This is a genomic window from Rhodococcus sp. KB6 (assembly GCF_001445685.1).
GTDB lineage: Bacteria > Actinomycetota > Actinomycetes > Mycobacteriales > Mycobacteriaceae > Rhodococcus_F > Rhodococcus_F qingshengii.
The window spans coordinates 105875-162083 of record NZ_LNAK01000099.1 but is presented as its reverse complement, the minus strand read 5'-3'; the positions used below and the strand labels follow the sequence as shown (position 1 = coordinate 162083).

Genomic DNA, 56209 nt, shown 5'->3' with positions numbered 1-56209 from the left:
CCGTTGGCGGCCGAAGCCGATCGAGAGGCACTGACTTCGAAGATGGTTTCCAGACCGTCTTCTTCGTCCCACTGCTCACCGACTTCGCAAAAATTGTACTGGCTGATCAGATTTCGTGATGCGATGTTGTCCGGACTGATGGTCGCTCGAACGGTGTGTACTTCGGATTCGCGACTCGCGACGTCGAGAAGTATCTCGAGGGCGGACCGTGCGTAGCCCTGGCGCCGGAACGCCGGGTCGATGCGATATCCGACCTCCACCATCCCGCGCGCATCGGGACGACCATGGAATCCGGCCATCCCCACCGGCGTCGAGGTGCGGGCATCGACGGCGATGCGGGTGATCCACGCGCTGTCGAGGGGATTCTCTGCTATCTGCTTGCTCCGGTAGCGCCACAAGCCCTGGCATTCTTCGCCGAGGAGATACGGGGTCAGGAGGTCGGGTGCGAGTTCCATTGCAAGAGTGGCGTTGTCTTCACCCAGTGCGTGCAGGGCGAGTGATGGAACCTGGACCAGTTGAAGTCCCCGTCCGTCGAGTGTCCAGGGTAGTTCGGTGACTGTCACAGGTCGGCGATGGGGGTCGACAGCGTTATGTCGACACCGATGCTCCGGAGATTGCCGTCGAGGACTTGCCAGATGGAGCGTTCGAGGAATTCGGCCAATTCCGCACCGGTCACATCGGAACCCGGCTGGCTGAGCCAACGGTTGACGCTGACGTCGACCAATCCGATGACGCCGAAAGCCAAGGGCTCCGCCATCTTCGACGGTTTGCCACGGCTGGTGAGGATCGTGCCCAACAAATTTCCCAATTGGACGGCGATGGCCGTCTTGGTTCCGGTCACCACTTTCGAACCGGTGGCCCGCGTACTCGGCGAACCCTTGCCTAAAAAGTGGTGCAGTCGTGGATATTTCACAATCCACTGGAGGTAGGTCTCGACGGCCCGTGAGATGGCCTCGCCGACGGTGCCTTGTGGCGTGAGGGTGGGGGTCAGGTCGGTCATCATCATCTCGAGGATGCGGACTCGCAGCTGCTCGTCGAGGTCGGCTCGATCCTTGAAGATCCGGTAGACAACGGAGCGGGGGACGTCGGCGCGCTCGGCGATCTGCTGGACGCCGACGTCGGCGCCACCTTCGTTGACTGCATCGAGTGCTGCGTCGAGGATCCGCGCTTTGCGCTGCTCCTTGTGATCGTTCCAGCGAGTGCTGCGCCCGTCGGGCTGCGCCGACTCGGCTGTTTTTGTCATAAATCGAACGATACTCACCCCGCCATTGACTGGACAAGATGTCTCACATACTTTGGTGGGACAGCGTGTCACACACAGATACCGTTCTCTTCAGGAGTGGCAATGAGTAACAGGGTTTTTGTCGTCGGCGTCGGCATGACGAAGTTCGAGAAGCCGGGAGCCCGCGAGTGGGACTACCCCGACATGGCACGCGAGTCGGGTACCAAGGCGCTCGAAGACGCGGGTATCGACTACACCGAGGTCGAGCAGGCATACGTCGGCTACGTCTACGGCGAGTCCACCGCAGGTCAGCGCGCTGTCTACGAGCTCGGTCTGACGGGTATCCCCATCGTCAACGTGAACAACAACTGTTCGACGGGATCGACCGCGCTCTACCTCGCCACGCAGGCGGTCAAGAGTGGTCAGGCCGACTGCGCACTCGCGCTGGGCTTCGAGAAGATGCAGTCCGGGTCCCTCGGATCCACCTACGACGACCGTGAACAGCCCCTCATGCGGCACCTCCTCGCTCTCGCCGAGCTGCAGGAGTTCGCGATGCCGCCGGCTCCGTACATGTTCGGCGCCGCGGGCGTCGAGCACATGGAACGCTTCGGAACCACTGCCGAGCAGTTCGCGAAGATCGCCGTCAAGAACCACAAGCACTCACTGAACAACCCGTACGCGCAGTTCCAGGACGAGTACACCCTCGAGCAGATCCTCGAAGCACGCCAGATTCACGGGCCGCTCACCAAGCTCCAGTGCTCGCCCACCTCGGACGGATCCGGCGCGGCGATCATCGCCAGCGAAGCATTCGTCGAAAAGCACGGGCTCGCTGCTCAGGCGATCGAGATCGTCGGACAGGCCATGGTCACCGACATGAACAGCACTTTCGAGGACAAGAGCGCCATCAGCCTCGTCGGCGCGGACATGACCCGCAAGGCCGCCGAGAAGGTATACGCCCAGGCCGGGATCACCGCCGACGACGTCGACGTCATCGAACTCCACGACTGCTTCTCCACCAACGAGTTGCTGACCTACGAGGCACTTGGACTGTGCGCCGAAGGTGACAGCGGCAAGCTCGTCGACGCCGACGACACCACCTACGGCGGACGCTGGGTGGTCAACCCGTCCGGCGGCCTTATCTCGAAGGGCCACCCTCTCGGAGCAACAGGCCTCGCGCAGTGCGCCGAACTCACCTGGCAGCTCCGCGGAACCGCGGACAAGCGTCAGGTCGACGGCGCGAAGGTCGCCCTCCAGCACAACATCGGACTCGGCGGTGCAGTTGTCGTGACCGCATACAAGCCCTACGCACGCTGAATCACACCCTCAACCCGCTAGCTACCCACTAGGAGTTTCATCATGGCTTCCGTTTCCGTCTCCGCTGTACTGCCCGCATCCCCCGAGAAGACCTGGGATGCGCTCTCCGACCTGTCGCGCTGGGAGGAGTGGCTCACCATTCACCAGGGCTGGAAGAGTGAACTCCCCACCGAGGTGGCTTTGGGCGCCAAGTTCACCGAGGTCGTCTCCGTGATGGGTATGGCCAACAAGATCGAGTGGACCGTCGAAGAGGTCGAGGTTCCGAAGATGGTCAAGATTGCCGGTACCGGAATGGCCGGCGTCACCGTCGAATTCGTTCTCTCGGTCGAGGCCGACGGTGCGGGTTCGAAGGCAACCGTCGACGCCAGCTTCAAGGGCACCATGATCGTCGGGCCGATCGGCAAGGCAGTTGCCAAGAACGCCAAGGCTGATCTCGAGGCCTCGCTGGCCAAGTTCGCCGAGCTGGTCGGGTAACGGCTCGATGACGACACCGAAGACCAACGCGGTCGAATTCGATACGTCCGGGCTGGACGTATGGACCGATCCGGAGCACTTCGAGGTGACAGCCGAGCGCATCGCCGAATATGCCGCTGCCACCAACGACCCCATCGAGCGACACCTGAAAGGCGAGATCGCTCCGCCGGTCTTCGCGGTGGTACCCGTCTTCATGTCGATGGCACCCGCTGCGCTGTCGGTGGCGCCGGTCGAACTGCTGATGAAGCTCGTTCACGGTGAGCAGGACTTCCTGTTCCACCGTCCGATCTACCCTGGCGACCATCTGGTCGCTCGCGCCAAGCCCATCGGATTCGAGGGCCGGGACAACGGGTCCACCGTCGTCATCTACGTCGAAACCAAAACCGACAAGGGTGAATTGGTCAACGAGCAATGGATGACAGCGTTCTTCCGCAAGGTCGACGCGGGCCCCGGACTGGGCGAGAAGGCTCCCGAACACCGATTCGACGACGCTCTTCGCGCTGGTAGACCCGCAGCGGTGGTGAACCAGCATATCGACGAGGACCAGACGTTCCGGTACTCACCGGCTTCCGGCGATCCGATGCCGATCCACCTTGACGAGGAGATCGCTCGGATGTCCGGGCTCCCCGGAATCATCAACCACGGACTGTGCACGATGGCGTTCACGTCGTGGGGAGCCCTGACCGAACTGGCAGGCGGCGAGACCGAGCGGTTGCGTCGTCTCGCAGTGCGATTCGCGAAACCCGTACTCCCGACACAGGACATCGAGACGGTGTTCTACAAGTCGAGTTCGGCAGACGGAGCCACGTCGTACTCGTACGAAACCAGCGCGGTCGGCGACCTCGTGATCAAGGACGGCCTGGCGGTCATCGCCGACAAATGAGTCTTCATGTCCGACAACTGAACTGATGGGAATCTGAACTGATGGGAAGTCTCGACGGTCGCGTAGCGATCATCACCGGAGCAGGACGCGGCATCGGCCGTGAGCATGCGCTGCTCTTCGCTCGTGAGGGTGCGAGCGTCGTGGTCAACGATCTCGGCGGAGCAAACGACGGTTCCGGTGCAGATGCCGGCCCCGCGCAGCAGGTAGTCGACGAGATCGTCGCTGCAGGCGGCAAGGCTGTTGCCAACACCGACAACATCGCCACCTGGGACGGCGCCGAGGGCCTCGTCAAGCAGGCCGTCAGCGAGTTCGGCCGACTCGACGTACTGGTCAACAACGCCGGCATTCTTCGTGACGCCTTCATCGCCGGTATGGACGAGAGCCAGTGGGATGCAGTCATTGCCGTGCACCTCAAGGGGCACGCAGCGACGCTGCACCACGCGGCCGCATACTGGAAGGACCAGAGCAAGGCAGGCGAGACCGTCAACGCTTCGGTCATCAACACTGCTTCGGCTTCGGGTACCTTCATGCCTAATGCGGGCCAGGGCAACTACGGTGCCGCCAAGGCGGGCATCGCAGCCCTGACGTTGGTGGCCGCTGACGAGCTCGATCGATACGGCGTGCGCGTCAACGCAATTGCGCCGATCGCGCGTACTCGACTGACGCTGGCGACACCCGGTATGGGTGCGCTCTTCGCGGCCGAGGTCCCCGAGGGTGAATTCGACGCGTTTGCGCCGTCCAACATCTCGCCGCTCGTGGCCTATCTCGCGGCGGCGGACTGCAAGCTCACCGGCAAGGTGTATGCCGTTCAGGGTGGGGCCATCACGGAACTCGCCGGCTGGCACGGTGTGAACACCATCGAGAGCGAGGGTCCCTGGACCACCGCCGACCTCGCAGAACGACTGTAAGCACATGGCACGCAACGCATACGAACTCGGTCTCGGGCTGAGTGAGGAGCACACCGCGCTTGCAGATTCGGTGCGCTCCTTCGCCGAGCGCACCATCACCACCGAGCAGGTGCGCGCGGCCGTGGAGTCGCGGACCGAGGACAAGTTCCCCCAGTTCTGGACGGCACTCGTCGGGCAGGACCTTCTCGGGCTCGCGGTTCCGGAAGAGCAAGGTGGTCACGGCGCCGGCCTGCTGACCCTGGCGGTGGCACTGGAAGCATTGGGCCGCACAGTCTCTCCCGGCCCGTTCGTTCCGACGGTATTGGCAAGTGCCGTTCTCGGTGTCGCCGATTCCAAGGCGGGACCCGAGTTCCTGCCCGGTCTGATCGACGGAAGTCGTACGGCAGCAGTCGCCTTGGGTGCACCGTTTGCGGCCGAGTCGTCGGACGGTGGGTACAAGATCACGGGCGCACTCGACGGTGTGCTCGGTGGTGAGCACGCCGACGTACTGCTGGCTCCGATCCAGTTGCCCGAGGGCGTTCGCTACGCGGTGCTCGAGAGCAGCGCAGTCGCGATCACCGTTCAGGACAGCATCGACGTGCTGCGCGGTAGTGCGCGGATCGAAGCTGACAATGCTCAGATCAGCGCCGAACGGATACTCGACGGTCTCACCGAGGCGCGGGTACGGTCCATTGCCGCAGTCGTTCTCGGCGCCGAAGACGTCGGCGTCATGTCCTGGTGCGTTTCCACTGCGTCGGAGTACGCCAAGACACGCGTGCAGTTCGGGCGACCCATCGGCCAGTTCCAGGGCGTCAAGCACAAGTGTGCGCAGATGGGCATTGCGCTCGAGCAGGCACGCGCCGTTGTGTGGGATGCGGCAAGCGCATTGGACAAGGGCGACGACACGGCAGATTTTGCCGCCGATATCGCAGCAGTCATCGTGCCGGACGCCGCAGTGCAGGTAGCGCAGGATTGTGTGCAGGTCCACGGCGGCATCGGCTTCACGTGGGAGCACGACGCCCACCTGTACTACCGGCGCGCGCTCTCGATCCGCGGCATTCTCGGCACCCGCGAGGATCGAGCCAATCGTGTTGCGCAGCAGGCACTTGACGGTGTCAGCCGGGCTTCGGTTCTCGAACTGCCGCCGGAGGCAGAGGAGATCCGCGGCGGCATCGCGGCCGAGCTTGCCAAGTTGGTCGAGCTCGACGAGGACGACCAGCTGATCGCGCTCGGCGACGGCGGCTGGGTTCAGCCTCACCTGCCGAAGCCGTACGGGCGCGGCGCCGCTCCGCTCGAGCAGATCGTCATCTCCCAGGAAATCAAGGCTGCCGGTATCTCGATGCCGCAGCTTCTGATGGGAACGTGGGCAGTGCAGGCCGTCGTGGCACATGGTTCGGACAAGCAGAAGCAAGAGCTGGCCGTGCCTACCCTGCAGGGTGAGCTGGTGTGGTGCCAGCTCTTCAGCGAGCCCGGTGCTGGTTCCGACCTTGCGTCATTGTCCACGAAGGCCGAAAAGGTCGACGGCGGTTGGAAGATCACCGGTCAGAAGATCTGGACCACGGTTGCGCAGTTCTCCGACTGGGCAATGCTGATCGCCCGCACGGACGCCACCAAGCCGAAGCATCAGGGCATCACCTACTTCGTGCTCGATATGTCGACACCGGGCATCACCGTCCGCCCGCTGCGTGAGATGACGGGCTCGGCGCTGTTCAACGAGGTGTTCCTCGACGACGTGTTCATCCCTGACGAGAACGTGGTCGGTGAGGTCAACGACGGTTGGAACGTCGCCCGGACGACGCTGGCCGGCGAGCGCGTCGCGCTCAGCCAGAAGATGGAGGCGTACGCCTCGGACTCCGATCTGCTGAAGTTCGCGAAGTCGGCAGACCTGAGCCCGATCGGACGCTACCGCGTCGGTGAGCTGGTGGCCGAGAGCCAGGCGATCGACCTCATCGGCTCCCGCGTTGTGCTCAAGCAACTTTCGGGAATCGACGTGAGTACGACGTCGAGCGTCGGCAAGCTGTTGGCGATGAAGATCAGCCAGTCGATCGCCGAGTTCGTCGTCGCCGAACTGGGTGCTGCCGGAGCGGTCAGCATCCCAGGTCAGCCAAGCGACAAGGCGATGGAGCAGCTCATTTCGGGCCGTGCCACCACCATCTACGGCGGCACAACCGAGGTGCAGCTCAACGTGATCGGTGAGCGCATGCTCGGATTGCCGCGAGACTGAGGGTATTTATCGGGTGGGGCTCAGTCCTGGATTCTTCTCCAGGGCTGAGCCTCTTCCAGTTCGAAGGCCAATTCGAGGAGCGTGCGCTCGTCGCCGAGATCGGCGGAGAAATGCGAAGCCAACGGCAAACCATTGCTGGTCTGATGCATCGGTAGCGAAATCGCGGGACCTCCGGAGATGTTGTTCAGCGGCGTGAACGACGTGTACGCGATCAACTTGTCGAAAAGCTCCTCGAAAGGCTGAGCGGGAGAGAGGTATCCGAGCTCGGGGGTGGTGTGCCCCAGGGCCGGCGAGAGCACGACGTCGTACTTCAAGAACATGGCGCTGTATTGCTGCTGGAGCCGTCGCAGACGGTAGAGCACGCGCGGCGTCTTCACCAGGTTCTTCCGGTACAGCGTGTAGAGGCCCTTGGTGAGATTGTCGGTGCCGGACTTGTCGAAGTCGGGTCCGAGCATTTGTTTGCCACCGGTGGAGATGGCAAACGACAGAAAGCCCCAGTAAATGCTGAAGTCGTCGATGAATTCGGGGCCGACGGGCAGTGCTGCGTCCTCGACATGATGGCCAAGGCTTGCAAGGAGTTCGGCCGTAGCTTCGACGGACTTGCGCGTCTCGTCGTCCGTCTTGGTGACGGTGACGGAATCGGCGATCACGCCGACGCGCAGGCGGGTTGAGCTGGGTCCTTCGATCAAGCGAACCGGTGCGAGTCGCGGATTGCGGTAGTAGTTCTCAGCCGCAGACATCCATCGTGCAGTGTCGCGAACAGTCCGAGTAACGGCGCCCTGGGCGATCAACCGGATCGGCATCGACTTGTCGGCCGGATCGGCGATGGTGCGTCCGCGAGTGGGTTTGAGTCCGACGAGTCCGCAGGCAGCGGCGGGAATGCGAATCGATCCACCGCCGTCGTTGGCGTGCGCGATCGGGAGTACGCCGGCAGCAACAAGCGCGGCTGCGCCTCCCGAGGAAGCGCCCGACGAGTACGCCGGATTCCACGGGTTGTGGACGGGTTCTTCCGTCATGTATTCGGTGGACGCACTGAACCCGAACTCGGGCAGTCGGGTCTTGCCGATCGAAATGGCCCCGGTGGAGAGGAACTGCTTCGCGAAATCGCTGTCGGCTTTGGCGGGGACCGCGGTGAAGGCGGTACTGCCCTGCTGGGTGGGAAGGCCGGCGCTGTCGGTGTTGTCCTTGATCGCGGTGGGGACACCGGCAAAGACGCCCTTGGCGGGCCGGTTGCTCCTGGCGAGGGCACGATCGAAATCAGTGCAGGCCAGACCGTTCAATTGCCCCTGCACTGCCTCGGCGCGGGCGATTGATGCCTCCATGACTTCCCGTGCGGTCACCTCGCCTGATTCGATCCGGGCGGCGACGCCGGTGGCGTCGAGGTCGCCCAGGGCGTCGTCGGTGAAAGCGTGGATGGGGGTGTTCGCGGTCATGGGGATCCTTGTCAGGCGGAGGCACTCAGGTCGTCCGTCCAGCATATTGGACGGACGATCCCTGAGTGGCGCTATCTGTGGATTGCGGTATCAGCTACCGAAGATCGTCACTGCCTGCTCTGCTGCCTGCGGCGCCTGCTGGAACACTCCCTGTGGGATGAACTGCTGCGGAATGAACTGCTGGGGGCCCAACTGCTGGAAGTTCGTGACCATCGGGTGGATGACGTTGTTGAATACATCGTTGAACATGTGTTGTGTCCTTCGGTTACAGCGTTTTTCGAACTTCTGACTCCATCGACACTAAGCACGGTTCTGACGAGTTTCAACGAAAATTGCTGATACACAGGCAAGTTCAAGTTCATTGCCAGCTGGGGGCCAGGAATCGGTCTTCCTTCACAGCTTGGACGCTGCGCCGTGCAGGTTCTTGGCTGTCGGGGAGGTCTCGACGGATTTGGGGTCGGGATACGTGCCCAGTACGCGATCGGCCGTTCCCGCGGTGGTGACGGTGAACCAGTAGTGTTCGTTCTTGAAGTGGTGGTTGCGGTGATTGCGCCAAACCGACCGGTAGAGAGCAGTTTTCGGCTTGTAGTCACTGTGGATGAGGAAATGTGTCCACTCGTAACCGAGGCCGAGCACGGAAATGAAGGTCAGGAACGTCAGACCGAGTTCGACGCGGGGAAATGCCAGGAGGGCGACGGCTGTCAGAACGGGAATCACGATCAGGAGCGTCTGCCACGGGATGAAGATGAGTGAGACGGTTCGCGGCGCAAAGTGGTGTTCCCGATGGCTGCGCGCCAGCCGTGAATCGAGTGTGACGCCGGCAATGGTTCGTGGCTTCCAATGAAGAACGAAGACGTGAATGATCCACTCCACGAAGGGGAATGCGGCAAGCATCACGAGCGGAACGAGGGCGTCGGTGATCTGCCAGTTGCCCACTGCGATGCGCGCCGCCGCGGCGGCCAGCAGCATGGTGCCGATCATCCACGGCGTCGGTGACTTGCGGAACGTCCGTGCCGCATCGGCGAGAGTAAGAGGCTTGCTCATGGTTTCAGTCCTTCCAGGAAGGTGAGAGCGTCGCCGATTGCCGTCGTGCCGGTGTGAAGGAGCTGTGCGGCTGACGCCTCGGCAGTTGGCTCGTCGTTTGAAGTGATGGCGGAGGCCAGTTTTCGATACAGGTCGGTCTGGCCGACTTCGGCGACCATGACGGATGCAAGTGCAGTCATAGCCGGCTCGTATGCAGCCCGAAGGCTGTTGAAGATCAAACGGAAGGCAATGGAATCTGCGCTGTCGACGACGACGTCCCAGAACGCCAGAGCGCGGTCTTGCAACTCCACTGGATCTTCGGTGGCGCCTAGTTGATCAACGGCCGTGTCGAGTTCTCGGGCGGATTCCGCGGAGATGCGACGGGCGGCCAGCACAGCGATCTGCGGTCCCATCAACTCGCGAGTTTCCAGCACGCTGCGCACCACGCTCAGGTCGGGGACGCCGTCGCGCACCAGCAGCTGGGGGAGAAGTTCGGGTCCGGCCTGGCGTCGAAAATCGCGCACCGACGTGGACTCGCCCTGGCGGACCTCGACGAGTCCGGCCTGGGCGAGCTTCTGAATTGCCTCGCGGACTGCGGGCCGCGAGACGCCGAATGCCTCGGCGAGCTTGCGCTCGCTGGGTAGTGCCTCACCCGCAGCCAGCTCTCCGGCCAGCACTTTCACCGATATCTGATCGAAGACTGCGCCGGAGGCCGAGGTACGTGCAACGGGTTGGAACATGTACCGACCGTAATCCGCTTCTCGGTAAGAGGTCAAGTGGTAATACCAGTTCAACGATTGGAGGCTTGGCGCGAAAGAGATATGTCTTGGCCAAGAGGCTTCACCGTAACGGCGCAGGTGAGAGTAATTTTAGGTAGCCCTAATTCGGATAACCGTCAGGAAACCCATGACATCGCTCCTGTTACCGACTCCAGATACCGATGCAGAGTTCGCTCGCATCACCGCTGCCCTGACTCGACGCGGCTTTCTCGGCGGAAGTGCCGCCGCGCTGTCCACACTTGCTCTCGTCGGATGCAGTAGTGGGGAGGGCGGGGACGGTGCGGACGACGCAACTCGTACTGTGCAGACGCACTACGGATCCGTGGATGTTCCCGTCGATCCGCAGCGCATCGTCGCCGTCTCATACAACACCCCGTGGCAGTTGCAAGCCGTCGGCGCCCGACCCGTGGCGACGCTCGACTACAGCGCTTACATCGACCAGTTCACCCCGACACAGCAGAAGTTCATCGACGGCTTGTCCACGGTGGGGGTTTTCCTCGAGGTCAACCGCGAAGCCGTCGTGGCTGCCGCGCCTGATCTCATTGTCGGCGATGCGTACGAGATCGACGAGGACATGTTCCGCGAGCTCTCGAAAATTGCTCCGACAGCGGTGTATTCGGGCACGAACCGATCGGATTGGCGCGCTGTCGCCGAGGGTGTCGCAGACGCGGTCAACAAGGGTTCGGCATTGACGTCGAATCGCGAGAAGTATCAGGCGATGCAAGAGCGAATCCGCACCGAATACGCCGCGCAGCTTGGCGACAATCGTTGGGCCCAGGTTGCTATCGGTGGTTCGGAAGGGCTCTTCTCCATCCTGTATCCAACCGGAGTGACCGGCGCGATGCTCGCCGACCTGAACGTGACCCGCGGCGAATTCATCCCGGACCTGCGCCCAGCCACCGGCTTCGAAGCCTTCCCGCTCGAACAACTCGAAATGCTGCGGGACGTCACCGTCGTCATCTACCCGAAGCAGCCGAACGGAACTGATTCTGCAGGAATGAAATCCGTCTTCGCCAGCCCGCTGTGGGGCCGCATTCCGGCAGCAGCTTCGGGCCGGGTATTCGGAATCAGCACTCAGGTCACCGACTACGGCACTGCAATCAACTGGCTCAACGAACTCGAAACCGGCGCTTTGGAGGCACTTTCATGACATCACTTCTATTGCCCAGCGCTGACACCGATGCCGAATTCGCTCGCATCACCGCAGCACTTACCCGACGCGGTTTCCTCGGAGCCGGTGCCTTGGCGGGGATCGGATTGCTCACGGCCTGTGGAACCAGCTCCGGTGAATCGGCCGAGGGTTCGATGCGCACCATCAACACGGCTCTGGGGCAGGTGGAAGTGCCCACCAACCCGCAACGGGTGGTCTGCGCCGATTACTACACGGGCCCCGCGATGTTCGACGCCGGGTTCACACCGGTCGGATTGCCGGTCGACTACGAGAACGCCGACGGCGTCCCGGAACCCTATGCGTCCGCTCTGCGGTCTCTCCCGAAGGTGGGACGCTGGTACGAGCCCAACGCCGAGGCGATAGCGGCTTTGTCTCCCGACCTGATCGTGATGACCAACCTGCTGTCGGAGAACAACCCGGATCTTTACGAGCAGATCCGGTCGATCGCACCGACCGCGGTTTTTGCCGAAGACGGGCAGTACGCATGGAAGGAGCGCGCCTTCGGAGTCGCGGACGCGCTGAACCAGAGCGCGAAGGTTCAAGAGTTGGCAGATCGGTACGAGGCGCGGATCGCCAAGTTCCGCAGCGACAACGCTGATGTGCTGAGCAAGGTGAAGGTCGTCTACACCACGTACTTCGAGGAGAGTGGTTTCTCGCTGTACTCGCCGACCAAGTATCAGACGACGGTCATCAGCGAGGCCGGGTTCCAGTTCAACGACCGTTCGCTCGCAATTCCCGCCGGCAGCAACGAGTGGTTCCCGAAGGAGCAGTTGGAGCTACTCGACGAGGCCGACGTCATCATCACCAACAGTGGCAAGGGCCCCATCAACGAGAAGTTGGCGAACGACACCATCTTCCAGCGTCTGCGCGCCGTCAAGAATGATCAGGTGTACTCGTTCGACTACGAGGGCGTCGCGTCCTTCGGTTGGGCCCTGACATTCCTCGAGCAGTTCCAGCCGATTGCTGAGGAGATCAGAGCCAAGCTCTGATCTCCTCAGCAATCAAGAGGACGCCGGCGTCACCACATTCAGCTTCGGTTGATGCTGGTCGGTGTATGCCCACGGGCGGATCTTCTCCAGTGCTTTGCCGATCCGGAACACGGTCGGTTCGTCGTACGTATGGCCGACGATCTGGACGCCCGTGGGAACGCCGTTGTGTGCGTGTCCACTCGGCACCGCCAATACGGGGCACCGATTGGCGACGTTGAACGGCAATGTGAGAAGTGCTTCGGCGGTGGTGTTCACGTGCTGACCCGCCACAGTGAGGCCGTCGAGCAAAGACTCGCCTGCCGGGAAGGCGATGGTGCCCGAAGTCGGGCAGATCAGCGCATCGAAGGGAGCCATCGCCTCGGCGAGCTCTCGTTGCATTTGGGTTTCCTTGCGAAGGCCGTCCAGAAATGACATTTCCGCAGCGCCCTTCGACGTGATCGCGACGTTGTCGAGCGTGTAGTCGGCAAGAAGATCACCGTGGACGCGAGCAACTTCCGCGACGGATGCACCCATGATCGTTCCGAAATGGACTTTCACCGCTGCTGCCATCGAATCACGAGTCCACGGCAACTCGATCTCCTCGACGATCGCGCCGGCATCGACCAACGACTGTGCGAGAGCCCGGGTGTTCGCCTCGATGTCAGGCTCGATGGGGAAGTCACCGAGCCGCAGGCACAGGGCAATTCGCATTCCCTCGACCGACGGGTACTCGTGTGGCAGCGCGATCGCCGGCCTCAGGGAAGAATGGTCACGCGGATCCGGCCCGATCAGAACGTTGGTCAAAAGAATTGCGTCGTCGACAGTTCGGGCCATCGGACCGTCGCCACGGTAGGAATCCATGGACAGCGGGGCGACCCCGGCGATACGCCCGTACGAGGCCTTGAGACCGACGGTGCCGGTAAAGCCTGCCGGGCCTCGCGTCGACCCGCCGATGTCGGATGCTGTTGCCAGAGTAGTAGTTCCGGCGGCCAGTGCGGCGCCGGCTCCGCCGGATGAGCCGCCGGGACTGTAATCGAGGTTCCAGGGATTGCGGGTCACGCCCCACAAAGGAGAGTGTGTGAACGCCGCGACGCAGAATTCCGGTGTCGTCGTGCGTGCGTGAATCAGGCCGCCTGCTGCCAGAACTCGGTCGATCACCGGTGCGTTCTCGCGGGCGATGTTGCCGCGTCCCGCCAGCGAACCTTCGGTCAGAGACTTTCCCGCAATGGCATGTTTTTCCTTGGCAGCTACCGGAATTCCCTCCAACGGTCGAGGTTCGGGTCCGTGGCCGAGGTATCGGCTCTCGGCTTCCCGGGCGCCGGCGAGGGCCTCGTCGAACATCTCTTCGGTGAAGGCATTGATGTGAGGTTCGAAATTCTGTGTCCGGTCGATGATTGCCTGTAGCAGTTCGACCGGAGACAATTCTCGCGCGCGAAAGTGAGCAATGGCTTCGGTGGCGCTGAGGTAGTGCAGTTCGTCTGACATGACGTTATCTCCCTGGGTAAGTCTGTGTGAGGATCACGCGCTCCGCGCAAGGGCTCCCAGTGCAGCTGCGGTCATGGCCGTGACACCTTCGGGTAGGGCAGCGGCGGGATCGGGGGCGAAGCGCGGTGAATGATTGGACGGCGTGCCGGGTGGTATCCGTCCCTCGGCGAGCGCGGCAAGGGCGGTTCCGTCGAAACTCTGCAGTGCCGTTCCGCCGAAATGCCAGAACACGGAGGGGCATTGGGCGGCGGTGCCGAAGATTCCGAAGTCCTCGCTACCTGAAAGTGGTTGTGACAGAGTGTGCATTCCCAAGCCGGCCTGTCGCAGGTCGGACATCACTGTGGACGTGGCGTCCGGAGTGTTGACTGTGGCCGGAAAGCCGTTGTACGCATGAACGTCCGGCGTCTCGACGGCGCCGGCTCCGTCCGCTTCTGCGCGGGCTATCCGGCGCACCGATTCGAGCATGTTTTCTCGTGACGTTGCGCTGAAAGTCCTCAGGCTGAGCAGTAGTTCGGCTTCATCGGCGATGATGTTCGCAGCCGTGCCGGCGTGCAAGGCTCCCACCGTGAGCACAGGTGCTGTCGGGGTTGCCGCTTCATGAGCGACCAGACTTTGAATGCGCAGCGCGAAAGACGCTGCCATCAACAAAGGGTCGATGCATGCGTACGGTGAGGACGCGTGTCCACCACGGCCGTGAAAGACCACTCGTATCGTGTCGGATGCTGCCATCAAGATGTCGGGTTTGCTGACCAACATCCCCGCAGGAGTCGGGCCCACGTGCTGTCCCAGGCAGAGGTCCGGTCGTGGGAAGCGGTCGAAGATTCCGTCGTCGACCATCGCACGAGCGCCGGAGCCGGTCTCCTCAGCAGGCTGGAAGACCGCGACAACAGTCCCGGTGATCGATGTCGGATCCGCGGAAAGTGCTGCGCACGTGGCAAGTAGCGCGGTTACGTGGACATCGTGGCCACACGCATGCATGACTCCATCAGTTCTGGAGGCGTAGGACAGCCCGGTGTCTTCTGCCACCGGCAACGCGTCCATGTCGGCGCGTAGCAGAATCACCGGACCGCTGCTCCCTTCGAGAACACCGACGACACCCGTACCGCCGACCCCGACCGTGACGTCCCAGCCGCCGATTCGCCGAAGTTCCTCGGCAACAATTGCGGCGGTGCGAGTTTCGTCGCCGGACAACTCGGGGTGTGCGTGTAGGTCGCGGTAGAGCTCGAACCAGTGCGGCTCGACGGTTCGCAACCGCGACGGGTCTCCGAACTCGAGATTCGAAAGCAGTTGATTCATGGTTGATCTTCTTTCAGTTGGCGGTTTTCAGTTGCACCAGGTTCAGCATCTTTTCTCGGGTTTGTGGTGCTGCCATGACCGCGACGATCGCCACGACGGGCCCGAGTGCGAGCGATACGAACGCCGCTGACCAGGAGAGATGGTCCACGATGAATCCGAATACAAGCGGTGCGACTATTCCGGCGACCATGCCGCCGAAAATGATCATCGACGAGGCGGCCCCGACCACCGAAGAAGGCAGAGCCCGCAGGGGCAGTGCAAAACACGGCATGAAAGCGAAAGAGGCAGCGGCAGATCCGAGGGTGACGAGAACGACGAACAAGGCCGTGTTGGAGACGAAAGGAATCGAAACGAGCATCACGATGCACGCGAGCATGGACGGCACCACGACGACACGACTGTTGCCAGCCAGCCGATCGGAGATTCGCCCGCCGATGACGGTGGTCACGGCGGCCACCACGGTAGCCGGAATCAGAAGGAGGCTTGCACTCGAGAGGGCGATTCCACGTTCGTCATGGAGGTAGGACGGAACCCACGACGACATCCCCCAGATCACGAAGTCGTATCCGAAGAACATCAAGGCGAAGAGCCACATCGCGCGGGAGCGAAGTACGGTGCGCATGTTGTCCCAGGAGGAATCCGGACCGTGGTCGTTCTCCGCCGGAAGTGCCGGCGGGAGCCACAACTTGATGCTGACGAGCGAGAGTACGCCGAGCGCCGCGACGGCCAGAAACATTCCACGCCAGCCGATCAACGGGAGAAGTGCTGCCGCAACAACGATGGCAAGAAGCGTACCGACGGCGTTGGAACTGTTCATCCATCCTGTGGCAGTGGCACGTTGCTCCGGGATGCTCCGCTCGGCAACGAGCTTTACTGCAGCTGCCGGAAACACTCCCTGCGCGAGACCGAAGAGAAAGCGAACAACCAGAAGCGTCCCGAACGACCAGGCAAGGGCAGTGAGGCCGGTGAAGGCACTCCACGCCACCAACCCGATCAGAGCCATCCGGACTGCGCCGTATCGATCGGCGAGCAGTCCACCAGGCAGTTGGGCCAGCGTGTATGCAATGAAGAACGTGGAGATGATCAATCCACGCTGGGAGTAGTCGAGATCGAACTCCTCACCGAGCAAGGGGAGAGCGAGGTTGATCGCCAGCCGATCTATGTAGTCGATCGCGTACGCGACGAACAGCAACGCGACCGTGACTTTGGTGGAGCGAAGCACTGGGCCTCCAAGTGGTGAACCTGTGAAGTGATTCACACATCTTTGGCAAACAGGCAGGGATCACCGACCAGAATGCAGTAATCCGGCAATACTGGGCCGATGAAGCCGGAATCCGACGCATTTGTCATCGCGGAATCTGATCTGGAGATCATCAATGCACTTCAGCTCAACCCCCGCGCGTCGTGGACGCAGTTGTCGTCAGTGCTCGACATGGATTCGACGACGATCGCCCGCCGGTGGCGTCGCCTCGTTTCGAACGGTCATTCGTGGGTCAACGCGGTCGCAATCGGTCGAACCCACATATTCGGCTATCTCCTGATCAGGACCACACAGGATTCCGTTGCCGACGTGGGGGAGCTGTTACGTCAACTCTCCTGTGCCTATCTGTTGGCCAGGACGGAAGGCGAGTACGAATATTTCGTCGGAGTCGTGGCCGCCGACCACAAGAGTTTGGACGCTTTGGTGTGTGAGCACCTTGCCGCCGATCCTGGAATTCTGTCGATCAGAAGCCGGGTCGGGGTGAAGGTGTACCGGGACGGGTTCAGCTGGGAGCCGGGCGCTCTGGGGCAAGCGGGTCGGGCTCAGCTGGCAACGGCATCGACAAAGGGCGCTGCGGTGCCGGCAGATCCGACAGAGTTCCGCGAGTCCGACGGTGCCCTGTTGGAGGCGCTCGGCCGTGACGGACGTGCCAGCTATGCGCGTCTCGCCGCGATTTGTGGAACGAACGAGACTGCGATTCGACGGCGCTTGGCCCAACTGACTGCGTCGCAACAGTTGATTTTCCGCTGCGATGTCTCGCAACAGGCCGTCGGTTCACCGTTCGAAGTGATCTTCGACGTCGCTGTGGACGGTTCCACCGACGAACTCGGCAATCTTGTGTCGAGTTGGCCGGAGATCAGATTGTTGGTAGCGACCACCGGAACAGCGAACATGTTGATCAGCGTGTGGCTGAGCAGCCTCGCGCAGAGTCTTGTCGTCGAGGATCGCCTCCGTCGAATCGGTAGTGTGCGGATCCTTGATCGACGTGTCTCGTTGTACCCGATGAAGCGATTCGGACAGCTGCTCGGACCGAGCGGAGTGGCAGAAGGTCATGTGCCGGTCGCGATTTGGGGTGCCGGAGACCTTCTTCGCTGAGCGTCAGTCGATCGGCGTCCGATTGTCGTCGACGAGGTGCGTAGCGGAGTCGGTCGCACGGGAGCGCTTCCAGATCATCCGAGCCAGTGCACCCAGCACGGACACGGCCAGGACAACGCCACCGCCGATGATGCCGGCCGACGAGTCCGGGAAGATGCCCTCGAGCAGCAGCCAGATACCGAAGACGAAGAACAGCACCGCGGCGCCGATCTTGATGAATCCGTCCGGAAGGTGCTTGCCCAGCACCGAGCCGACGATGATGGCGAGAGCGTCGGCCGCCACCATGCCTACCGTCGACCCGATCCAGACGCCGATCCAGTCGTTGTCGGTGGCAAGGGTGATGGTGGCGAGCATGGTCTTGTCGCCGAGTTCTGCCAGGAAGAAGGCCGAGGCGACGGCGATGAAGGCGGATCGCGTGACGCGACCGGCCTTGTTCTGCTCGTCGTCGGTGAGATCGTCACCGCGCAAGGTCCAGAGGCCGAAGATCAGGAAAGCGATACCGCCGACGATGGAAATCGCCGCGGTGGGGAGGGCGACGCCCAGGTAGTGGCCGACGGCGACCGAGACGAGGTGAACAAGGGTGGTGGCGACGGTGATTCCGCCGAGGACGACCCACCAGCGATAGCGCAAGGCAAACGTCATTGCCATCAGTTGCGACTTGTCACCGAGTTCTGCGACGAAAATGACGCCGAAACTCAAAAGTATTGCGGCAAGCAAGATTTACTCCTCCGGTCGGTGTAGGTCGGAGGAAAAATGCGAGCCTCCGGCCTGGGCAGGCGCAGTGGGTGCGCTTGTCCGGCCGAAGGTCTCGCCCACCGAGGCCACAAGACCTTCGGTTCGCCAGGCCGGGTGCTTCGCGATCCGCACCAGGCGGAGCGCGTCGAACCAGTATGTCGACACGGGCGATTGGGGGCTACTCCCCTTCGTTGCTGCCCACGTTAGCGCGCCTGAAACGAATTGGCAAAGCGCACAGCAAGTTTGGGAGTCCGAACTTATCGCTTACCGGGGCCGTCACGAGGCGAGGAGCATGGCCAAAACAGCGGTGTCGGGATCGCTGATCGGATCGATGCCGACACGACTGATCATGGAGACGACTGTGCCGTCCGGCTCAGCCTCGACCCACGCCGCACGATGCTCCAAACCCAGATAGGGAAGGCCTGGCAGCAGTACACACCCCGACGCGCTGCCCTCGCATTCCGGCAGGCTGGGCGTGGTTTCCGACGGTGGGTGCAGCATGATCAGCGCCGGTGGCTGATGGTCGGAGAAACGGCCGGGTGTCAAGGCGAAATCGCCGAGTACCGGACCTTCGGCAACCACCAGACCGACGGTGCCCGGCTGCGGATCTTCGGGAACGTCTTCACGGACCCCGAAGACCGTCGTGGTCGGCAACAAACCTGGCATCGAGGCCACGCGGACAGCCAATGCGAGAAGCTGCGCCCACTCCTGGGTGGTGTCCGGCCAACGACCGGAAATGACGAACCCCTGCAAAGACCCAGCGGCTTGGAACGGAGAAATGCCTATTGCTTCGTTTCTGTTCATTTCTGTTCCTCCCTCGGTGCTGGGGCAAATCTCGGGCAGACGCGCATGCGTCGGTCCGGCACACCTCGTTGGGTAATCGAAATATGCACCCATTCGGTACTGGCACACAAGAGAGGGAGAGTGCCAGCCAGGTTTGCGCTGGTGAGGGCGGTGGTATGCGCAGACATGACTCTGTCGAAGAACCGTTCTCGGCTGGAAGACCTGGCAACGCAGGCGTGGATCTTCGGATATCCCCTGTTGATTGCTGCGGTATCGCGGGATGTCATGACGGCGGTGCCTTCGCCGGTGGCGATGAAAGCCCCGCTCAACCAGTTCGCATACGCGCGTACGACGCCGGATGCGACCTTCACCGATGTCGTCTCACCCAACGCGGACACTCTCTACTCGTCGGGGTGGCTGGACGTCTCGACGGAACCGCAGGTGCTCTCACTGCCGGACTTCGGCACGCGGTACTGGCTGGTCCCCATCCTCGACGCGTGGAGCGACGTGTTCACGGTTCCGGGATCTCGGACAGTCGGGCGGACCGGGGGACCGTACCTGGTGGCCGGGCCGAATTGGAAAGGCAACGTGCCCAAGGGTTTGACGCTGCTGCGGTCTCCGACGGCGATGAACTGGATAGTCGCCCGCTACGCGACGTCGGGGGGAACCGACCTGGCAGAAGTGCACAGCCTGCAGGACCGGACGCGACTCACTCCTCTGTCGGAGTGGACGGGTGACCCGCAGGACTACACGCCTGGTGAAATGCCGGTGAACCCTGCCGTCGACACGCGGACGCCGCCGGTGGACCAGGTGGCCGCCATGGACGGCGAGGCATTCTTCACCAGACTCGACGCACTTCTCGACGACAATCCTCCGCGTCCGGAGGACACCGAGATGATGAAACAACTGTCCGACATAGGAATCGGCTCCTCCTTGCCCTGGAGGTCGCGTCCGCAGGAGGTACGTGATGCCCTCGATAGAGCTGCGCGAACCGGTATGGACGTGCTGAGCGAGATCGCCGAAGAGGCCGAGGGCAGTCCGAAGAACGGCTGGACGATGCACCGCGGCTTGGGACACTACGGAACCCATTACGCTCAGCGGGCTCTGATCGTCTGGCTCGGTTTCGGGGCCAATCTCGACGCTGATGCCGTGTACCCGCATGCCACGACGGACGTCGACGGGAAGCCGCTGACCGGGGCGAAGAAGTACGTCCTGCACTTCGAGAAGGACGAGCTGCCACCGGTCGAGGGCTTCTGGTCGCTCACGATGATGAACGAGCGGCAGTTCTTTGTGGACAACCCGATCGACCGATACGCGATTGGCGATCGCAGCGATCTGGTGTTTGCCGACGACGGTTCCCTCGACATCTATCTTCAGCACGAATCCCCTGGTGGTGAGAAGGAGCGGAACTGGCTGCCGGCTCCGTCCGGCGACTTCAACGTCTTTCTGCGCCTGTACTGGCCGAAGGCTGCAGTGCTGTCGGGATCGTGGACTGCGCCCGGTATTCGAGAAGCAAGTATTCGAGAAGCAGGCTGAAAGTCCCCTCGCTTCGTACCCGAAGAGCACAACTCGGTATCAGCCGCGCGTTTCGATGGGCGGAAAGGTCACAAGAGTCATACGATCTGTCGGTACTGCCCTGTTTGAAGAGCTGTTGAATCGGTCAGAGACACCCGCTTGTTTCGGAGGCTACTGATGGTCACGCAGAATCCGTTCGTGCAGTACGGCAAAGAGATCTGGTGGATGATCCTGATCCGCGGAATCTTCGGCGTGATCTTCGGAATCATCGCGCTCGTGTGGCCGGGAATTACCGTGGTGGCCTTGGTTTTCCTGTTCGGTATCTACTCCATCGCCGACGGATTGATCACGATAGTTCGCGCCATCCGGGACCGCGAGCATCTGAGCTCGTGGGGTTGGTGGGTGTTCACGGGCGTCGTCTCGGTCGGAGCCGGCATCGTCGCGCTGGTCTGGCCGGGCATCACTGCGCTGGTGCTGCTGTACATAATTGCCTTCTACGCCATCATGTTCGGAATCTTCGGAATTGTCGGCGCCTTCAAGATGAAGGCGCTGCCCGGATCCAGTTGGGGATGGTTGCTCGCCGCATCGGTGCTTGCTGTCATCTTCGGCATCATTCTTCTCATCGCGCCCGGCGAAGGCATCATCAGCCTCATCTGGTTGTTGGGTTGGTACGCAATCCTGTTCGGCCTCTTCATGATCGTGGGAGCATTCCAGATCAGGAGCCGGGCAAAGGAAGCCGGTGTTCTCTAAGCCGGTGTTCTCTAAGAAGGGAAAGCCGGCCGTCGAGGCTCCCACTCCGATCCCCACGCTGTCCGGTAGTGAGAACTGGTCGATCCCGCGCGGTTTGATCGTCCTGCTCGGTATTGCCGCCACCGTGGTCGCCGTCGGCGGAATGAAGGTGTTCGGCGGCATCCTCGGACCGGTATTCCTGGCCCTGGTGCTGACGATTGCCGTTCAGCCCATTCAGGATTGGTCACAGCGCCGAGGGTGGCCCAAGTGGGTCGGGATGTTGGGCTCACTGGTCACCGTGTACTTGATCCTGCTCGGGTTGGCGGCGTCGTTGATCGTGTCGACGGCTCAGTTGGCGACGATCCTGCCGCAGTACTCCGAGGAGATGACCAACCTCCTCAACGAGGGCCGCGACAAGTTGGCCGACTTCGGCGTGAGCACCGAACAGATCCAAAGCACGCTCAGCAGTGTCGATCTCACGAAGGTTGTGGGCGTACTCGAAAGCGGGCTGGAGGGCCTGCTCGGCATCCTGTCGGATCTGGTGTTCATTCTCGCGTTGTTGCTGTTCATGGCCTTCGACGGCATGAGCATCCGCTCGCGGTTGCATGTGCTGTCCGAGCAACGTCCCGAAATCTCCTACGCGCTCTCCACCTTTGCCGCCGGAACTCGCAAATACCTGGTGGTCTCGACGGTCTTCGGCCTCATCGTGGCGGTACTCGACGGTGGCGCGCTGTGGCTCATGGGCATTCAGCTGCCCGTCCTGTGGGCGTTGCTGTCCTTCATCACCAACTACATCCCCAACATCGGGTTCGTCATCGGCGTGATTCCACCGGCGCTCCTGGGACTGTTGCAGGGCGGGCCGTGGCTGATGCTGTGGGTGATCGTCGTCTACTCCGTCATCAACTTCGTGATCCAGTCCATCATCCAACCCAAGTTCGTCGGCGACGCCGTCGGACTGTCGGTGACGATGACGTTCCTCTCACTTGTCTTCTGGTCGTGGGTTCTCGGGGCGCTCGGAGCGCTGCTGGCGATCCCGCTCTCGTTGTTGGTGAAGGCCGTCCTGCTCGACATCGACCCAGCCACGCGCTGGGCCGACATCCTGATCAGTGGGCCTCGGGACATGCCGAAGGAGGAACCCGAGGAGTCTGAGAAGCCGGCCACGCCCGCAGACTAGGGCTCTCAGTGTTTCTACAAGTTGTTGCTTTATCGTCTCGCCCATGAGCGCCGAGAACACCACAGAAAACTCCCATCGCCGGCCGTCACGACTCGGTCGACGGCTGGCAGTCGGTGGTGTGGCCGCGATCGTCGCGGCTGCGGTGGCGGGGATCGGGTTCGTGATCTTCGCGGGCGGTGCCGACACCTCGAACACCGTCGCGATCGTGAACGCCGACGCGGGAACCACGCTCGACGGCAAGGAACTTCGGGCCGGCGACACGCTGGTGGACACGTTGGGCAAGAACGAAGACTTCGACTTCCAGGTGGTCGACAACCCCGGCGGGAACTACTTCGCGACGTTGACCGTGCCGGAGGACTTCAGCGAAACCGTCGCGTCGATGTTCGGCATGGATCCACGGCAGGCGAGCGTCGACCTCGAGGTGAAGGGCTCGGATTCGGAGAAGGCGGCCGAGTTGACTCGGGCCGTGTCGGCGCAGGTCGGCGCGGACGGCATCAAGGGCCTGCTGGCTCAGACGTCGGCCGCCAGACGCTCGATCGATCAAAACCTCACCACCGCACAGATTCTGGTCGCCGGAACCAACGAGGCCGGAAAGTCCATCGATCAGGTGAAAGCAGGCGCAGGCACTCTGCTGCCGTACCTCGAGACCGCACGGTCCGGGGCGTTGGAGCTGATGAGCGTCGCGGATCAGGTGTCCGGTGTTGTCGATCAGGCGTCGGGGTCGGCGGAAGAGCTGGCCACGCGCGCGGACTCACTGGGCCTGACGCTTGGGGAGGCGTCGTCCTCGACCGCGGAACTGAAGACACGAATCGACACGCTGCAGACTGCGCTGAACGGCCTTCCTATCCCGCCTGACGTGACAGCGCAACTGGCCGGTGTCAGTTCGGATCTCGGTGCGCTGAATGCGCAATTGGGCACCGTTCCGGCGCTGTTGGGTGGCTCGGTCGGGCCCGATACGGAGCTCGGTGATCTAGTCCGCACCGCTGTCGGGCAGCTGCAAGGCGCGAGCGATCAACTGAGCAGTGCTGCCGGACAATTGAACGACGGCCTCATTCCCATCGCTGATCAGGCGCCGCAGATGCTCGGTGACGTGACCGATCAGATCACCCAGGGATTCACGACGCTGCAAGGAATCGCCAAGTCACTGGTCACGGGCCTCGACGGCGCAAAATCCGGTATCCCCGCGATGACCACCCCGCAGCAGGTTCAGCTGACCTCGGTGCTGTCGGATCCGGTGGCCGTGAATCAGACCACCGCGAGCAGCGGTGACTCCGGAACTCGCACACTGGCATTGGTCTTCGGAGCCACGACGGTCCTGCTCGGTGGTGCTCTGCTGACACGAACGGCGGCGCCCCTGGTGAGGCGCCGCCGTTCGCAAGAAGAGCGTGACTAGACGATCAGACCTGCGGTCTGGGTACGTGCACGGTCGAAGCGAGCCGAAACGTCGTTCCAGTTGACGATGTTCCAGAATGCCTTGACGTAGTCGCCCTTGACGTTCTGGTAGTCGAGGTAGAAAGCGTGCTCCCACATGTCGAGGAGCAGCAGCGGCGTGAGGCCGATGGAGATGTTGCCCTGCTGATCGTAGAGCTGGACGATGATCAGACGCTGTCCGATCGAGTCCCACGCGAGGATGGACCAGCCGGAGCCCTGGATGGCGTTGGCGTTCGCGGAGAAGTGAGCGCGGAAGAGATCGAACGAACCGAAGTTGTCGTCGATCGCTGCGGCGAGTTCACCTTCGGGCTTGTCGCCACCGTCAGCGCTGAGGTTGTTCCAGAAAACGGTGTGGTTGGTGTGGCCACCGAGGTGGAACGCCAGGTTCTTCTCGAGCAGGTTGGCCTGCGCTGCGATGGTGTCGTTCTCACGAGCCTCGGCCAGCTTCTCGAGTGCAGCGTTGGCACCGGCAACGTAAGCCGCGTGGTGCTTGTCGTGATGCAGCTCCATGATCTTGCCCGAGATGTGCGGCTCGAGGGCTGCGTAGTCGTAGGGGAGTTCCGGCAGCGTGTAAACAGACACGAGGGTCCCTTCTTTGCGGGCTGGTGAGCCCTGGTGCTTTAGAGTGCGTCGATCACCGGTCACGGCGTGACGTCACTCGCGTATGTGCAAATCATTCTTCGGGTTTCCACCCAATAACATTCGTACACCGTCCGCAACAGTCCGGCTCAGGTAGTAATCACCAAAGAATAAAGTTTGGGAAACCGAACTTGCCCCGATCTAAGGGTAAGCTAATATGCGCAAATTCGTCGTAAAGGTGAACGGAACCTTAAACTTGCGCGATGCCCGCACCAGTTTTCCTCCCGGAATCACCAGAGGCGGCCGCGCCTCGGGTGAATCTTCCGGGCGCTGACCTGCTGCGAGCCCTGGCGGTTGCCGCCGTGATCTACTCCCACATCTCTTTCTACGTCATCGACGATCTCGGCTCGGGTTGGTGGGTGATCGACGTCGTCTACGGCGTTTTGATCGAGCCTGCCGAACTCAACCAGCACCTCTCTTTTGTCGGCGTCGCAGTATTCATGATGCTTACCGGTGCTCTGGTGACGCGATCCGCGATTCGCGACGGCCCCGGAAAGTTCTTGACCAACCGATTCAGTCGACTGCTGCCCGCATTCTGGGTGGCGACCGCGATTGCCATTCTTCTGGTCCGCCTCGGAATCAACGGAATGTTCAGCGGTCAGGAAGGTATTTCCGATACCGAAGCGTTGATGAGCTTTTTTCTCGGCGGATTCTTTCTCAAGCCCGAGGTGGCAGTTCTGGGAGTGACCTGGACACTCACCGTCCAATTCCTCTTTTATCTCGCATGCGTAGCGGCTCGCCCGATACTGCGGCTGCGACCGATCGTCATGCCGCTCGCCGGTGGTGCGCTGTGCTCGCTGGTGCTGCTCTACAACGTCTACGCGCCGCTGCCGTACACCGTGCCGATGCTGTCCAAGATCGCCGCGACGCTGCCGGCCGTCTTCCTCGGCCAGATCATGTACCTCGCGTGGGCGAAGCTCGCTCCCGGCCGCTGGCTGATCGCGGCCGTCCTCGTCCAGATGCACGTCATCATCGTGGCGACCCAGTTCCGCGTCTACTGGGCCGGTGAGCACTATCTGTGGACCATTTCGGTAGTCGCCGCAGCGGTAGTTCTCATCGGCCGCTACGACGGCGTCCCGACGCGCTGGCCGGTCGTGAAGTGGCTCTCGACGCGTAGTTACGTCATCTATCTCGTGCACACCCTGATCCTGTACCGCGTCGTCGAGAACACTGTTTTGTACGTCGGACCGACGCTGGCGTTTGCGCTCTTCCTTCTGGCCACGGCCGCGGTAGCAGAAATCGGCTACCGGTGGGTGGAGCTGCCCGGCGCCCGCGCGATCACGGCGTGGCGAAACAGTCGCTCGCGCGTAGCATCGAAGCATGAGCTGGTACGACGACATTCTGGGACGAGCGTCCGCAAAATCCACGCTGATCGCGCCTGAGGACGCACTCCCGGGCCGAGAGCAGAAAATGCCGGTTCCGACCGCGCACTACGTCAACGGGCATCCGTTGACGCCGCCGTTTCCGGCCGAACTGCAGACCGTCGTCGTAGGGATGGGTTGTTTCTGGGGCGCCGAGAAGGAGTTCTGGCAGCTTCCCGGCGTGTACACGACCGCTGCGGGTTATGCGGGCGGCTTCACGCCCAACCCGACGTACGAAGAGACGTGCTCCGGACGTACGGGTCACACCGAAGTCGTGCTGGTGGTCTTCGATCCCGCAGTGATCTCCTACGAGCAGATCCTGGCGCACTTCTGGGAGAACCACGATCCGACGCAGGGGATGCGTCAGGGTAACGACCAGGGCTCGCAGTACCGTTCGGCGATCTTCACGACGTCCGCGGAGCAGGAAGAAATCGCTCATGCGTCGGCCGTCGCTTTCGGTGAACGGCTTGCCGAAGCCGGATATGGAGCGATCACCACCGAAATCGGCCCGCTGCGCGACTTCTTCTACGCGGAGGATTACCACCAGCAGTATCTGGCGAAGAATCCCGGCGGTTACTGCCCGGTGCATGCCACGGGCGTCAGTTGCCCGGTCGGATTGCTCCGTCAGGATCAGGTTCCGGCGCAGACGGACATCCTTCCGCCGAGCGAATAACTGGACAGGTGTTGGAGGACACATGTGATTCAGCTCGTTAACACTTGCAACTAGATCGAAACAAAGGGAATCTCGATGTAAGAGTGTGTCGTCGAGAGAACTGAGCTCACAATGTCAGGTAGTACGCGAGGAACTGCGTCGCTGCTCCGACGCACCATTCATGTAGGCCACGATCCGATGGTTCGCCGCAGTGATCGGATCGAAGGGTTCATGTCCTTCGGTCTGATCATTTTCGCGATTCTTCTGCTGCCTCTCGCGGTATGGGCAGGGGCTGCGACTGCTTCGAGTCAGAACGCACTGATCGCCAAACAATCCGCCGAATTACACAGCATTTCGGCGACGACGACAGCAGATTCGACGCAGACCACCGCCTCGACAGCCGATTACATTGCGCCGACCACCGAAATGGCCAGCGCGCAGTGGAACTGGAACGGCCAGGTTCATACGGGTGATGTCACTGTCGACTCGGCGACGCCCGCCGGCACCGAGGTCCCCATCTACGTCAATGATCAGGGCGACAAGACCGTAGCTCCGATCACTCAGAGCGCTGCCGACGTCGCAGCCGTGGTGACCGGGGTTTTCACCTGGTTCAGCGTGATGTCGCTGCTGGTCATCGCTTTCATGCTGGTGCGCGTCTTTCTCGACCGTTCCCGCTCGGCCCAGTGGGACCGAGACCTACGCGCGTTCCTCGACGCGAACGCGCTGTAGATCCCGGCCCATTCTTTACTGCAGTTGGGGCATGACCTCGCTTGCGACGAGTTCGAGATGATCCAGATCGGCGAGATCGAGAGTCTGCAGATACACGCGCTGTGAACCGGCCTCGGCGAAAGTGCCGATCTTGTCGACCAGCTCCGAAGGTGTTCCGGCCAGACCGTTCTCACGTAGCTCGTCGACGTCGCGTCCGATAGCCTCGGCGCGCTTCTTGATCTCCGCCTCGTCGCGGCCGCAGCACAGGACGAGAGCGTTGGAGTACACCAATTCGTTCGGATCGCGCTCGTGCTCGACGCAAGCCTGACGAACCCGCGCAAAGATGTCCTTCGTTTCCTCGAGGGACTTGAACGGGATGTTGAACTCGTTTGCGAACCGAGCGGCGAGCGCTGGAGTCTTCTTCTTGCCCGTGCCACCGATCAGGATCGGCGGACCGTCGACCTGGTGCGGTTTGGGAAGCGCGGGAGAGTTCTTGATCTGCACGTGCTTACCGTCGTAGTCGAACGTGTCGCCGACCGTAGTACGCCACAGACCGGTCACGACGTCGAGAGTTTCCTCGAGCAGTTCGAAGCGATCCTTGAGCGCCGGGAACGGGATGCCGTACGCCTGGTGCTCTTCCTCGTACCAGCCGGCACCGATGCCGAGGTCTACGCGGCCACCACTCATCTGATCGACCTGTGCGACCGAGATGGCCAGCGGTCCGGCGTGACGGAACGTAGCCGACGTCACCAGAGTGCCGAGGCGGATGGTGGATGTTTCGCGGGCGATTCCGGCGAGCGTGATCCACGCGTCGGTGGGCCCGGGAAGGCCGTCGGAATTCATGGCGAGATAGTGGTCCGAGCGGAAAAATGCGCCGTAGCCAAGTTTTTCGGCGGTCTGGGCAACAGTCAGTAGTTGTTCGTAGGTAGCGCCCTGCTGGGGTTCGGTGAATATACGCAGCTCCATGACTTCCACTCTGCCACTATTTTGCGGAGGTCGGGACGACGGCACCGACTTGTCCGGCGCCGAAACACAGCGTAAGTCCCGGCGTTGTCGGCGTGATCTTCACACTGTTTCCGTGGCCGACCAGGCGCACGAATGCCGAGTGCAAACCCTGCGTCACGGGTACCGATACTGCGTCACCGGACTCCAACGCAACATCGATCGTTCCGTCGGCGCTGGCGAGGTAATTGAGCTGAACCGTCCATTCCCAGCCGGCCAGGGGGCCGTCGAGGGGGAGCTCGGTCGGGCCTTCGGCACGGGTGCCGCAGTTCGGCGCCGTTCCTTCGGGAATCCTTCTCGTCCAGGTCACTTCGGCATCGACGATCTGACCGCTGTCGTCGATGGTGCGCAGAATCGGAGTGCTGGAAGAGAATTCGGGGCGATCAGGCAGCGGCGCGAGAACGTTGCTTGCCAAATTGTTCGGAAAGGCGACGGGAAGGAGCACTTCGATCGCGACGGGTTGCTCGAGCAGTGGAGCATCCTGATTCTGTGACAACGACATTCGCGCGTTCGCGAGGTAGTCGCGGGTCGGGTTCTCGCGCCAGATGTCGACGAACGTGACGGTCGAGACGAGCGAACTGATCACGAAGAGCACTGACAGGCCGGCGGCGACTGCGACGGGCAAACGGGCCGGACGTCGCCGAGGCGCAGCGAGAATAAGAGCGGCGGCGAGGGCGAACACCGTCGCCGAATCCGTGAAGTAACGCAAGGTCTGCGCCAACTCGTAAGTGGTGTCGGCGTCGGATCGGGTAGCGGTCATCGCCACCACGGAGGCCAGGAAGTACAGCGCCGCGGCAGCCCAGATCCAGGCAGCGCCGCGTCGGGCACGCACTGTCATCACGGCCGTCGTCAGCAGCGCGGCCCAGGCTGCGACCACCAAAAGCGTCGGCGGATCGGCCCAGGCGGGGCTGGGGATCCACCGCTCCCAGCGCCAGGGGCCGCCGAGAAGAGTGGGAAGCATCCCCAAAGACGTTCCGTGATGCAGCAGTTCGGTGGACATCGAACGGCCGTATCCGGTGATCGGAGATTCGACAGTTGTCAGATACACCGGAATCCAGATCGCGAGCACGGCGGCGCAGGCCGTCCACAGGCGTCGGCACTTCGTGACCGCACTTCGTATCGGCGTTCCTTCACCTTGTGTGCGCAAGTACAGCACCAGAAAAGCGAGTGCCACGAACGGAACGAGCACTGCTTTCTCGAAGAACAGCAAGGAGACGACAAAAACCGCGGTGCCCGAGAACACGTAGCGCACCTGCCCGGTGCGGTACAGCTTGATCGCGTCGCCGCATGCCCAGGCCAGCGCGATCTGGAGCGGCAATGCATTGAGCGCGGCTGCCCACCACGAGAACGCCGGAAGTGTCAGCGGGACGAACAGATACAGGAGCAGCGGAATCAACAGTGCCGGTCGCCGGCCGAGGACCAACCGAAGAGTGCGCAGAAGCGCCAACGACGCGGCGGCCTGACCGATGACGAGCAGCGTTGCCGACAGCGCCCAGTTGTACGGCGCGATACGGGCGATCAACCCGATGAAGAAGAAGGCCGCGGGCATGAAGTGACCGTCGTGGTCGTAGAGCAGGAGTTCGCTCGCGAAGAGTGGGAAGCGTCCTCCGCGGCCCATCAGGATGAGGTCGTCCCAGTAGAAGTAATTGCTCGCGGCAACCCAGACGCGAATGACGAGCTGACATCCGATCAACACGAACGCGAGCTGCGTGACCCGTCTCGGGGTGAACGTCAGAGTTGGCTCGGGCTGTGGAGAAGTCATCGACGGTCATGCTTCCAGGTGTGTCAAAAACCGACTTCTCACAAAAAGGGGATACCGGTCTTTTCTGTCTTTTCGGGAGCAATTTCTGAATGGATTGTGAACTTTGCCGGGATAAATGACGTCGACGCCCGAAAGTTCACTGACCTGCGGTGTCAAATTCATCCTCGAGCCTGTGCATCGTTCGCTAACACCTGTCAGCAAATTCTCAGGGTCTTGCCCGTGACCTGTGGATAAAGCCCGATTCATTCATCCAGAACTGTGGATGAACCTGTGGAAACTGTGGATAACTCGAGTTTTTAAGTGGCGGAGGTCACATTATTCGAACAATGCAGGTGAACGCGGTGGAGGTTCGATCACAAATCGGGAGTGAATCCATTTGCTGCCGTTACCGATACGGCGTGACAGAATCGAAGTTGTGAGTGTCGTTCAGGTCTGCGCCCGGTGCGCCGCACGCTGGCCTGTCGTCGGCGGCCCGACGCAGTGGTGCCCGCGCTGCAGCGGCGTCCTGCTGATCCCCACCCGCACCGAGATCTACCAACCGCCCAACCGCCGTGGCTTCCGCTGGATCGCGCGCTCCCCGTCCGACCCCCGCGGCGTGGGGGACGCACCAGTGCGTCGTAGCTTCTCCACTCCGCGCTACGACGCTGTCCCGCAGTGGGGACTCCAGGACGTCGTCGACAACTCACCGGTGCCGCCCTCGCGAGCGGACCGGATGGCCGACCGAGTCGGGCCGTTGCTGACGCTCGCAACGATCCTCTACGGACTGGCAGTGTTCGCCGAACTGGGCAGATACGCGATCCTGGTCCGCAACCGCACCAGGCTGATCCCGCAGCCGCTGCTCACGGTCTCCGACGCCGCCGTGTACTTCACTCAGTTGGGTGGACTGCTGATCTCGGTCTTCGCGGCAATCGCCGCTGTGTGCTGGCTGCTTCGTCGGCGTCGTGAACACTTCGCAGGTGCCCGGGAATCCGATCCACGCACAGCGTCGGAAGTTGTCGTCGGCTGCGCTGTGCCGATCCTCAACCTGGTGATGCCGGCCGTTTATCTCTTCGAGTTGGTCCGCCGCGATCCGCGCGGAACCCTGTTGGTCAAGATCTGGTGGGGCTTCTGGGCATTCAGCGCTCTGCTGCTGGTGGTCAACGCGTACTGGCGATCACGCCCGGGGATTCAGGCAATGGCCGACGGGGTTCTGCTGAACGCTTTCATCGCACTGATCGCTGCCGTCACCGCGGCGTTGACACTCGTCGTGATCCGCCGGATCGAGCGCAAGAGCTGGCGCGGTGAACCGGAATCGGAAACCCGGTGGGTGCCAGTGCCGCGCTCGGTGCTGGAAGAAAAGACGGTGCTGGAAGAGAAGACGGTGCTGGAGGAGAAGGAGACCGCTGCCCTGTGAGCCCAGATCGTCGAGGTCCACTCGTCGTTGCGCACCGAGGTGCGTCGGCTGCGCGGCCGGAGCACACCCTCGCCGCCTACGAACTGGCCCTCGAGGAGGGTGCCGACGGGCTCGAATGCGACGTCCGGCTCACCCGCGACGGACACCTGGTCTGCGTTCACGACCGCAAGGTCGACCGCACCTCCAGCGGGACGGGGATCGTCAGCGAGATGACGCTCGATTCGCTGAACGCTCTGGACTACGGGTCGACGAGCGAACCGGCCGAACTGCTGACTCTCTCCGACCTCATCACCCTCGCTCTGGATTTTGCGCGCCCGGTGAAGCTGTTCATCGAGACCAAGCACCCCGTGAGGTTCGGCGGATTGGTCGAAGCCAAACTCCTGGCGGAACTGCACCGCTTCGGGATCGCGTCACCGCCGTCGGCCGATCACTCGCGCGCTGTCGTCATGTCTTTCTCGGCGAGTGCGGTCTGGCGAGTGCGTCGTTCGGCACCGCTGCTGCCGACGGTCCTGCTCGGTGACGCGTCGCGGTACCTCGGCGGCGGTGCGTCGACGGCTGTGGGCGCTACGGCGATCGGGCCGTCGATCAAGGCACTGCGCGAACATCCCGATCTGGTCGATCGGGCCGCTGCTGCGGGTCGCGCGACGTACTGCTGGACCGTCGACGACAAGGCGGATGTGGACCTGTGTCGTGAGCTCGGGGTCAGTTGGGTTGCCACCAACCATCCCGGGCGCACGAAGCAATGGCTGGGCAGCGTGTAGATTTTGCCCTCGTGGCCAAGAAGAGCAAAAGAAACAGTGGACCGAAGCAGGGCAGCGCACGCGCAGAGAAGCTGGCGGCACGCCAAGCAGAGCGTGAAGCCGCTGCCGGCGTAGTCAGCCGCCCGTTCGAGGGCCTTGCCGCCGAGTGCGATCTGGTTGCGCTGCGCGAATTCGTTCCGTCCGCCACGGCTCCGTTGCCGGTCATCGGCTCCGACCGTCCCGTCACGTTGGCAACGGTCCTCCCCGGCGCTGTTGCCGCACTCGTCCGTGACGAGGGCGAGACGGCCACAGGATTTGTCGGTGTCCAGGTTCAGGCGCACTCGGCCGACCTCGGCGCAGACCTCGCCGCTTCGGTGAACTGGATCAAGGACGCGGCCCCCGGCGACGCGCTTTCTGCCGCGAACCCCGATTCCGAGACCCCCGCAGTCACCGCTGTCGTCGATCCCTCGGCCCTGCTCGACATCACCGTGCACCAGAACTTCAACTGGTGGATCCCCGAGGGCGTCGAAACCGATCCCGAGGTTGCCGCCACCGTGCAGCACGCCAACTCGGCGATCATGCCCTCTGCACGCCTCGAAGGCGACGGCCTCGTTGCCGCGTGGTGGGTCGACGCCGGCGAGAAGGCGCACCTGCGTTGGGTTCGTCCCGAGAGCGAAGACGACCTGATGCTCGCGCTGGCGCGCGTGCACGCGACCGGTGGACTGCATCTGGGTGAGGGCTCGCGCTACGCAGGCTCGTTCCGCACCCACGGCCTGTTGGTTCCCGTCTTCGACCTCGACCGCGAAAAGCATGCAAACGAGTGGGTAGCGGCAACCGTCGAGCTCGGTGAGCGTCTTGCCGAGGCTCTGGCCGTCGATGCTCCGCTGACCTCGGCCGAGCTTCGCTCGCGCGACGGACTTCGTGGTCGTCAGGTCACGCTGCGCTGATTTTTTCGCCCGAACTATAGGCGTTACGCGAAGTTACGGTTAATGTTGGTGACATGACCTTGTCGCATGACATCTCCGGTAGTGGTCCCACGCTTGTGCTCGTCCATGGCATCGTCCATCGACGGCAGGCGTGGGATTCGCTTTTGGACCAGCTGACGCCGTACCGCCGCGTCGTCACCGTCGACCTGCCGGGTCACGGAGAGTCGCTGCTGCCCGAACTCGGTCCGGACGTCATGGGACAGCTGATCGACGATGTCAGTGAGTTCGTCAAGGAAGTGACGCCGGCGGGGGAGCGTGCCCACGTCGCGGGAAACTCCCTCGGCGGCTGGATTGCCCTCTCGCTGGCAGCGCGCGGAGATGTCGCGTCGGCGACAGCTCTTTCGCCGGCCGGGTTCTTTGTCAATCACCTCGATCAGGTGCGAGCGATCAACACGTTCCGTGCACTGCGCGGCACGGCCAAGCTCATGGGTGACGGATTGCCACGCGCATTGCGGTACAAGCTGATTCGCTATCCGGCGCTCGCCGCGTTCTTCGCTCATCCGAGTCATGTCGGTTATGCGGCGGCGTTGGCCGACTGCCGTTCGCTCGTGTCGAACGAACTCGTCGATCTCGGTCTCGAGATGGACTTCGTGCTGCCGCCCATCGTGGATCCCACTGTGCCGGTGACGGTTGCGTGGGGTCGACGCGATCTCATCCTGCCCGTGTATCAGGCGCAGCGCGTGAAAAAGCCGTTCCCGCAGGCAAAGTTGATGGTTCTGCCCGGCCTTGGGCACGTACCGATGACAGATGCCCCCGAGCTGATCAGTTCGATCCTGCTGGCAGGAAGCGAACCGTTCGGCTCGAGGGCAAAATCCGTGAGTGCTGCAGGCTAGATGGTTCCGCCGGCTGCGCTCGGTGCACCGGTGGTGTCACCGACGGTGCTCATCTCGCGGGACACGAAGTCTTCGAGGTCGAACAGGTTGGCGCCTGCGCGGTCCGCGATGGTGAGAAGTGTTGTCATGCTTGCAACTTCCTCGACCTGCTCCTTGAGGAACCACTGCATGAACTGCTCGCCGAGGTAGTCGCCTTCTTCGCGGGCAGTGCTCGCGAGCTGGACGATTTGCTCGGTGACCGTCTTCTCCTGCGTCAGCGCGAGAGCGATGGGCTCACGGGCATCCTTGAAGTCGGCCTTCGCGGCGTCGACGCCGGTGAGTTCGACGTTGATGTCGCGATCGAGGAAATACTGAACGATCATCATGGCGTGGTTACGCTCTTCCACAGCCTGCTTGTAGAAGTGCTTTGCCAGCTGTGGCAGGTCCGCATTGTCGAAGTAAACCGCTGTCGCGATGTACTGATGCGAAGCGTTGAACTCGTTGCGAATCTGGTCTCGGAGTAGTGCGTGGAATTTGGTCATGTGAGTCTCCCCAGAAGTCATGAATTCCAAGATAGTGCAGGTCAGAGGCCCTGTCATCCCAGTATGACCTTATTGTGGTAAGCGTTCCCAAACTAAAGAAGACCTAATTTTTCTTCGAATTCGGTGAGGTTATCGAGCCTGGTGAATTCGAATGTTTCATTTTGGAATGTCCATTTCACCAGGCGAGTTCCGCGCATTTACCGTCGCTTCCCTGTTGTTCCACCTGTACGGTGGCGTGCCCCAGTTCGAATTCCTCGGCAAGCAAGGTTCGGGTTGCTGCGAGCACCGTTGTGGGATCGGCGTCACTGACCGCGGTGACGTGAACGGAAGCAACTTCCATCCCCGAGGTGAGTGTCCAGACGTGCAGATCGTGCGCGTCGACGACTCCCGGCAGAGCGTTGATCTTCTCGATGATCGAGGTGACGTCGATGCGGTCGGGAGCCTGCTGGAGGAGGATGCGAACGGCGTGGCGGCCCAGGTTGAAGGCACGTGGCAAGACGAAGAGGCCGATCGCGACGCCGATGACGGGGTCGGCGTAGCGCCAACCGAACGCGAGCGTGACCAAGCCGCTGACCAGGACGCCGATGGACCCGACCATGTCCGCCATGACTTCGAGGTAGGCGCCGCGGATGTTGATGCTTTCCTTCGCGCCGCTGCGCAGCATGAGGAAGGCGATGACGTTCATCGCCAGACCGACGACGGCGACTGTCGCGACGGGAAGGCCGGGAACCTCGGGCGGATCCGTGAAGCGGCTGGCGGCCTCGTAAAGCACCCACCCGGCGACTGCGAAGAGCAGGATCGCATTGGCCAGTGCCGCAAACACTTCCGTGCGGTACATGCCGAAAGTACGGTCGGGGCGCCGGGCGGCACGCTGTGCGACGAGGATCGCGGCGAGCGCCATGAAGATGCCGAAGATGTCTGTGAACACGTGCGCCGAGTCCGAGAGCAGGGCCAGTGACGAGGTCAAGAGGCCGACCGTCACCTGCAGCACGAAGGTCACCAACCCGAGGCCGGCGGCGATCCACAGTTTGTTGACATGCTTGCCGCTGTTGCTGGTCGCAGCCTCGGCGGGGGAGATTCCGTGCCCGTGTCCGTGTGACATCGAAGGTCCTTTCGTCGACGCCAGCCTAGACACATATGCATATATGCGCAATAGTGCATGTCTTAAAAACTATGCAACATAGTTGTAAGGTGGCGGCGTAGACCTACATTTGTCATCGACGCGAGGACCGAGAAGTGGGAAGACATCGAAAATCCGAGCCGATCAGACCCGGCGGGCGCATGGCCGCGGTTTCCGTGGCGACGGGTGCAATCCTCGCGTCCGGCACTTCCATCGGGCACGCGTCGCCGCCGCCGATTGCAGTCGAGGATGCATCTGCGGTGTCGGCGCCGGAGATCCTCGACCTTGTCCGGCCGACGGATCTTGCTGGAATAGCCGAACAACTCGGCAAGACGCGACAACTCGAATCCGAGCGAGCGGCGCTGGCGTTCGAGGCCGAAAAGCCACAGGTGATGGCCCCCGTCAGCGGGACGATGACGTCCAACTTCGGTCCACGGTGGGGAACCACCCACTACGGCCTCGACATCGCGAACGCGATCGGAACGCCCATCGTGTCGGCGACCGACGGTGTTGTGCTCGAATCCGGTCCCGCCGCGGGATTCGGGCTCTGGGTCCGCATCCAGCAGGACGACGGGACCGTCGGCGTCTACGGACACATCAACGAGGCGCTCGTGGTTGCGGGTCAGAAGGTGCGGGCGGGTGAGTTGATCGCGACCGTGGGCAATCGTGGACAATCGACAGGACCACACCTGCACTACGAGGTGTGGCAATCTGACGGACAGAAGACCGATCCGCTCGCGTACCTGAATTCCCGGGGCGTGTCGTTCGGGGAGAAGACCACGGGCGACTGAAGTTCTGTCACGACGCGATGGAGGAGCAATGCAGGGGCTTGGCGGACTCGAAGCCGAGGTCATGGATGTGCTCTGGCAGTCCGACGACGCGCTCTCGGTCAAGGATCTGGTCGAGACCCTGGGTGAGCGTCGACAACTTGCGTACACCACCATCCTGACCGTCGTGACGCATCTCTACGACAAGGGCTGGGTGAGTCGTGAGAAGAAGAGTCGCGCCTACTTCTATCGGCCGAGTCGCAGCCGTGAAGAGGCCACATCCAGAGCACTGCGCGAATTGTTGGACAGCAGTTCCGATTCCGCTGCCGTGCTGTTGCACTTCGCCAAGACCATGACAGATGCCGAGAACGAGGCCCTGCGCCGGGGTCTTTCCGGGGAAGGTGTGCAATGACATTGGCGTTGCCGATGTTTCTCGGTGCGATGCTCGTGGGATTCCTGGTTCCGAGAGTGTTGCGAGCCGTTTCCTCGGCGTTGTCACCGGCGGTGCTGCTCGCGGCGTGGCTCGGCAGCATGGCGTCGGCTTTGTATCTCGCTCTCTCCGCGGTCTTGGTTCTGGTGTGGCCGAGCCACGCGCCGGTCGAGGGGCTGGTCGACGGTATCGCTCGGTGTTTCAGCGCCTTCGCGCACGGCACGAGTTCATGGGTGGGTGAACTGATCACCGGCACAGCCGTTGCTGTGGTGGGTGTGATCGCCGTTCGGATCGTGCTGGCCGGCCGCAAGCAGGCACGTGAGCACGCGAGGGTCCGAGATTTCCATCGTGATGTTCTCTCGATCGTCGCGCGCCGCGACAACTCGGAGTCCGACGTGTTGTGGTTGGATCATCCGCTGCCTATGGCGTACAGCGTCGCCGGAAAGCCTGGATTTGTTGTTGCGACGCAAGGCTTGTCATCCGCTCTCAGTGGAGGCGAGCGGGATGCTGTCCTCGCGCACGAGCGTGCACACCTGAGCGGCGGTCATCACCGAATTGTCGGTGCGTGCGAAGTCTTGGCCGCTGTTCTTCCGCGAGTGCCGTTGTTCGCGGCGGCACCCGCTGCCGTCGGCGCGATCGTCGAACTGTCGGCGGACAGACACGCCGCTCGCGTCACCAGCCCGGCTGCGGTGCGTTCCGCCCTTGCCGTGGTGTCGAAATCGCCGCTTCCTCAGCCGGACTGGAGCTTGAGCGATCGCGGCAGCGCGACCGCGGTGCGATTGAGTTCCCTGGTCGACGGCGACGTGGCGTCGCCTCGGCGACTGACCTGCGCGGTGGCGGCCTGTGTGCCGGCCGCTGTCACGACGGCCGTTGCCGCAGCCGTGACGGTGGCCGTCTCCGCGGGGATCTGCGCTGTTCTGACCTGATCATTCTCCCAAGGCCGAATCGATCTGGGCTTTCAACTGCTCGTAGCTCGGCATCTGGTCCAGCTTCACGTCGTTGAGGAACAGCGTCGGAGTACCTTGGACGCCGAGGCGTCGGCCTTCTTCGAAGTCGCGCTCGACCCGCTCGCGGACGCCGCGGCTGCCGAGGTCGGATTCGAATCGGGCCATGTCAAGTCCGAGATCTTGTGCGTAGGAACGGAACAGCGCCTCCTGTGATTCGGCGGATTCACCCCATTGCGACTGCGTCTCGTACATTCGCTTGTACATCTCGACGAATTTGCCCTGGCGAGATGCGGATTCGACGACCTGCGCCGCGAGAGTGCTGTTGGTGTGACTCGGAATCGGAAAGTATCTGATGCCGAACGTGATTCGATCCTCGTACTCCGCTCTGATCCGCTCCATCGTCGGGTACAGTGCGAGGCAGGCTTCGCATTCGAAGTCGAGGAATTCGACCAGGTTCACCTTGCCATCGGCGGCCGAGGTCAATCGGTACGCGTCGTCGGTGAGGACGGCGGTGGATTGTGCTGCCCGATCGGCGTTCTCGTTGTCTGCCCGAATCGGATCGACGGTGATGAACGTGATCAGTGCTACCGCGAACACCGCGATCAGGGCGGCGGATATCTTCATGCTTCTGGACACTGCTGTGCACCCGTACCTTCCGTCGAATTCCTAAATACTATCCAACATAGTAGTTAGGTGTAGAGTCGACGGTACCCGCATGGAGACGAAGGAGGACCCGCCGGTGAAGCGTTCGTGAATGACACGCCGCCGCCGTCGATCGGGCAGATGCTGGAGTGGGATACCTCATCCCTCCCGCTTCTTCCTGCCCTGGGAGTTGTTCTTGCACTCTGGTATTGGACTGGCGCTCAGCTAGTTCGCGCGAGTGGGCGACCATGGCCGTGGTATCGGACAGCGTGTTTCCTCGGTGGGTGCCTGCTGCTGATCGCGGTAACCGGACTGAAGGTCGAGAGCTACGGCTACGAACTCTTCAGCGTCTGGATGTTCCAACACCTGACGCTCTCGATGGCGATCCCGCCGCTCTGGGTACTGGGCTCGCCGGGACTGCTGCTACTACGTTCGACGCCGCACCGAGGAATAGGAAAAGGCATTCTCGCGCTTGCCCTCTCGGCATTGCGTAGCCCACCGGCGCGGTGGATGCTGCACCCCGGGTTCACGATCCCGGTATTTCTGTTCAGCTACTACGGGATCTACCTGTCGCCGATCTTCGACACCGTCTCGGCGTTACCGGCTGGACACGTCTTTCTCGAAATCTTCTTTCTCGCCAGCGGTCTGCTCTTCATCATGCCGGTGCTCGCCACCGGCCCACTGCCGGTGCGACAGAGCTACCTCGGCCGGTGTTTCGACCTGTTCGTGGAGATGCCGCTGCACGTGTTCATCGGCGTCGTACTCATGATGGCGACAAAGCCGCTGCTGACCACGTTCGTGGATCCGCCTCCCGAGTGGGGCGTGGACGTGATGCAGGATCAGCAGCTGGCGGGCGCCCTCGCGTGGTCGTACGGAGAGCCCGTCGCGCTGGTGGTGGTCGTGATCTTCGCGATGCGCTGGAACCGCGACGACAAACGGATGAATGCCGACCTGGACCGCCGCGCCGAGATCGACGGCGACAGTGATCTGGAGGCGTACAACAATTTCCTCAGATCACTGAACGCCGCCGAGCGGCCTGAGACTCGGTAGGCCGGTGGCCCTCAGACGCCGCCGCCGGCGGGCGTCGGCGCCATTGCGTCGGCAGCGGCCGGGGTGTTCATCTCGCGTGCGACAAATGTTTCGAGGTGGAACAGGTTGTCGCCGGCGCGGTCGACGATGGTGAGAAGTGTTGTCATGCTTGCCACTTCCTCGACCTGTTCCTTGAGGAACCACTGCATGAACTGCTCGCCCAGGTAGTCGCCGGTATCGCGCGCGGTGCGTGCCAGCTGCGTGATCTGCTCCGTGACCGTCTTCTCCTGCTCGAGTGCCAACTCGACCGGAGCCCGGACACTGTCGAACTTCGTCACGACGTCGTCGATGCCCGGAACGTCCACGTCGAGGTCGTTGTCGAGCAGGTACTGGATCATCATCATCGCGTGACCGCGTTCCTCGGTGGCCTGGCTGTAGAAGCGCGCGGCCATCTGCGGAAGATCGTGTGCATCGAAGTACACCGCTACCGCGATGTACTGCTGCGATGCAGTGAACTCGTTACGGATCTGCTGACGCAGCAGAGTGGTGAATTCGCTCGAGTTCTTCGCCTGTGTCATCCCAACAGGTTACTGGGTCGTCGCCGCTGAGAGGGAGCTACTTCTTGTCGAGCTGATCGATGACGAAGCCCACAGTTTCCGGTCGGTACCCGTAGACGAACGAGTCCTTTTCGCCGACGTACCAATCGCCGCACTGAAAAGAACTGCCCTTCTCGACCCCCGTCGGCCACCACTGTGCGGACAACGATGCGGGACGAGTTTCGACGGTGGGTCGTGCGATGCAGCTGTTGTGATCTATCTCCGCGATGTTCGCAGTCATTCGCAGGATGCGTTCGTTGCCGGTGGTGCGGATGACCTCGTCGATACCCGTTGCGCCGGCGGGAACCCAACTCGGCAGTGTGTCGATTCCGTTGGATGCTTGTGCAAAAGAGAAGGTTTCGGTTTTCTTGTACGCCTTGGAGTCGTCGAACTTCTCGAAGGTTCCGGAGCAGGACGTCACGAGTGCAGCAGCTCCGACGGCGGCGGCAACGACGGCGAGAGTGCGGAATCGGCGGTGTGTTGTGTTCATACCTTCACGGTATTTTTCGGCCGCCGATTCCGCGTCCTGCCGGAAAGCGATTTGTTCGCCGGGCTTGTCCTCCCGCGGTACTACCGGAACTCAGGGCGATTACCCCGTGGTGATCAGATCCTGTGGAATCTGCTGATCGTTGGCCAGGGCGTCGAAGAACTGCGAAGCGCGCGCCTTGTCCCACAACAACACGTTGCCCGAACCGTCCACGTCCTCGAAACCGGCGACCGGAACCGTCGTGGTGGTCATCCCGCCGCGAAGCGCCCAGGCGAGTGAGGCCAGATTCCAGATGTGATCGCCTTCGTCGACCTGTAGAGATTTGGCGGTATCGGAGACGAGTGGCCACAACCGGAACGGATTGAGGAACGTGGTCGGACTCGTCGCCTTCGACAGCAACGCCGACATGAACTGGCGCTGGTTGTTCATGCGGTCGAGGTCGGCGAGCGCCGTCGCGCGAGTTCGCACGAACCCGAGTGCATCCGAACCCTTCAAGTCCTGGCATCCGGCGGGGAGGTTGATCCCGGCCAGCGGATCGTCGATCGGCTGTGCCAGGCACACGTTGACGCCACCGACGGCGTCGACGATGCCGGCGAACCCGCTGAATCCGATCTCGGCGTAGTGGTCGATGCGAAGCCCCGTTGCCTCTTCGACGGTCTGCACCAGCAATGGAGCGCCACCGAAGGCGAAGGCGGCGTTGATCTTGTCCGACCCGTAGCCGGGAATCGGAACGTACGAATCGCGAGGGATGCTGACCATGGTCGTCTTCCCACTTTTGGGGACGTGGACCAAGATGACCGTGTCAGTGCGCTTGGGGCCGGTGTCACCGCCCGTCGCAAGGGCTTGCTCCTGCTCGGGGGTGAGCCCCTCACGACTGTCGGAGCCGACGATCAGCCAGTTCGTGCCCGGAGTATCGGCGACGCGTCCCGCGTAGTCGGGCAGCGCGTCGATTCGATTGAGCGAACTGTCGACGTAGTAGATCGCGCCGGCCAGCGCGAGCAGCAAGACCAACAACGTGATGCCGATACGTTTACCCCAGCTACGACGCTTGCGGGGGCGTCGCTGCTTCGGAGGTTCTGGAGGGCGCGGCGGGGCGTTCGGCGGGGTACGGCGCGGCGGTGCGGGCGCGTACTTCGCCTGGCGCTGCGGATCCTGACGCGGCGGACCCTGCCTGCGCGGGTCGTCCTGAAACGGTTGCGGGCGCTGGGTCGGCGCCCAGTCCTCACGCCTGGGCTGCTGCGGCGCTTGTGGTGGGACCTGTGACCAGGCCTGATTGGCCGGATTCTGCTGCTGCGGGCGTCCGTCGCGGCGAATGACCGTCGGCCCTTCCGGCGGCATCGGTGGACGCCGCTGCGGGGGTGGGCCCTGACGGGGTGGATTCTGGCGTGGAGGGTTCTGCCTCGGAGGCATCGGTCCACGCGGAGGTGGCCCTGGCGGCTGGCGCCGCGGAGGGCGCTGAGGATATTCGGAGTCGCCGGTCACCAGTTCACGGTACCGGTCACGGCAGCCAGGAGACGTGATCGCGCAGGAGGGCGTAACCGATGAACGCCACCATGTCGATGAGAGCGTGGGCGATGACCAGCGGCCAGAGTTTCCCGGTGCGCTGCCAGTACCGGCCGAACACGAGCCCCATGATCACGTTTCCGACGCCGCCACCGAACCCCTGATAGAGGTGGTAACTGCCGCGCAGGAGTGACGACGCGAGCAGTGATTTGTTCTCGCTCCAACCCAGCGTTCGGAGGCGAGTGATCAGGTAGGCGACGACCAGCACCTCTTCGGCACCGGAGTTCGCGATCGCGGACAGTACGAGGATCGGCACCCGCCACCAGTGATCGTCGAGCGCACTGGCCTGGACGGTGAGGTTGATGCTCAGTGCCTGAGCCACGAGATAGAACAGCAGACCGGGGAGACCGATCACAGCGGCGAGGCCGAATCCCGGTGCTATGTCGCGCCCGAATCGAGGCTTGGGGGTCAGTCCCGCAGCACGTGGACCGACCCCCGAACGCCACAGTAGATAGAGTCCCAGCGCTGCCCACGCGAGAAGCTTTGCGACGCCCAGCAATTGGCGCGCCAGGTCGATCCAGTCGATGGCGGCCCGCGACGGGTTGAGTGCAACCGTCTGATCCGAGAGCGCAACCGGCGTCGCCAAGGATTCGGCGAGCGAGAGGATCCCGGACAATCCGCTGAGTCCGAAGGTGACCAGCAGGACGATCGTGATCTCGATCCAGACTCCGCGTCTGGCGGCCGGATCGAGGGCCGGGCCGGCCGGGACGGGAGTCGGCGGCCGTAACCAGGTGCGGACGGTTTCGCGGGCATTCACCCGCGCAACGCTAGCCGTTTGATGCGCCGCCCGATCGGAGGCCGTTGAGGAAAGGGCACCCGACCAGCATGCGGATGGCGCGGCTCAGCGCGGGAGCGTCGTCGACGGGGTTGGCGAACGGCATCCACACGTCGCGGTCACCGGTGTGATCCTCGACCCGCAGGCGAAGTCCGTAGCGGTCGATGCCGAGTGGGCGAACGCGTCCGGTGCGCATGTACGGGGGAAGCTTGCGCACGAGCAGGTCCACGAGGTCGCGGTGGTCTTCGTCGAGATGCTGCAGCCATGCGGTCTCCATTTCCCAGAAGGGATCGGGGCTGGCGTTCATCAGTTCGTCCACGGCGACGGGTTCTGCCCCCGTTGAATCAGCGACTACAGCCGAGGCCAGGCTCAAGCGAAGGAGGACCGAGGTGTGGCCGATGTCGAGGAGCCCCGGGTATGGATGTTCGGATGCGACGTCGTCGGCGAGAACGCGTGCCTCGTAGTCGGGCACGGCGTGCAACGAGCCGCGAAGCCACACGAGGGAGCGTACGGGCTCACGCAGCCGCAGTGGTGCGTGATCGGTGATCTCGAGGACGGCAGGCAGGCCGCCGCCGCCGGAGTTCCAGGCCAGGGCCGCAGCTGCGGAGGCATGTGGGACTGCAACGACGACGTCACCGTTCGAACGCAGGTGATGCACCGACGTGACGGTGGGATCGCTGCCTTCGATGGCGAGAACTGCGTCTTGTGCGCGCACGCAGGCGCTGCGGACGCGTTCGGCGGTGGACGGGCCGGTGCTGGTCTTCGTTGCCATGCTGCCCCCTTGGCGGGTGTTCTCTCGAACTCCATCGGATGATGAGGTAACCCTAACCTAAGGCGCTTCGGTGTGAATCGCAAGACTTTTGCGCAACTCGCGTGGAATCCGCCGCCTGCGCCGGGGTTACGGTTTGTCTGTGGCCATTCCTCTCTCACTCGGGCTGCCCGCCCCGAGAAACTCGCGCGGACTCCTCGAAGCACTCTTTCTCCCGGTTGTTCCGGCGTCGGTTCTGATCGGTGGCGAAGCAGCAGGCCGGGTTGTCGTCCGTCTCGATATCGATCCGGAAGAACTGCGTGCGGACACGGAAGCGTCGTACGAGGCCGTCCGATTCGACGTCGACGTCACCACCGACCAGATCGACGACGCGATCGCGCTGCGCCTGCCCGCTCCGCTCGCTGTGTATGTCGACGGCGGCGAAGAGGATCTGACACCCGCCGAAGCGGCGCTGCGTCTGTGCGAAGGTGGCCGGATCCCCGGACTCGCCGCCGGTCTTACGCCCACCGAAGTGGCTGATTTCCTGGCGGTACTCGCGCACGAGTCCGTCGGTTTCGTAGCCCGCGCGGCCGACGGCGACGAGGTGATCGCCCTGCTGTGTGGCACCGTCGCTGCACTGCGCGGCGACGACGTGCGCGCCGCGATGGTCGATCCGAAGCCGGAAAAACTTGCCGCGCTGATCCCCGAAGCCGCGTCGGCCATGCGTGAGGTGCTGCTCACGATCGAGGTCGCGGATCTGCCTGCAGTGGAAACGGCTTTGCGTGCCGCGGGTTTGCAGTGACCGGCGTGGGTCGGTGCGTAATCTTTTAGGCGTGCCAAGAATCGCGTATTTCGGTCCGTCGGGAACCTTCACGGAGATAGCTCTCGCCCAGTTGGAGGCTGAGGGCGCGTTCGGCGAAACCGTCGAGCGAGTACCGGCAGGCAGTCCGCCGGCGACTCTCGACATGGTTCGCGACGGTTCCGTGGACGGAGCCGTGGTTCCCTTCGAGAACTCGGTGGAAGGCGGCGTAGCTCCGACGCTCGATTCACTCGCTCTCGGTTCGCCGCTGCAGATCGTCGCCGAAACCGATCTGGACGTGAGTTTCTCCATCCTGGTTCGGGCCGGGACCACCGCCGATCAGGTCCGAACGATCGGCGCGTACCCGCATGCGGGCGCGCAGGTCCGCGGATGGATCGCCGAGAACCTGCCCCAGGCCGAGGTGGTGTTGGCCTCGTCCAACGCCGGTGCGGCCCTGGATGTGCAGGCCGGAACCGTCGACGCCGGTGTGTCCACGGCTTTGGCCGGTCAGATGCTCGGACTCGAGAGCCTGGCGGACAACGTCGCCGATGTAGGCGGCGCCCGCACACGTTTCGTGTTGGTCACCAAGCCGGCCCCGGTTCCGGCGCGGACCGGTGCCGATCGCACCGCGCTGGTGCTTCATCTCGACAACGCTCCCGGCTCCCTGGTGCGTGCACTCTCCGAATTCGCCGCTCGCGGTATCGACCTGACTCGGATCGAATCACGGCCGATGCGAACGGAATTGGGCACGTACCGGTTCTTCGTGGACTGCGTCGGACACGTCGAGGACTCGCTGGTGGCCGAGGCGATGCGTGCGCTGCATCGTAAATCCGGAGTCCGCTTCCTGGGGTCGTGGGCGACAGCGAATTCGACCGGGCCACAACCTCCTTCGGACGAAGAAGCGATTCGGTGGATCGACGAACTCAAGCATGGAGGGGGAGAACGATGACCGGAAGGCTCATCCTCGTTCGGCACGGTCAGACGGAGGCGAATGTCGCCAAACGTCTCGACACCGCCCTGCCAGGAGCAAAGCTCACGCCGGAAGGGTTGGCGCAGGCCGAGACGTTGGGCATCGGCCTGGCTTCGGCGCCTCCGCTGGCACTCGTATCGTCGTTGGCTTTGCGTGCCCGGCAGACCGCAGGTTTCGTGGAGCAGGCCGCCGGTGTCACTCTGGATGTGCGGGACGGATTGCACGAGGTGCAGGCCGGTGACCTCGAAGATCGTACCGACGAGGCCGCGCACCGACTGTTCATGGAGACGTTCCATCACTGGCACACCGGCAACCTCGGCGCTCGCATCCCCGGTGGTGAAACGGGATACGACGTCCTGGAGCGGTACGTCCCCGTCGTCAATTCGTTGCGCGAAGAATTTCTCGAAGGCTCACGAGACGGCGGCGACATCGTCGTGGTCAGTCATGGTGCGGCGATCCGTCTCGTTGCAGCCCAGCTTGCCGGTGTCCCCGGTCTGTTCGCAGCCAACAACCACTTGGCCAACACCGAGACCGTCGAACTGTTGCCTTCGGTCGACGGCGGTTGGGAGTGCCTGCGCTGGGGAACCGTCAACCCGCCGTTCGAGCACCGACTCATCCCCGGTGCCGACGACGTGATGGGCTGACGGCCGGCTTCACCACCAACTGGTCTGGACGCTCAGTTGGCGCCCGAGTTCAGCGGACAGCGTGCTCACGTAGCTGGCTGTCAGGTGGTGGGAATCGTGATACACCAACACATTTCCCTCCACGACGCGGCACAACTCCGGTCCGCAGACGCCGTCGCTGAGGTCGAGTAGACGGACGTTGGTCAGATCGCCGATCGCCGACGGCGCCGGATTGACGTCGCTGAGCATTTCGGACCGTGGCATCGCGCAGTGATCGGGTGACGTGGTTGTCGCCAGACAGTCGATCGCGCGGTAGGCGACGCCGTCGTGGTGCAACCACGGGGTATCGCGGATGGCGAGTACGTCGATACCGTCGCGCCCCAGTTCCTCCCACACGTGTACGTAAGACTCGGGCGTCACGTCGCCAGGGCCGTCGGAACTCGGCCTGGTTGCCGTCGTGAACACGAAATCGGGTGAGGCGTCGGCCAACTCGGTCAGCACTCCACGCGACCAGTCGACGCAATCCGGATAGTCGTTGTCCGACAACGTCTGCATGGAGTCGATGGTGAGCGGGCAGCCCATCTTCAGATACGTGTCGACGCGGAACCCGTGACTCTTGCCGAGTTCGTCGAGCGCAGTGAGCCAGTGCTCGGAGTGCGAACCACCCGCGAGCGCGATGGTTCTGTCGGCGTCGGCGTCGCCGTAGGTGCAGTGGACGACGTCCCGCTCGAGAAAATCGGCGATACAGCCGTCGAGCGTACTGGCCGGAAGGTCCAGTGGCGCATCGAAGATCGAGGGAACCATCGACGCCTTGGGTACTTCGGCACCGTCGGTGAGCGCGAGTGCGCCGGGATGGGTCGGGAGGTCGAGGGTGTCGACTGCCCGCTGGCCCGTCGTCTGGCTGCTCGCGTACGACTGCCAGGCGACCGAAGCGGCGAGGACCACGGCAGCGGTGACGACGCATGCCAGGACGGTGTACCGGCGCGAGCGGCCTCCACGTTCCACCGGAACCTCGATCAGGCGCCGGAGTGCAAGCGCCCCCGCGACGGAGAGGGCGATGATCAGTGCCCCGCCGAGCAGGCCGGCTTCGGGGCGTCCGGTGATGACGAGTGCAAACACCAGAATCGGCCAGTGAATCAGGTACAGCGCGAATGCGAACGAGCCGAGCCACGTCAGTGCCGGATGGGCAAGAGTCTTCGACGTCCAAGGCGTGTCGTCGCCGACTCCGGACAGGATCAGCGCAAGAGTGGCCAGCACCGGCACCAGCGCCCACGGGCCGGGGAACTGCTGGGCGCCGTCGAGCACTATGCCGCACAACAGGATCGACGAAAGCCCCGCCCAGCCGATCGTTGCTCTGACCGAGAACGGCAGGGATGCGATCTGCCGACTGCGTGTGCTGGTCATCAGAACGGCCAGCAGACCACCGAGGGCCAATTCCCACAACCTGGCGCCGGAGTCGTAGTACGCCCAGGCTTGGTGACGCGAAGATTTGGCGAGTGCGTAGAGAAAAGATCCTGCGGTCAGAACCAGAAGGGTGACCGCGAGTGACGGGCGGAAATAGTTGGGATTCACGCGTGAAGCGACATAAGCGATCACGGAGACCAGTGCGATGGCCAGGAGATAGAACTGACCTTGTACGGCCATCGACCACAGGTGCTGCAGGGGAGTGACCGAGCCGTCGGCGGCCAGGTAGTCGCTTGCGGTGCTGGCGAGCTGCCAGTTCTGGAAGAACCCGAGCACCGCGATCAGTTGATCGCCCAGATCGGCCCAGCGTGTGCGTGGCAGCAGCAACGCGGTCCCCAGTGCGGTCAAAATGCTGACCACCGCGATCAGGGGGAACAGCCGCAGAAACACCCGCCGCAGTGCCGGGACCGGGTTGAGTGAACCCCCGGCTTCGGCGCGTCGAACCAGTGAGCCGACGAAGAAGTATCCGGACAGAACCAGGAAGACGTCCACCCCGCCCGATACCCGTCCGAACCAGACGTGGAATACGACCACCAAACCGATGGCGAGGCCACGCAGTCCGTTCAGGTCTTGTCGGTGCGGTGTTGTTGCCCGTTCTTCGTTCGGCCGGTCGATCGTGGCGACCGAGCCTTGTTCGCCCGGTGACGACGGTTGACGCGAGAACTGCATGCTGAAGTAAGGCTCCGGGCGTTGAAGGGACGCCCCGAGGTTACCCGGAAGTCTCCGGCGCCGATTCCTCGAGTTCCGTTACCAGAGCGTTCACGGCTTGTCGGAGGCGATGGGGTGTTCCGGAACTGATGGACGTCCACTCGGTGCCGTCGGCAGCCCGAGTAGTCGAACCCACGAGCCGGCCGGCCAAGGTGTCGTACACAGTCACTGCGCCGGTCATGAGCGTCGTCGCTCCCAAACTGTGTGGTATTCCAACCAATTCGGCGAAGGCGGTGCATGAGACGATTGCGCTACCCAGTTGGCGCGCGTCGTCTTCGGGTATTCCGGCGTTGATCAAGGCCGAGGTTACGCTGCCTGCATCCGGGCCGGCGCCGAATGCCAGGCTGAGCATCTCGGTCGGTGCGTTGATCACGGCAATCGGCATTGCTTCGGCGCTGCCGAGCGCGGTGACAACGGGTGCAGCTGGTTCGGTTGTGACACTGCGTAATGCGAACGAAGAATCGGTTGAAGTTGCTTCGACACAAAGGAATTCGCCCTGCGCGACGCAGAGGCGTGAAATGCTTCCGCCGACATGCCGACGCAGCGCCAACTCCCACTTGGGGTGGGTCAGGACGCGCAGGCGGGCACTGAGGTCGTGATGGATCTCCCCACCGGGGAGGAGATCGCGCTCGGAGAGTGAATCTGCCGCGGACTGCATCGCCGTACGGTGAGCGCTCGCACTGCCGTGAACCGTCGCGCCACCGAGAACCACGGGAAGCCCATCGAGTCCGAGTCGCTCACGTACATAGTCGATTTCGTCCTGTGACAGGGCGACGACAGGTAAATTCCACCCCTCAGGTGAGGTGCCGAGATCCACCATCAATGCTCTGCAGTTTCGAGTGCGCCACCGATCACGGACGGGATGACTGTTCGGCCGTCGGCGAAGTGCTCGAAGTGCTTCAGGTAATCGGGTGTGTCGTGCTCGGTCTCGTCTTCAGATTGGGCCGCATGACGGCCGCCGGCGATCGGCGCAGATCCGCCTGCGGTTCGGGCCGGATCCACCTTGACGGTATCCGCGGTGCCCTGAACCGGCGAGGTCACGGGGTTCTGGCGTGTGGCGCTCTGGCCGGTGGAGGGATCAGGAAGAGCGTGCCGACCGGTGCTGCTGCTCGACGACGAGCCCGCGATTGCTCCGGCTCCTGTAGTCGCGGAAGCTGCGCTGACCTGTGCCGGTGCCCGGCTTGCCGACGGGGTGCCGAACAGTGATGGTGTGGAAGCGCCGAGTCTTGCGCCGCCGAGTCCCGCGCCGCCCAGTCCGGTGAGTCCTGCTCCTGCCGTCGCGAGAGCTGATGCGGCAGTGGTGGCGCCTGTGACTGCGGTGGTGGTGGCGCTGGCTGCGGTGGCAACTCCACCGGAGATGGCACCGGCCTGTGAGGCAGCGGCGGCAAATACCGGGTTGGAAACTACGGATGCGACAGCAGCGGTGGCGGCGCGCACGGGATCCGCGATTGCGTCAGCGAGCGTGGATGCCGCTTGCACGACGGACTGTCGTGCGGCGCTGCCTGGGCTTTCGGCCGAAGCGGATGCCCCAGCTGTGGGTTCCGCGATGGACGGTGGTGAGTCGAAGTTCTGCTGCACGGCCAGATGGGCCGTTGCGGCGTCGTACGTTTCCATTGTCACCGCCGCTCGAATTTTGAGAGCTTCTTCGGCAGCCTCGGCGGCGGCGGCACCGCCGACCAGGGCACCGCCGATGGAGTACGCGGCGACCTTTGCCGCTTGAACTGCCGCGATCTCCGCCAGCGACGGCATGGCCAGGGTGGCGAAGGTGTAGGAACCGGACTGTACTTGGGCTTTACCTGCGGTTTCTCCCGCGAGCAACGCGGCCGCTGCAGCCCATTCCTGGAACGGTGCGAATTTGCTCAATGCGGCATCCGCTGCTTCTCCGGACCACCCGGTGCGAAGATCCGCCATCACGCGAGAGATGGACGCAGCGGTGTCGGTGAGTCCGGACGACACGGTGGACCAGGCTCCGGCCGCCACGCCGAGAGGGACCGGCCCGGCTCCGGCGACCAGTGCTGCGGAGTTGGGTGCTGCGCCCCGTGGATACCAGATGACGCCGGTGATGCCGACCATTGTTCTTCCCCCCAGGAAGTGTGACTGTGTTGCCGAGTTACCGAGTTCGATTTCTGTCGATCAGATCGGTGCGGCTGCCAGGCTGGACTTGGTGAGCTGGTCTTCGAGCTCGTAGGCAGCTGCATTCTTGCGCAGAGCTGCCGCAGCCGCGGTGAGCTCCTCGATTGCCCGATCGGTGGACGAGGCAAGGCTGCCCGAAATGGTGTTGAAGTAATTTGCCGCGCTACCGGACACTTCTTCGGATCCCGCTGGGAGAACGCGTAGCGTCGGCTGCGCAGTAGAGACGATTCCGCGCAATCGCGTCGCCGCAGACTCGAGTTCCATTGCGGCGGCAACTAGGGCTTGAGGGTCGACGTGCATAGTGCCGAACTCCTTCCTGACCAGGGCGGATAAGTGGTCGGGAGGCCGTGCGCACAGCCGTCGATATCCCCCCGCACATACTTTGATGCCTACCGCCCGCTTTTGGTTCCCCCCGAAATCGGACGACTTTGCCCTCAGCCCCAGCCGAGTTCGTGCAATCTGTCTTCTTCGATGCCGAAATAGTGCGCGATCTCGTGGATGACGGTCACGGCAACCTCGTGAACAACCTCGTCCTCGGATGCGCAGATGTCGAGTATCGAATCGCGGAAAATAGTGACCGTGTCCGGCAGGTACCCACCGTAATGAGAATCCCGCTCGGTCAGAGCGACGCCCTGATACAAACCGAGCAGCCCCGGCTCTTCCTCGTCACGTGCTTCGACAAGCACCACGACATTGTCGATTGCCTTGGCAAGTTCGGGCGGAATCAGATCGAGCGCCTCGCCGACCAGTTCCTCGAACCGGTCGGGCGTCATAGTCACCGTCATGGCTTACGACGGCGGAGCTGCGCCGGGCAACGGCGTCGGCAACGACCGACCCTCCGGTGCAGCGGGTGGCGGGACCGGAGCGGCGCCGTTGATCAGGATATCGCCCTTGGCGCTTCCTGTAATCGCGGCAAACCCGCCGGTTTCGACCTCTTTGCCGATCGAACAATTGACTCGGCGGCTGCCGGCCAACCAGCTTTCCAGTGAAATGTTGTCCCAGAACAGTGTCAGCGTCTTGTCGCGAAGCGCGTCTGCGGAACCAAGGTACTCGTTGGACGCCTGAGTGCAGACGCCCTCGAGATAGCGGTCCTGATCTTCGACCGACGGCATTGCGCCCGGGAATTGAGTGCCGAGGTCTATCACCGAAATAACCTCGTATGCATGCGGTTTCGCGCAATCGACCGGATCGGTCGGGAGGTTCTGGTTGATGCCGATGCACGTGCCGACGTCCCACACGTTCGACTGGTCCTGGTCCGCCACGCGGCCTACGAACGGTTGTAGCTCGCCGGTCGTGGTCGAGAACTGCAACCCGCAACGCAGTGCGCGTTCACCCGAAGCCCAACCCGATTCACTCGGGAACATCAAGCCGACGCTGAACTTGCCCTTGGGATCGAATTTCGAATCGAGGTAGGACATGACGATGGGTGTGCAGTGCTCGTCGCGTAGTTCGGCGAATCGAAGGGCGCCCGGGTACCGGGAACCGGGGCCGAACTCGGCGCCCGGGAACACCGAGAGGTCGAGTGGTCCGGCTACCTCGAAGCGGTGTTCAGTTCCGCACTGAACCTTCGACATGTCCGTGCGGTCTCCGCCCGACTCGGTCGCAGGCGTCCAGTTGAGGCAGTCGCCGGCCGCAGCCGCGGTGAAGGCGTCGTCGCGAGTAGATCCCGTCGCTGCGGGACCGCCGCCACTGACACTGACCGAGGACGAGTCGTCCTTGTTCAATCCACCGGAAATCGCGATCGTTGCGATCGCGGCGACCACCGCACCTACCGCCACAGCAGCCAGGACCCGACGGGTGCGACTCGCGGAGACAGTTTTCTTCGCCGGCGTCCCCTGGGGATCGGCCGGATCTGGCGACTTCTCGATCTTGTCTTCGGACATCGATTCCATCATGCCTGTTGCCGTGGCGATATCGAACCTTCACTACAAAACTCACAATCGCGTCTGTGAGTATTTTGTAGTCATGAGCGAAAACACCCCACTCGATCCCGAGGCTGTCGAGCTGGCGGGCCGGCTCTTCGACATGGCGCGAACCGGTGACGCAGCCGGGCTGGCGTCGTACGTCGATGCCGGAGTTCCCGTCAATCTGACCAACGAGAGTGGCGACACGCTCGTCATGTTGGCGGCGTACCACGGTCACGCTGACGCCGTCGTTGCCCTGATCGAGCGCGGTGCCGACGTCAACCGACCCAACGACAAGAACCAGACTCCACTCGCCGGAGCCGTCTTCAAGGGTGAGGATGCGGTGGTGAAAGCGCTGGTGAGCGGGGGAGCCGACCCGAAAGGTGGACACCCGACCGCGGTCGACGCGGCTCGGATGTTCGGACGCGAGGACTACCTGAGTCTGCTCGAATCGTGATCTCCCCCTCTCCGACGTGGACGTGACCGTCGGAGAGCTGCAGTGAGTGGGTAAAGTTCGAAGTCGTGATTGACCTCAAGTTTCTCCGTGAGAACCCCGAAATCGTCCGCGAGTCGCAGCGCACCCGTGGAGAAGATCCAGGACTGGTCGACGCTCTGCTCGAAGCCGACGCGTCCCGACGCGCTGCCGTTCTGACCGGAGACAACCTCCGCGCAGAGCAGAAGGCCTTCGGTAAGAAGGTCGGACAGGCATCTCCGGAGGAGCGTCCCGCGCTGCTCGAGGGTTCCAAGGAACTGGCGGCCAAGGTCAAGGAAGCCGAGGCCGCGCAGCACGAGGCGCAGGCTGCGCTCGACTCCGCACACCGCGCGATTTCCAACGTCGTACAAGAAGGTGCGCCGGCCGGCGGCGAGGACGATTACATCGTGCTCGAACACGTCGGTGAGATTCCGAAGTTCGACTTCGAGCCGAAGGATCACCTCGAGCTGGGCGAGTCGCTCGGCCTGATCGACATGGAACGCGGCGCCAAGGTTTCGGGTTCGCGCTTCTACTTCATGACCGGCTACGGGGCCATGCTCCAGCTCGGACTGCTGCAGTTGGCTGCGCAGAAGGCGATCGCCAACGGATTCACGATGATGATTCCGCCGGTGCTCGTACGTCCGGAAATCATGGCGGGTACCGGGTTCCTCGGTGCTCACTCGGACGAGATCTACCACTTGCAAGATGACGACCTGTACCTCGTCGGAACTTCCGAGGTACCCATGGCCGGCTACCACTCGGGCGAGATCCTCGAACTGAACGAAGGCCCGAAGCGCTACGCCGGTTGGTCCTCGTGCTTCCGCCGCGAGGCCGGAAGCTACGGCAAGGACACCCGCGGCATCATCCGTGTCCATCAGTTCGACAAGGTCGAGATGTTCACGTACTGCCGTCCCGAGGACGCCGACGCCGAACACCAGCGTCTCCTAGGGTGGGAGCGAGACATGTTGGCGGCCATCGACGTTCCGTACCGCGTGATCGACGTCGCCGGCGGAGACCTCGGTTCTTCGGCTGCGCGTAAGTTCGACTGCGAGGCATGGGTCCCGACGCAGGGCACCTACCGCGAGCTGACATCGACGTCCAACTGCACGACGTTCCAGGCCCGCCGCCTCGGAGTTCGGTACCGCGACGAGAACGGCAAGCCGCAGACGGCCGCCACTCTCAACGGCACCTTGGCTACGACGCGCTGGATCGTGTCGATTCTCGAGAACCATCAGCAGGCCGACGGTTCGGTGCGAGTGCCCGAGGCATTGGTGCCGTTTGTCGGCACGGATGTGCTTCGCTGACACGCTGAACCAACACAATCAGGGCCGCGACGGACTCCGTCGCGGCCCTTTTCGTACTTTCGTACTGGTAGGTTTGGAACTTTTTCTGAACTGACGAAATATCAACTTTTTCCCGCCGATTGGCGCGGTGACCACCAAAAGCGTTGTCGATGGGCCGCTTTGGCGATAGTTTTGCGTTCAATCGAGTTTCCATACCCTGCTTTTCCATCCCGCGTCTGGTGATACGAGGGTGAGTCCGGGGTGAATTGGACAAGTGTCTTGCCAAAAGTAGTACACGTACTAGTTTTTTCGTTATGTTGTGACGGCGCGCACACGTTTTGTCCGAATCCACTGCTCATGTTTGCCCTTCCGAAGGAAGTGCCCATGCCCCAAATCTCTCAGTTGCGGCGATTCGCCGTGCCCATAACCGGAACCGCCATGGTCGCCGGAATGCTGCTGGTCGGCACGCCCGCGTCAGCTGCTATCTCGACCACCGGTTTCAAAACAGCGTGCGTTGCCGGATCGATTATCGGAGACGTCCACAAGGTCACCGACAACCTCATCACGGTCGACGCCCCGGCTTCTGTCCAGCCCGGCGAGACTTTCACCTACCGAATTCAGCCGAGCGGAACGTCATATCCGGACAAGGACTCCGGAGCGACTACTACGAACTTGTCACGTCTGAAAATCGACTATGCCATCCCGAGCAATGCGACGTACGTTTCCGCTACCGTCGTCGCAGGTACCTCCATCGGACTCGACAATGTCGCACCGAATGTTCTCAGAGTCAACGATTCTGGCAATGTCGACGGCAGCGGCGGGATCCTGCGGTTGTCAGGAAACAACCAGGTGATCGGCAACAGTCCGACGACGAGCACGAACTCGGAGGGTGGAATTCGAGTACCGAAGTCCAAGAAGAACCTCGATGGCTCGACAAACGGCAACGGAGACACCTGGTTCCGACTTCCCGCAGTCGACGTAACAATGGTCGCTGGTGCGACGGGAGTGATCCAGCCGAAGGTGAGGACCGCGGGTGCGGCCGGCAACCTCGGTGCCAGCGAAAACTTCAGCACTCAGCTCGCAAAGGCGAGTTTCCTTGGTACACAGTGGGCTCCGACCCGGTGCTCGCCTCGCGAGAACAAGGACACCACGCCTCTCAACGCTGGTGCAGGTCCACTCGCGACGATCAGCATTGCTTCGGCTCCGGTGGATGTCGAGACCACGACGTCACTCTCGGTTCCGGCTACTGCCATCTCTGGTACGGCGGTTGATCTGACGGCCACCGTGGCTCCGAACAACGCTGTCGGTACGGTGCAGTTCAAGTCGAATGGCGCTGCGATCGGTTCTCCGGTGACGGTGACTGGTGGTGTTGCGACTCTGTCGCACGCGTTCGATGTTGCTGGTGCGCAGAGTGTTACGGCTGACTTCACTGCTGGTGCAGGGTTTGTGAGTTCGTCGGCGCCTGCTCAGACGGTGACCGTTTCTGATCCGGCTCCGGTGGATGTCGAGACGACGACGTCACTCTCGGTTCCGGCTACTGCCGTCACGGGTACGGCGGTTGATCTGACGGCGACGGTTGCTCCGAATACTGCTGTCGGTACGGTGCAGTTCAAGTCGAATGGCGCTGCGATCGGTTCTCCGGTGACGGTGAGTGGTGGTGTTGCGACTCTGTCGCACGCGTTCGATGTTGCTGGTGCTCAGAGTGTTACGGCTGACTTCACTGCTGGTGCAGGGTTTGTGAGTTCGTCGGCGTCGGCTCAGACGGTGACCGTTTCTGATCCGGCTCCGGTGGATGTCGAGACGACGACGTCACTCTCGGTTCCGGCTACTGCCGTCACGGGTACGGCGGTTGATCTGACGGCGACGGTTGCTCCGAATACTGCTGTCGGTACGGTGCAGTTCAAGTCGAACGGCACTGCAATCGGTTCTCCGGTGACGGTGAGTGGTGGTGTTGCGACTCTGTCGCACGCGTTCGATGTTGCTGGTGCTCAGAGTGTTACGGCTGACTTCACTGCTGGTGCAGGGTTTGTGAGTTCGTCGGCGTCGGCTCAGACGGTGACCGTTTCTGATCCGGCTCCGGTGGATGTCGAGACCACGACGGCGCTCTCGGTTCCGGCGACTGCGATCACGGGTACTGCGGTTGATCTGACCGCTACCGTGGCTCCCTCGAATGCTGTCGGTACGGTGCAGTTCAAGTCGAACGGCACTTCGATCGGCTCCCCGGTCACGGTGAGTGGCGGTGTTGCGACGCTCTCGCATGCATTCGATAC

The 56209-nt window shown here is 62.7% G+C and carries 58 protein-coding genes (2 of these 58 cut by a window edge); 30 read left to right on the top strand and 28 right to left on the bottom strand.

The window, feature by feature from the left end; all coding sequences use genetic code 11:
- Window positions 1-34, top strand: partial view of an FAD-dependent monooxygenase gene (locus ASU23_RS13390; RefSeq protein ID WP_058038079.1) — the 3' end only. The gene continues 812 nt to the left of window position 1, outside the view; the window shows 34 of its 846 coding nt (coding positions 813-846); its start codon lies beyond the left edge, outside the window; it ends in the stop codon at window positions 32-34.
- Here the strand turns inward: ASU23_RS13390 and ASU23_RS13385 are convergent.
- A protein-coding gene (locus ASU23_RS13385; RefSeq protein WP_058038078.1) for a GNAT family N-acetyltransferase crosses the window boundary here: on the bottom strand, window positions 1-563 show its 5' portion. 4 nt of this gene lie to the left of the window's left edge; 563 of the gene's 567 nt are visible here — the first part of the coding sequence; its start codon is at window positions 561-563; the stop codon falls past the left edge of the window. The two genes, ASU23_RS13390 and ASU23_RS13385, sit on opposite strands and share 38 nt — an antisense overlap.
- Window positions 560-1243, bottom strand: coding sequence for a TetR/AcrR family transcriptional regulator (locus ASU23_RS13380; protein ID WP_058038077.1), 684 nt, complete (start codon window positions 1241-1243; stop codon window positions 560-562). The genes ASU23_RS13385 and ASU23_RS13380 overlap by 4 nt, the downstream gene beginning before the upstream one ends.
- A 102-nt stretch (window positions 1244-1345) precedes the next feature.
- Between ASU23_RS13380 and ASU23_RS13375 the strand changes: the two genes are divergently transcribed.
- Genes ASU23_RS13375 through ASU23_RS13355 form a run of 5 tightly spaced genes read left to right on the top strand, consistent with a single transcriptional unit; the run spans window position 1346 to window position 7004 of the window.
- Entirely contained in the window at window positions 1346-2536 is a 1191-nt protein-coding gene (locus ASU23_RS13375) for a lipid-transfer protein (protein WP_058038076.1), read from the top strand.
- A 42-nt stretch (window positions 2537-2578) separates the two neighbouring features.
- Window positions 2579-3010: an SRPBCC family protein gene (locus tag ASU23_RS13370; RefSeq protein WP_003944139.1), complete on the top strand. Its 432-nt coding sequence runs from the start codon at window positions 2579-2581 to the stop codon at window positions 3008-3010.
- Window positions 3011-3017: 7 nt separating this feature from the next.
- On the top strand, window positions 3018-3893 hold the full coding sequence (locus tag ASU23_RS13365) for a MaoC/PaaZ C-terminal domain-containing protein (protein ID WP_058038075.1): 876 nt from the start codon (window positions 3018-3020) through the stop codon (window positions 3891-3893).
- 41 nt (window positions 3894-3934) lie between these two features.
- A complete protein-coding gene (locus tag ASU23_RS13360) occupies window positions 3935-4801 on the top strand; it encodes an SDR family oxidoreductase (RefSeq protein ID WP_007735961.1) in 867 nt (288 codons plus the stop codon).
- 4 nt (window positions 4802-4805) lie between these two features.
- Window positions 4806-7004, top strand: coding sequence for an acyl-CoA dehydrogenase (locus tag ASU23_RS13355; protein WP_058038074.1), 2199 nt, complete (start codon window positions 4806-4808; stop codon window positions 7002-7004).
- 20 nt (window positions 7005-7024) lie between these two features.
- Here the strand turns inward: ASU23_RS13355 and ASU23_RS13350 are convergent, their stop codons facing one another.
- The 4 genes from ASU23_RS13350 to ASU23_RS13340 form a co-directional block, all read right to left on the bottom strand.
- Window positions 7025-8437: an amidase gene (locus ASU23_RS13350; RefSeq protein ID WP_058038073.1), complete on the bottom strand. Its 1413-nt coding sequence runs from the start codon at window positions 8435-8437 to the stop codon at window positions 7025-7027.
- A 90-nt stretch (window positions 8438-8527) separates the two neighbouring features.
- Window positions 8528-8686 (bottom strand): hypothetical protein, encoded by a 159-nt coding sequence (locus tag ASU23_RS34245; protein WP_003944172.1) that lies wholly within the window; start codon window positions 8684-8686, stop codon window positions 8528-8530.
- Between the two features lie 144 nt (window positions 8687-8830).
- Complete coding sequence (locus ASU23_RS13345; RefSeq protein ID WP_003944185.1) at window positions 8831-9481, bottom strand: sterol desaturase family protein; 651 nt, start codon at window positions 9479-9481, stop codon at window positions 8831-8833.
- Window positions 9478-10200 (bottom strand): FadR/GntR family transcriptional regulator, encoded by a 723-nt coding sequence (locus ASU23_RS13340; RefSeq protein ID WP_058038072.1) that lies wholly within the window; start codon window positions 10198-10200, stop codon window positions 9478-9480. Before ASU23_RS13340 ends, ASU23_RS13345 begins: the two co-directional genes overlap by 4 nt.
- A gap of 166 nt (window positions 10201-10366) precedes the next feature.
- Here ASU23_RS13340 and ASU23_RS13335 point away from each other — a divergent pair, with 166 nt between their 5' ends.
- Both ASU23_RS13335 and ASU23_RS13330 read left to right on the top strand, forming a co-directional pair.
- The gene (locus ASU23_RS13335) at window positions 10367-11389 is read left to right on the top strand and encodes an ABC transporter substrate-binding protein (RefSeq protein ID WP_058038071.1); all 1023 of its coding nucleotides are present in this window, start codon (window positions 10367-10369) and stop codon (window positions 11387-11389) included.
- On the top strand, window positions 11386-12399 hold the full coding sequence (locus tag ASU23_RS13330) for an ABC transporter substrate-binding protein (protein ID WP_058038070.1): 1014 nt from the start codon (window positions 11386-11388) through the stop codon (window positions 12397-12399). Before ASU23_RS13335 ends, ASU23_RS13330 begins: the two co-directional genes overlap by 4 nt.
- 12 nt (window positions 12400-12411) lie before the next feature.
- Here ASU23_RS13330 and ASU23_RS13325 read toward each other — a convergent pair whose 3' ends face one another.
- From ASU23_RS13325 to ASU23_RS13315, 3 genes are read right to left on the bottom strand one after another with little or no spacing between them, the layout of a single operon-like run.
- Entirely contained in the window at window positions 12412-13863 is a 1452-nt protein-coding gene (locus ASU23_RS13325) for an amidase (protein WP_058038069.1), read from the bottom strand.
- A gap of 33 nt (window positions 13864-13896) precedes the next feature.
- Window positions 13897-15159, bottom strand: a complete 1263-nt coding sequence (locus ASU23_RS13320; RefSeq protein ID WP_054188675.1) for an amidohydrolase — start codon at window positions 15157-15159, stop codon at window positions 13897-13899.
- A 13-nt stretch (window positions 15160-15172) separates the two neighbouring features.
- Entirely contained in the window at window positions 15173-16381 is a 1209-nt protein-coding gene (locus ASU23_RS13315) for an MFS transporter (protein ID WP_047272739.1), read from the bottom strand.
- 99 nt (window positions 16382-16480) lie between these two features.
- On the opposite strand from ASU23_RS13315, the gene ASU23_RS13310 reads away from it, so the two are divergent.
- A complete protein-coding gene (locus ASU23_RS13310) occupies window positions 16481-17515 on the top strand; it encodes an Lrp/AsnC family transcriptional regulator (RefSeq protein ID WP_054781284.1) in 1035 nt (344 codons plus the stop codon).
- A 3-nt stretch (window positions 17516-17518) separates the two neighbouring features.
- Here ASU23_RS13310 and ASU23_RS13305 read toward each other — a convergent pair whose 3' ends face one another.
- Together ASU23_RS13305 and ASU23_RS13295 are read right to left on the bottom strand one after the other, a co-directional pair.
- Window positions 17519-18232: a TMEM165/GDT1 family protein gene (locus ASU23_RS13305; RefSeq protein ID WP_007735982.1), complete on the bottom strand. Its 714-nt coding sequence runs from the start codon at window positions 18230-18232 to the stop codon at window positions 17519-17521.
- A gap of 294 nt (window positions 18233-18526) precedes the next feature.
- On the bottom strand, window positions 18527-19054 hold the full coding sequence (locus tag ASU23_RS13295) for a hypothetical protein (RefSeq protein WP_003944138.1): 528 nt from the start codon (window positions 19052-19054) through the stop codon (window positions 18527-18529).
- A gap of 165 nt (window positions 19055-19219) precedes the next feature.
- On the opposite strand from ASU23_RS13295, the gene ASU23_RS13290 reads away from it, so the two are divergent.
- From ASU23_RS13290 to ASU23_RS13275, 4 genes are all read left to right on the top strand, one after another.
- Complete coding sequence (locus ASU23_RS13290) at window positions 19220-20569, top strand: DUF1254 domain-containing protein (RefSeq protein WP_003944160.1); 1350 nt, start codon at window positions 19220-19222, stop codon at window positions 20567-20569.
- A 156-nt stretch (window positions 20570-20725) separates the two neighbouring features.
- Window positions 20726-21298 carry an HdeD family acid-resistance protein gene (locus tag ASU23_RS13285; protein ID WP_003944155.1) on the top strand — a complete coding sequence of 191 codons (573 nt, stop codon included), beginning with the start codon at window positions 20726-20728 and terminating at the stop codon, window positions 21296-21298.
- A gap of 4 nt (window positions 21299-21302) precedes the next feature.
- Window positions 21303-22451: an AI-2E family transporter gene (locus ASU23_RS13280; RefSeq protein WP_042920602.1), complete on the top strand. Its 1149-nt coding sequence runs from the start codon at window positions 21303-21305 to the stop codon at window positions 22449-22451.
- A gap of 43 nt (window positions 22452-22494) precedes the next feature.
- A complete protein-coding gene (locus ASU23_RS13275; RefSeq protein ID WP_058038068.1) occupies window positions 22495-23844 on the top strand; it encodes a hypothetical protein in 1350 nt (449 codons plus the stop codon).
- Here ASU23_RS13275 and ASU23_RS13270 read toward each other — a convergent pair.
- Window positions 23841-24464: a superoxide dismutase gene (locus ASU23_RS13270; RefSeq protein WP_003944189.1), complete on the bottom strand. Its 624-nt coding sequence runs from the start codon at window positions 24462-24464 to the stop codon at window positions 23841-23843. The two genes, ASU23_RS13275 and ASU23_RS13270, sit on opposite strands and share 4 nt — an antisense overlap.
- Before the next feature lie 260 nt (window positions 24465-24724).
- Between ASU23_RS13270 and ASU23_RS13265 the strand changes: the two genes are divergently transcribed.
- The 3 genes from ASU23_RS13265 (at window position 24725) to ASU23_RS13255 (ending at window position 27263) form a co-directional block, all read left to right on the top strand.
- On the top strand, window positions 24725-25903 hold the full coding sequence (locus ASU23_RS13265) for an acyltransferase (RefSeq protein WP_047272742.1): 1179 nt from the start codon (window positions 24725-24727) through the stop codon (window positions 25901-25903).
- Window positions 25842-26555: a peptide-methionine (S)-S-oxide reductase MsrA gene (gene msrA / locus ASU23_RS13260; RefSeq protein ID WP_020905733.1), complete on the top strand. Its 714-nt coding sequence runs from the start codon at window positions 25842-25844 to the stop codon at window positions 26553-26555. Before ASU23_RS13265 ends, msrA begins: the two co-directional genes overlap by 62 nt.
- 111 nt (window positions 26556-26666) lie before the next feature.
- A complete protein-coding gene (locus ASU23_RS13255) occupies window positions 26667-27263 on the top strand; it encodes a hypothetical protein (protein ID WP_223304488.1) in 597 nt (198 codons plus the stop codon).
- A gap of 15 nt (window positions 27264-27278) precedes the next feature.
- Here ASU23_RS13255 and ASU23_RS13250 read toward each other — a convergent pair whose 3' ends face one another.
- Together ASU23_RS13250 and ASU23_RS13245 are read right to left on the bottom strand one after the other, a co-directional pair.
- On the bottom strand, window positions 27279-28208 hold the full coding sequence (locus ASU23_RS13250) for an LLM class F420-dependent oxidoreductase (RefSeq protein WP_058038067.1): 930 nt from the start codon (window positions 28206-28208) through the stop codon (window positions 27279-27281).
- Between the two features lie 16 nt (window positions 28209-28224).
- Window positions 28225-30006 (bottom strand): hypothetical protein, encoded by a 1782-nt coding sequence (locus tag ASU23_RS13245; RefSeq protein WP_058038066.1) that lies wholly within the window; start codon window positions 30004-30006, stop codon window positions 28225-28227.
- 415 nt (window positions 30007-30421) lie between these two features.
- On the opposite strand from ASU23_RS13245, the gene ASU23_RS13240 reads away from it, so the two are divergent.
- Genes ASU23_RS13240 through ASU23_RS13225 form a run of 4 tightly spaced genes read left to right on the top strand, consistent with a single transcriptional unit; the run spans window position 30422 to window position 33958 of the window.
- Window positions 30422-31399, top strand: coding sequence for a DUF4328 domain-containing protein (locus tag ASU23_RS13240; RefSeq protein ID WP_058038065.1), 978 nt, complete (start codon window positions 30422-30424; stop codon window positions 31397-31399).
- Window positions 31396-32160: a glycerophosphodiester phosphodiesterase gene (locus tag ASU23_RS13235; protein WP_003944175.1), complete on the top strand. Its 765-nt coding sequence runs from the start codon at window positions 31396-31398 to the stop codon at window positions 32158-32160. Before ASU23_RS13240 ends, ASU23_RS13235 begins: the two co-directional genes overlap by 4 nt.
- Window positions 32161-32171: 11 nt before the next feature.
- The gene (locus ASU23_RS13230; protein WP_003944127.1) at window positions 32172-33086 is read left to right on the top strand and encodes a DUF5926 family protein; all 915 of its coding nucleotides are present in this window, start codon (window positions 32172-32174) and stop codon (window positions 33084-33086) included.
- 53 nt (window positions 33087-33139) lie between these two features.
- Window positions 33140-33958, top strand: coding sequence for an alpha/beta fold hydrolase (locus tag ASU23_RS13225; RefSeq protein WP_003944129.1), 819 nt, complete (start codon window positions 33140-33142; stop codon window positions 33956-33958).
- Here ASU23_RS13225 and ASU23_RS13220 read toward each other — a convergent pair.
- Together ASU23_RS13220 and ASU23_RS13215 are read right to left on the bottom strand one after the other, a co-directional pair.
- Entirely contained in the window at window positions 33955-34500 is a 546-nt protein-coding gene (locus ASU23_RS13220; RefSeq protein ID WP_030535839.1) for a ferritin, read from the bottom strand. The two genes, ASU23_RS13225 and ASU23_RS13220, sit on opposite strands and share 4 nt — an antisense overlap.
- Window positions 34501-34654: 154 nt before the next feature.
- Complete coding sequence (locus ASU23_RS13215; RefSeq protein ID WP_058038064.1) at window positions 34655-35581, bottom strand: cation diffusion facilitator family transporter; 927 nt, start codon at window positions 35579-35581, stop codon at window positions 34655-34657.
- A gap of 179 nt (window positions 35582-35760) precedes the next feature.
- On the opposite strand from ASU23_RS13215, the gene ASU23_RS13210 reads away from it, so the two are divergent.
- Genes ASU23_RS13210 through ASU23_RS13200 form a run of 3 tightly spaced genes read left to right on the top strand, consistent with a single transcriptional unit; the run spans window position 35761 to window position 37722 of the window.
- Entirely contained in the window at window positions 35761-36390 is a 630-nt protein-coding gene (locus ASU23_RS13210; protein WP_042453198.1) for a M23 family metallopeptidase, read from the top strand.
- A 28-nt stretch (window positions 36391-36418) separates the two neighbouring features.
- Window positions 36419-36778 carry a BlaI/MecI/CopY family transcriptional regulator gene (locus ASU23_RS13205; protein WP_003944179.1) on the top strand — a complete coding sequence of 120 codons (360 nt, stop codon included), beginning with the start codon at window positions 36419-36421 and terminating at the stop codon, window positions 36776-36778.
- The gene (locus tag ASU23_RS13200) at window positions 36775-37722 is read left to right on the top strand and encodes a M56 family metallopeptidase (RefSeq protein WP_007736002.1); all 948 of its coding nucleotides are present in this window, start codon (window positions 36775-36777) and stop codon (window positions 37720-37722) included. The genes ASU23_RS13205 and ASU23_RS13200 overlap by 4 nt, the downstream gene beginning before the upstream one ends.
- On the opposite strand, the gene ASU23_RS13195 is transcribed toward ASU23_RS13200, so the two are convergent.
- Window positions 37723-38367: a thioredoxin domain-containing protein gene (locus ASU23_RS13195; protein WP_030535837.1), complete on the bottom strand. Its 645-nt coding sequence runs from the start codon at window positions 38365-38367 to the stop codon at window positions 37723-37725.
- Between the two features lie 126 nt (window positions 38368-38493).
- Here ASU23_RS13195 and ASU23_RS13190 point away from each other — a divergent pair, with 126 nt between their 5' ends.
- Window positions 38494-39435 carry a cytochrome c oxidase assembly protein gene (locus ASU23_RS13190; RefSeq protein WP_058038063.1) on the top strand — a complete coding sequence of 314 codons (942 nt, stop codon included), beginning with the start codon at window positions 38494-38496 and terminating at the stop codon, window positions 39433-39435.
- Window positions 39436-39446: 11 nt separating this feature from the next.
- Here ASU23_RS13190 and ASU23_RS13185 read toward each other — a convergent pair whose 3' ends face one another.
- The 5 genes from ASU23_RS13185 to ASU23_RS13165 all read right to left on the bottom strand — a co-directional run bounded on the left by ASU23_RS13185 (window position 39447) and on the right by ASU23_RS13165 (window position 43607).
- On the bottom strand, window positions 39447-39992 hold the full coding sequence (locus tag ASU23_RS13185) for a ferritin (protein ID WP_003944176.1): 546 nt from the start codon (window positions 39990-39992) through the stop codon (window positions 39447-39449).
- Between the two features lie 37 nt (window positions 39993-40029).
- Window positions 40030-40500 (bottom strand): hypothetical protein, encoded by a 471-nt coding sequence (locus ASU23_RS13180; protein ID WP_042453189.1) that lies wholly within the window; start codon window positions 40498-40500, stop codon window positions 40030-40032.
- Between the two features lie 99 nt (window positions 40501-40599).
- Window positions 40600-41835 (bottom strand): LCP family protein, encoded by a 1236-nt coding sequence (locus tag ASU23_RS13175; protein ID WP_007736010.1) that lies wholly within the window; start codon window positions 41833-41835, stop codon window positions 40600-40602.
- A gap of 160 nt (window positions 41836-41995) precedes the next feature.
- Window positions 41996-42817 carry a CPBP family intramembrane glutamic endopeptidase gene (locus ASU23_RS13170; RefSeq protein ID WP_058038062.1) on the bottom strand — a complete coding sequence of 274 codons (822 nt, stop codon included), beginning with the start codon at window positions 42815-42817 and terminating at the stop codon, window positions 41996-41998.
- Window positions 42818-42827: 10 nt separating this feature from the next.
- A complete protein-coding gene (locus ASU23_RS13165; RefSeq protein ID WP_058038061.1) occupies window positions 42828-43607 on the bottom strand; it encodes a DUF2470 domain-containing protein in 780 nt (259 codons plus the stop codon).
- 139 nt (window positions 43608-43746) lie between these two features.
- Here ASU23_RS13165 and ASU23_RS13160 point away from each other — a divergent pair, with 139 nt between their 5' ends.
- Genes ASU23_RS13160 through ASU23_RS13150 form a run of 3 tightly spaced genes read left to right on the top strand, consistent with a single transcriptional unit; the run spans window position 43747 to window position 45996 of the window.
- The gene (locus tag ASU23_RS13160) at window positions 43747-44385 is read left to right on the top strand and encodes a hypothetical protein (protein WP_007736015.1); all 639 of its coding nucleotides are present in this window, start codon (window positions 43747-43749) and stop codon (window positions 44383-44385) included.
- A 31-nt stretch (window positions 44386-44416) separates the two neighbouring features.
- On the top strand, window positions 44417-45331 hold the full coding sequence (gene pheA / locus ASU23_RS13155; protein WP_007736017.1) for a prephenate dehydratase: 915 nt from the start codon (window positions 44417-44419) through the stop codon (window positions 45329-45331).
- Window positions 45328-45996 carry a histidine phosphatase family protein gene (locus ASU23_RS13150; protein WP_058038060.1) on the top strand — a complete coding sequence of 223 codons (669 nt, stop codon included), beginning with the start codon at window positions 45328-45330 and terminating at the stop codon, window positions 45994-45996. The genes pheA and ASU23_RS13150 overlap by 4 nt, the downstream gene beginning before the upstream one ends.
- Before the next feature lie 9 nt (window positions 45997-46005).
- Here the strand turns inward: ASU23_RS13150 and ASU23_RS13145 are convergent, their stop codons facing one another.
- From ASU23_RS13145 to ASU23_RS13120, 6 genes are all read right to left on the bottom strand, one after another.
- Window positions 46006-48108 carry an acyltransferase family protein gene (locus ASU23_RS13145; protein WP_058038059.1) on the bottom strand — a complete coding sequence of 701 codons (2103 nt, stop codon included), beginning with the start codon at window positions 48106-48108 and terminating at the stop codon, window positions 46006-46008.
- Between the two features lie 40 nt (window positions 48109-48148).
- Complete coding sequence (locus ASU23_RS13140; protein WP_050657020.1) at window positions 48149-48967, bottom strand: ESX secretion-associated protein EspG; 819 nt, start codon at window positions 48965-48967, stop codon at window positions 48149-48151.
- The gene (locus ASU23_RS13135) at window positions 48967-50220 is read right to left on the bottom strand and encodes a PPE domain-containing protein (RefSeq protein ID WP_058038058.1); all 1254 of its coding nucleotides are present in this window, start codon (window positions 50218-50220) and stop codon (window positions 48967-48969) included. The genes ASU23_RS13140 and ASU23_RS13135 overlap by 1 nt, the downstream gene beginning before the upstream one ends.
- A 60-nt stretch (window positions 50221-50280) precedes the next feature.
- Window positions 50281-50580 carry a PE family protein gene (locus ASU23_RS13130; RefSeq protein ID WP_003945399.1) on the bottom strand — a complete coding sequence of 100 codons (300 nt, stop codon included), beginning with the start codon at window positions 50578-50580 and terminating at the stop codon, window positions 50281-50283.
- Between the two features lie 134 nt (window positions 50581-50714).
- Window positions 50715-51065 (bottom strand): metallopeptidase family protein, encoded by a 351-nt coding sequence (locus ASU23_RS13125; protein ID WP_007736028.1) that lies wholly within the window; start codon window positions 51063-51065, stop codon window positions 50715-50717.
- A 3-nt stretch (window positions 51066-51068) separates the two neighbouring features.
- Window positions 51069-52163, bottom strand: coding sequence for a septum formation family protein (locus tag ASU23_RS13120; RefSeq protein WP_030535830.1), 1095 nt, complete (start codon window positions 52161-52163; stop codon window positions 51069-51071).
- An 82-nt stretch (window positions 52164-52245) separates the two neighbouring features.
- On the opposite strand from ASU23_RS13120, the gene ASU23_RS13115 reads away from it, so the two are divergent.
- The 3 genes from ASU23_RS13115 to ASU23_RS13105 form a co-directional block, all read left to right on the top strand.
- Window positions 52246-52641, top strand: coding sequence for an ankyrin repeat domain-containing protein (locus ASU23_RS13115; protein WP_003945404.1), 396 nt, complete (start codon window positions 52246-52248; stop codon window positions 52639-52641).
- Between the two features lie 65 nt (window positions 52642-52706).
- Window positions 52707-53960, top strand: coding sequence for a serine--tRNA ligase (serS, locus tag ASU23_RS13110; protein ID WP_003945400.1), 1254 nt, complete (start codon window positions 52707-52709; stop codon window positions 53958-53960).
- A 363-nt stretch (window positions 53961-54323) separates the two neighbouring features.
- Window positions 54324-56209: Ig-like domain-containing protein (locus tag ASU23_RS13105; RefSeq protein ID WP_253741333.1), on the top strand; the 1886-nt coding region annotated here is incomplete at its 3' end.

Coding starts and splice junctions, on each gene's coding strand:
- ASU23_RS13380 (WP_058038077.1), bottom strand. CDS start 1,243: ATGACAAAAACAGCCGAGTCGGCGCAGCCCGACGGGCGCAGCACTCGC.
- ASU23_RS13375 (WP_058038076.1), top strand. CDS start 1,346: ATGAGTAACAGGGTTTTTGTCGTCGGCGTCGGCATGACGAAGTTCGAG.
- ASU23_RS13370 (WP_003944139.1), top strand. CDS start 2,579: ATGGCTTCCGTTTCCGTCTCCGCTGTACTGCCCGCATCCCCCGAGAAG.
- ASU23_RS13365 (WP_058038075.1), top strand. CDS start 3,018: ATGACGACACCGAAGACCAACGCGGTCGAATTCGATACGTCCGGGCTG.
- ASU23_RS13360 (WP_007735961.1), top strand. CDS start 3,935: ATGGGAAGTCTCGACGGTCGCGTAGCGATCATCACCGGAGCAGGACGC.
- ASU23_RS13355 (WP_058038074.1), top strand. CDS start 4,806: ATGGCACGCAACGCATACGAACTCGGTCTCGGGCTGAGTGAGGAGCAC.
- ASU23_RS13350 (WP_058038073.1), bottom strand. CDS start 8,437: ATGACCGCGAACACCCCCATCCACGCTTTCACCGACGACGCCCTGGGC.
- ASU23_RS34245 (WP_003944172.1), bottom strand. CDS start 8,686: ATGTTCAACGATGTATTCAACAACGTCATCCACCCGATGGTCACGAAC.
- ASU23_RS13345 (WP_003944185.1), bottom strand. CDS start 9,481: ATGAGCAAGCCTCTTACTCTCGCCGATGCGGCACGGACGTTCCGCAAG.
- ASU23_RS13340 (WP_058038072.1), bottom strand. CDS start 10,200: ATGTTCCAACCCGTTGCACGTACCTCGGCCTCCGGCGCAGTCTTCGAT.
- ASU23_RS13335 (WP_058038071.1), top strand. CDS start 10,367: ATGACATCGCTCCTGTTACCGACTCCAGATACCGATGCAGAGTTCGCT.
- ASU23_RS13330 (WP_058038070.1), top strand. CDS start 11,386: ATGACATCACTTCTATTGCCCAGCGCTGACACCGATGCCGAATTCGCT.
- ASU23_RS13325 (WP_058038069.1), bottom strand. CDS start 13,863: ATGTCAGACGAACTGCACTACCTCAGCGCCACCGAAGCCATTGCTCAC.
- ASU23_RS13320 (WP_054188675.1), bottom strand. CDS start 15,159: ATGAATCAACTGCTTTCGAATCTCGAGTTCGGAGACCCGTCGCGGTTG.
- ASU23_RS13310 (WP_054781284.1), top strand. CDS start 16,481: ATGAAGCCGGAATCCGACGCATTTGTCATCGCGGAATCTGATCTGGAG.
- ASU23_RS13295 (WP_003944138.1), bottom strand. CDS start 19,054: ATGAACAGAAACGAAGCAATAGGCATTTCTCCGTTCCAAGCCGCTGGG.
- ASU23_RS13290 (WP_003944160.1), top strand. CDS start 19,220: ATGACTCTGTCGAAGAACCGTTCTCGGCTGGAAGACCTGGCAACGCAG.
- ASU23_RS13285 (WP_003944155.1), top strand. CDS start 20,726: ATGGTCACGCAGAATCCGTTCGTGCAGTACGGCAAAGAGATCTGGTGG.
- ASU23_RS13275 (WP_058038068.1), top strand. CDS start 22,495: ATGAGCGCCGAGAACACCACAGAAAACTCCCATCGCCGGCCGTCACGA.
- ASU23_RS13265 (WP_047272742.1), top strand. CDS start 24,725: ATGCCCGCACCAGTTTTCCTCCCGGAATCACCAGAGGCGGCCGCGCCT.
- msrA (WP_020905733.1), top strand. CDS start 25,842: ATGAGCTGGTACGACGACATTCTGGGACGAGCGTCCGCAAAATCCACG.
- ASU23_RS13255 (WP_223304488.1), top strand. CDS start 26,667: ATGTCAGGTAGTACGCGAGGAACTGCGTCGCTGCTCCGACGCACCATT.
- ASU23_RS13250 (WP_058038067.1), bottom strand. CDS start 28,208: ATGGAGCTGCGTATATTCACCGAACCCCAGCAGGGCGCTACCTACGAA.
- ASU23_RS13245 (WP_058038066.1), bottom strand. CDS start 30,006: ATGACTTCTCCACAGCCCGAGCCAACTCTGACGTTCACCCCGAGACGG.
- ASU23_RS13225 (WP_003944129.1), top strand. CDS start 33,140: ATGACCTTGTCGCATGACATCTCCGGTAGTGGTCCCACGCTTGTGCTC.
- ASU23_RS13220 (WP_030535839.1), bottom strand. CDS start 34,500: ATGACTTCTGGGGAGACTCACATGACCAAATTCCACGCACTACTCCGA.
- ASU23_RS13215 (WP_058038064.1), bottom strand. CDS start 35,581: ATGTCACACGGACACGGGCACGGAATCTCCCCCGCCGAGGCTGCGACC.
- ASU23_RS13210 (WP_042453198.1), top strand. CDS start 35,761: ATGGCCGCGGTTTCCGTGGCGACGGGTGCAATCCTCGCGTCCGGCACT.
- ASU23_RS13205 (WP_003944179.1), top strand. CDS start 36,419: ATGCAGGGGCTTGGCGGACTCGAAGCCGAGGTCATGGATGTGCTCTGG.
- ASU23_RS13200 (WP_007736002.1), top strand. CDS start 36,775: ATGACATTGGCGTTGCCGATGTTTCTCGGTGCGATGCTCGTGGGATTC.
- ASU23_RS13195 (WP_030535837.1), bottom strand. CDS start 38,367: ATGAAGATATCCGCCGCCCTGATCGCGGTGTTCGCGGTAGCACTGATC.
- ASU23_RS13185 (WP_003944176.1), bottom strand. CDS start 39,992: ATGACACAGGCGAAGAACTCGAGCGAATTCACCACTCTGCTGCGTCAG.
- ASU23_RS13180 (WP_042453189.1), bottom strand. CDS start 40,500: ATGAACACAACACACCGCCGATTCCGCACTCTCGCCGTCGTTGCCGCC.
- ASU23_RS13175 (WP_007736010.1), bottom strand. CDS start 41,835: ATGCCGCCGGAAGGGCCGACGGTCATTCGCCGCGACGGACGCCCGCAG.
- ASU23_RS13165 (WP_058038061.1), bottom strand. CDS start 43,607: ATGGCAACGAAGACCAGCACCGGCCCGTCCACCGCCGAACGCGTCCGC.
- ASU23_RS13150 (WP_058038060.1), top strand. CDS start 45,328: ATGACCGGAAGGCTCATCCTCGTTCGGCACGGTCAGACGGAGGCGAAT.
- ASU23_RS13145 (WP_058038059.1), bottom strand. CDS start 48,108: ATGCAGTTCTCGCGTCAACCGTCGTCACCGGGCGAACAAGGCTCGGTC.
- ASU23_RS13140 (WP_050657020.1), bottom strand. CDS start 48,967: ATGGTGGATCTCGGCACCTCACCTGAGGGGTGGAATTTACCTGTCGTC.
- ASU23_RS13135 (WP_058038058.1), bottom strand. CDS start 50,220: ATGGTCGGCATCACCGGCGTCATCTGGTATCCACGGGGCGCAGCACCC.
- ASU23_RS13130 (WP_003945399.1), bottom strand. CDS start 50,580: ATGCACGTCGACCCTCAAGCCCTAGTTGCCGCCGCAATGGAACTCGAG.
- ASU23_RS13125 (WP_007736028.1), bottom strand. CDS start 51,065: ATGACGGTGACTATGACGCCCGACCGGTTCGAGGAACTGGTCGGCGAG.
- ASU23_RS13120 (WP_030535830.1), bottom strand. CDS start 52,163: ATGTCCGAAGACAAGATCGAGAAGTCGCCAGATCCGGCCGATCCCCAG.
- ASU23_RS13115 (WP_003945404.1), top strand. CDS start 52,246: ATGAGCGAAAACACCCCACTCGATCCCGAGGCTGTCGAGCTGGCGGGC.